Consider the following 57,671-nt stretch of genomic DNA (forward strand, 5'->3'; position numbering starts at 1 on the left):
GAATTCTGTATAAAGAAAGGTGCCGGATTATCCTTGCCTGGGCGCGGCATGTCAATCTAGGCGTCGGGCTTGCGCCTGGAGAGGCGCGTACTTATTGTGTCGGGCTCCCATCACCCCTCGGAGATCGCCCCCCTGAGCCGCAAGCTGTTCCGCTCCACCGCCGTCGTCAGCGCCATGACACTGGTTTCGCGCGTCTTCGGCTACCTGCGCGATATGGTTCTGGCGGTTTATTTCGGTGCCAACGGGGCCACGGACGCCTTCTTTGTCGCCTTCCGTATTCCCAATTTTCTGCGCCGATTGTTCGCAGAGGGTGCCTTTGCTCAGGCCTTCGTCCCCGTCTTCACCGAATACAAGGAGCACCGCACGGCCGCCGAGCTGCGCGAACTGCTTGCCCACACGGCGGGCACGCTTGCCAGTGTGCTCTTCGTCGTCACCGCGCTGGGCGTGCTCGGCGCGCCGCTGCTGATCTTTATCTTCGCGCCAGGCTTCACCGACAACCCCCATCAGTACGCCCTGGCCAGTGAGATGTTGCGCATCACCTTCCCCTATCTCTTGTTCATCGCGCTGACCGCACTCGCCGGCGGCGTACTCAACAGCTTCGGGCGCTTTGCCATCCCCGCGCTGACGCCGGTGCTGCTCAACCTCTCGCTGATCGGCGCCACCTTGTGGCTCGCACCGCATCTATCACAACCAGTCGTGGCGCTGTCCATCGGCGTCCTTGTCGCCGGCGTGCTCCAGCTTGCCTTCCAGTTACCTTTTCTGTTGCGCTTGGGTCTACTCCCGCGCCCGCGACTGTCGCGTACGCACGAGGGTGTACGCCGCATCATGCGCCTGATGCTGCCGGCGCTGTTCGGCTCCTCCGTAGTCCAGGTCAACCTGCTGTTCGACACCCTGGTCGCATCCTTTCTCGCCGCCGGCAGCATCTCCTGGCTGTACTATTCGGACCGCTTCGTCGAACTACCGCTGGCGCTATTCGGCATCGCCCTGGGCACCGTCATCCTGCCGCAACTCTCGCGCCACCGCGCCCAAGGCGAAACCGCGGGTTTCGAGGCCACGCTCGACTGGGCAATCCGCGTTGCACTGGTGATCGCCGTACCGGCGGCGCTTGGGCTTGCACTGCTCGCCGGCCCGATTCTGGCTGCACTCATTGAATATCGCGCCTTCAACGCCGAGGACGCGCGCATGGCCTCGATGAGCCTTGCAGCCTTCGCCACCGGTCTGCCCGCCTTCATGCTGATCAAGGTACTCGCGCCGGGATTTTATTCGCGCCAGGATACGCGTACCCCGGTACGCATCGGCATCGCCGCCATGCTGGTCAACATGGGCCTGACCGCGCTCATCGTCACACCGTGGTATTTGCTCAAACTCCCAGGCCCACACGCAGGTCTCGCACTATCGACCTCGCTCGCAGCCTATCTCAATGCGGGATTGCTTTACCGCGGCCTGCGTCGCGACGGCGTCTATTCGAAGCCGCGCTGGGCAGGGCTGTTCTGGCGGACTCTCGCAGCCAGCGCGGTCATGAGTGCGGTCTTGCTCTGGATGACGCCGCCACTGAGCGACTGGGCAGGCTGGGATGCGCCCCATCGCGTATTGCGACTCGGATTGATGATCGGAGCCGGCGCACTGGCTTACGGTATCCCACTGTGGCTGCTCGGCGTACGCCTACGCGGCTTGCTCGGACGCCCCGGTAGCTGAGGCGACCTCAACCCAGGCCGTAACGCCTGAGCTTGCGATAGAGCGTCCGCTCGCTGACACCAAGCGCCTCTGCCACCCGGCGCCGATGCCCATCGTGATGCGCCAGCAACTCAGCGATATAACGACTTTCCACGCGCTGTAAGGGCGCACCGCGCGAACCCTCCGCGGACGGCGCCTCGGATACAGCCCGCCGCTCGCGCGACACGTCGAGATCAATCTGGCCCGCATCGATCACGCCATCGGGCGACAGCGCGACCGCGCGCTGCAAGACGTTCTTGAGCTCTCGAATATTGCCCGGAAAGTCGTAACAGATCAGACAGTCGACCGCTTCGCGTGTCATATAGCAGGGCCGCCCATGCTCGCGACAGAGCTGATTGAGGAGCGCATCGGCCAAGGCGGGAATATCCTCGCGGCGCTCACGCAACGCGGGCAACGACACTACGATGCAGGCCAGCCGGTAGTAGAGATCCTCGCGGAAACTGCCCTCGTCCACACGTTGACGCAGATCTCGATTGGTGGCCGCGACTACCCGCACGTCCGCATGAAGCAGATTGCGTCCACCGACCCGCCGGAACTCGCCCGTTTCGAGCACGCGCAGCAACTTGGCCTGCAGCTCCAGCGGCAGCTCACCCACTTCGTCGAGAAACAACGTGCCCTTGTCGGCCTGCTCGAACAGGCCGGGGCGACGCCCAACGCTGCCGGTAAAGGCGCCACGCTCGTGACCGAACAACTCGGCCTCAAAAAGATTGCCATTGAGCGTGGTGCAGTCGACCGTGACCAAAGGCCCTTCGGCGCGTGGGCTACGATGGTGGATAAAGCGCGCGGCCAGTTCCTTGCCCACGCCACTCTCGCCCTGCAACAGCACGCCGGCCTGACTCGCCGCCGACTGTCCAAGCTGCTGCAGCATGCGCAGATAGCGGGGCGAGAAGCCGATCATGCGGCCTTCGCAGCCATGCGCCTCGGGTGTAGCGAGGCGCTCGATGGATTCGCCCAGCCACAATTGCCCATCGATGCCGCGTATGGCATGACCGCGAATGCGCACCTGCTCGGCCTGACCGCGGGCGTCGTAGTGTGTGTGTAGCACCTCATGAGTCTCGCCGGTCGCGAAGACCTGGCGATGGGGGCAATCCTCGCCATTGAGATGGCAAGGTCGGTCGAGGCGATGGGACACCTCGTAGCAATGGCGCCCGACCACGTCGGCATGCTCGTCAAGTCCATAGACTCGCCGGTAGGCGAGATTGGCGGCGACCAGCCGGTATTCCTCATCGATCAGTACGAAGGGGTGATCCTGGGCATCGATCAGCGATTGCGTCAGATTCGCTCCCATTTCCGTGGGGATCGTATGGCTCGGACGTTGTTGCGGAAAGCGGGGTGTTGTCATGACAACTCCGTCAGTATGACCTGACAAAAGTGACGGCGGCAGGTTCAGCATACCCCCAAAGCCCTGCTCCGTCAGCCACACCACGTTGGCACAAGTCTTGAGTGCAGTTGTACTGATCGTCCGCATTGAACTGGAGTCGCAACCATGGAAAGGATCTGCATCCTCGTCACCTCGGGTAGCCGCGAAAAGCTGCAAATGGCCGGCATGCTGGCATCGGTCGGCGCGGTGAGCGGTAGCGAGGTACTCGTTTTCTTGTCGATGAATGCCTTGACGCCCTTCGTCAAAGATCGCATCGACGACATTCCCGCCGAGGGCGAGCTAGGTCAGTTGATCCTGGACAAACAGGCGCCCCCCTTTCTCCAACTTTTTGAACAGGCCGTCGAACTGGGTGACGCCAAGGTTCACCCCTGCTCGATGGCGATGGATGTCTTGGGCGTGGGTCGCGACGATCTGCTGCCGTTTCTCGGTGCCCCACTTGGGTTAACCAAATTCCTGAGCGAGGCACAGGGCGCACAGACCTGGAGTTTCTGATAACCGCATGGAGAGCCGGCATGGCCGAAAAACATCAGATCGACGCCCGCGGCAGCTATTGCCCGGGGCCTCTCATGGAACTCATCGCACGTATCAAACAGGCCGAAATTGGCGATGAACTGGAGGTGTTATCCACCGACGAAGGCTCGGCCAACGACATCCCTGAATGGGTGAAAAAGGTCGGTCACGAAATGATCGAAAGTTTCCAGGCCGATGGGGTCTGGCACGTCGTTATCCGCAAGGTGAAGTAGTCCCCCGGCGTACGCCCCACGCCGGCAAACCGAAAAAGCATAACGCGACAGCCAAAGGAGTAAGCCATGAAGATACTGATCGTAGGCGGTGGGATGGGCGGCACCATTCTCGCCAACAACCTCGCAAGGCGCCTCAAGCACGAACTCAAGCAGGGCAAGTCGCACATCACCATGCTCTCTGCCTCCGAGCAGCACATGTATCAACCGGGCCTGCTCTATGTCTGTGTCGGACGCATGGCGACCGACGAACTATATCGCGAGCAGACCTCTCTGCTCGAACCGGAAATCGAGTTCCACGTCGACCCGGTGACCGGCTTCCAGCTCGATCAGAACGAAGTCACCACGCAATCCGGCAAGACCTATGGCTACGATCTGCTGGTGATCGCCACCGGCTCGCGCGCGATGCCGGAAAGCGTCCCCGGTCTGGCCGAAAATTCGGTCAACTGCTACACCGAGGCCAACGCAGTCGAGATGTGGCGCCAAGTGCGCGACTTCCAGGGTGGCACCGTAACCATCGCCGTCGGCGTGCCGCACAAGTGCCCGATGGTCCCGCTGGAGGTCACCTTCGTGCTCCACGACTATTTCAAGGAGCGCGGCATTCTCGACAAGGTCAAATTCCAGTACACCTACCCGATCGGTCGCATCCATTCGCTGGCACCCGTTGGCGAATGGGCCAAGGGCGAATTTGATCGCATGGGCATCCAGTACGAAACACTGTTCAATATGAAAGAAATCGATGGCGCCAACCACGTCGTACATAGCGAGGAGGGCACTCAGAGTCATTACGACCTGCTGGTCGCCGTGCCACCGCACAAGGGCATGGCCGTGATCGAGGAAAACGGTCTCGGCCAGAGCGGCTGGATTCCCACCGACCGTCACAGCCTGAAAATGGAAGGCCGCGATAACGTCTACGTACTCGGTGACACCACCAATCTGCCGATCTCCAAAGCCGGCTCCACGGCTCACTTCGAAGCCGAGGTACTGGCCGAGAACATCGCCGCGATCATCAAGCTCGGTGGGCCGGTACGCGACTACGACGGCAAGGTGTTCTGCTTCATTGAGGCCGGCAGTAACCGCGCCACCTATGCCATGTTCAATTACACACAACCACCGGCACCCAGGGCTCCGAACCGCGCGGTGCACTGGTTCAAGATGGCCTACAACCAGCTTTATTGGGCCTCCGCCCGTGGCTTGCTGTGAGGAGCGCATCATGACCGAAACCGCAGATAAGACCGCGAACACGCGGGTACGGGTCGAGGCGCTGATCGGCGAGCTGGTCGACAACGGCGATCTCGACAGCCTGGTGCACCTGGCACGCCTCGTCGGCGCCGCGCAGGACGCGCTCACCGACGACATGGTGGGCCGGCTCGCCGGGCTAGCTGGCGACAGCCTCGACATGCTCGACCGGGTCAATCGCAGCGGCGTGATTCGCGCCCTGCCAGCCATCGCTGCCATGGTCGATAACGGCGACCTGGAGCGCATCACCCATTTAGCCCGCCTACTCGGTTCCGCCGAGGACGCGCTCACCGACGATATGATCGGGCGACTTGCGGGACTGGCCGGCGACGGGCTTGCGCTGCTCGACCGCATCACCCGCTCGGATGGTATCCCGCGTCTGCTCGGCCTGATCGAGCGCGTCGAGGTGCAGGACGCACTGGCCGCCTTGCTCGAAGCGCTCGCCACCAGTCGTAGTGAGCAGCGCGAACCTACGAGTGGCGGCCTGGGCGAGATGCTACGCCTCGCCCGCGACCCCCAGACACACGAAGCCCTGCGCTTCATGGTCAACCTGACGGGACACCTCAACAAGCGCTGAAGCAAACCGATTAAAACCCGGGCAAAGGCACACGGATGTGCCACCCGGTCACCTTCGGCGGCATCATGGAAAGCCCTGAGTGGTATGGCCTGGTTGAGCCCATGCGCACATCGGTCGAGGATTGGGTGCATGGCATGGTCGCGGTGATCAATACGCTCGGCTGGAGCGTCTGGCGGGTCGAAAAACTCGTGCCGGGCAAGGAGCTGGTCGTGCGCATCTACAACGCCTATGAGGGCGTCGGCTACCGCCGGCTCTGCCCGCAGGCCGACGAAAAACAGCTTTCCTTTCTGGCACAGGGCGCCGTACGCGGACTCGCCCATCTATTCTGGAAAATCGATATCCGCGATCGCCCCGGTCTGGGAGAGGATTTCTATTTCAGCGTATTCAATAATCCGGAAGGCTACTGGAACGTCGAACAGACGCATGCCATTGCCTGCGGCGACGCCTACGACCGAATCGTCACCACCCTCTAGAACGCACATGGCGCATGGATGTCTAAAAACACCCAAGGCTGCGTATAATCAAGCTCTTTGCCTTCTTTGGGGGGATGGTCGGCGCCAATGGAACTCATCCGCGGCGAACACAACCTGCGACCGCAGCATCGAGGCTGCGTCGCGACCATCGGCAACTTCGATGGCGTGCATCTCGGGCATCAGGCCATCCTGGACCAGCTCAGGCATGAAGCCGCTGTCCGTGGCCTGCCCAGCCTCGTCATCACCTTCGAGCCCCTGCCGCACGAATTCTTCCGTGGCGCCAGCGCACCAGCACGCCTGACCGGCCTGCGCGAGCGCCTGCGCCAATTCGCCCTTCACGGCATCGACCGCGTCCTGCTACTACGCTTCGACCAGCATCTGGCCGACCTTGAAGCCAACCGCTTCGTCGAGCGCATTCTCGTCGAAAGACTTGGCATCCGCGCCATGTTGGTCGGCGATGACTTCCGCTTCGGGCGCGACCGCGCAGGCGACTTCGCCAGCTTGCGTCAGGCCGGCGAAGATCACGTCTTCGAGGTTATCCGCCGCGAGACCTACGACCTCGGCGGCGAGCGCGTCAGCAGTACACGCATACGCCAAGCACTTGCCGCGAGCGACCTCGATACCGCACGCGAACTGCTCGGCCGCCCCTATACCCTGAGCGGACGGGTACGCCACGGAGACGCCCGTGGCCGCACCATCGGCTTTCCTACCGCCAACATCGCCCTGCCCACCGGACACAGCCCGTTGCGTGGCGTCTTTGCCGTCACCGTCACCTCCGAGGAGGGACTCAGCGCCAACGGTGTCGCCAACATCGGCACCCGCCCGACGGTGGACGGTTTGCACGCACTGCTGGAGGTGCATGTACTGGCCTTCGACGGCAACCTGTACCACCAGCACCTATGCGTGGCCCTGCAACGCAAGATCCGCGATGAGCAACGCTTCGAATCCCTGGACGCCCTGGTCCACCAAATACGCCGAGACGCCAGCCTCGCTGAAGCGCTGCTGGCGCAAACCTCCTGAAACGACGACAACCGGCAGATACCCGTGACCGATTACAAACAAACGCTCAATCTCCCGAGCACCGACTTCCCCATGCGCGGCGACCTCGCCCGGCGCGAGCCCGAAACCCTCGCACGTTGGGCCGAGTTGGACATTTATCATCGGCTGCGCAAGGAACGCGCGGGACGCGAGCGTTTCATCCTGCACGATGGCCCGCCCTACGCCAACGGCGATATTCATATCGGCCACGCGGTGAACAAGGTCCTAAAAGACATCATCGTCAAGAGCCGTAGCCTCGACGGCCTCGACGCGCCCTACGTGCCCGGCTGGGACTGCCACGGCTTGCCCATCGAACACAAGGTGGAGCAGACCGTCGGCAAGGTGGGCGAGGGCATCGACCCGACCGCCTTCCGCAAGGCCTGCCGCGAATACGCCGCCGGCCAGATCGAGGGTCAGCGACGCGACTTCAAGCGCCTGGGGATCATCGGCGACTGGGATGCGCCTTATCTGACCATGAACTTCCGCACCGAGGCCGACATCATCCGCGCCCTCGGCCGCACCATAGCGCGTGGCCATGTGATCAAGGGTTACAAGCCGGTGCACTGGTGCGTGGACTGCGGCTCGGCGCTGGCCGAGGCCGAGGTCGAATACGAAGACAAAACCTCGCCGGCGATCGACGTTCGCTTCACCGTCGTCGATCCCGAAGGCTTGCTCGCGCGCTGCGAAACCGAGGGCACGGGCTCCGGCCCCCTGTCGGTGGTCATCTGGACCACCACACCGTGGACCCTGCCGGCCAACCAGGCCGTGGCCCTGCACGCCGAACTGGAATACGCAGTGATCGACTGCAAGGGTCCGAACGGCCAAGAACGCCTGCTGCTGGCCACCGAGCTCGCCGAATCCGCCCTACAGCGCTGGGGCATCGAGACCTGGCACATCGTCGCCCGCTGCCGCGGCGCCGACTTGGAACATCTGCGACTACGTCACCCCTTCATCGAGCGCGAGGTACCGATTATCCTCGGCGAGCACGTCACCCTCGACGCCGGTACCGGCGCCGTGCACACCGCTCCCGGCCATGGCCAAGAGGACTACGTCGCCGGCCTTCGCTACGGGCTCGATGCCGATCATCCCGTTGGCTCCGATGGACGCTTCCGTGAGGGCACACCGTATTTCGCGGGCGAACGCGTATTCGAGGCCAACACTCACGTCATCGAGGTGCTGCGCGAGCGCGGCGCGCTGATGCATGCCGAAAAGCTGCGCCACAGCTACCCGCATTGCTGGCGCCACAAGACCCCGCTGATCTTCCGCGCCACGCCACAGTGGTTCATCAGCATGGACAAAGAAGGGCTTCGTCAGACCGCGCTCGACGCCTTGCCCGACATCCAGTTCACGCCCGAATGGGGCCGCGACCGTCTCGCCGGCATGGTGGCCAACCGCCCCGACTGGTGCATCTCCCGCCAGCGCAACTGGGGCGTGCCGCTGGCCCTGTTCGTGCACCGCGAAACTGGGGCGCTGCACCCCGATACCCCGCGCCTGGTCGAGGCCGTCGCCGAACGCGTCGAGCAAAGCGGCGTGGACGCTTGGTTCGACCTTGATGCCACCGACATCCTCGGGGCCGAAGCCAGCGACTACGAAAAGGTCACCGACATCCTTGACGTGTGGTTCGACTCCGGCACCACCCACGCCAGCGTGCTCGACCGCCGCCCCGAACTGGGCTTTCCCGCGAACCTCTATCTCGAAGGCTCCGATCAGCACCGCGGCTGGTTCCAGTCCTCGCTGCTCGCTTCTGTAGCGATGCGCGGCGTTGCGCCCTACCGCGGCGTGCTCACCCACGGCTTCACCGTGGACGAGAAGGGCCGCAAGATGTCCAAGTCGCTCGGCAATACGGTCTCGCCGCAAAAGCTGTTCAATAGCCTTGGCGCGGACATCATCCGTTTGTGGGTTGCCTCCGGCGACTACCGCCGCGAGATCGCCGTCTCCGACGAAATCCTCAAGCGGATGTCCGACGCCTACCGGCGCATCCGCAACACCGCGCGCTTCCTGCTCGCCAACCTCGTCGGTTTCGACCCGACCACCAATCTCATCGCGCCCGCGGATCTGCTGCCGTTGGATGCCTGGATCTGCAGCCGCGCCGCCGCCCTGCAGACCGAGTTGCGCGAAGCCTATACACGCTACGAATTCCACCTGATCTACCAGAAGGTACACAACTTCTGCTCGGTCGAGCTGGGCTCGCTGTATCTCGACATCATCAAGGACCGCCAGTACACCACCCAGGCGGACAGTCTGGCGCGGCGCTCGGCGCAGACCGCGCTATATCACCTCGCCGAGGCACTACCGCGCTGGCTAGCGCCGATTCTGAGCTTCACGGCAGACGAAATCTGGCGTCACCTGCCGGGTGAGCGTGCCGAATCCGTCCTGCTCGCCACTTGGTATGAATTCCCGGCGGGGCTGGCAGACGGCAGCGTGCTGCCCGCGGCCATGGGACCGGATTACTGGGAGGCAGTGATCGAGGTGCGCGAGATCGTCAACAAGACCCTCGAAACCTTGCGCAAGGACGGGGCCATCGGCGCCAATCTCGATGCCGAGGTCACCTTGTTCTGTGGCGAACGGACCGCCGACCTGCTCGAACGTCTTGGCGAGGAACTGCGCTTCGTGCTCATCACCTCCGAGGCAACCGTCAGTCGTGCGCAGGCCCCCGCCGAGGCCACAGCCCAAGCGCTCGCCAACGGCGAAACGCTGCACCTGCTCGCCATCGGCAGCGCCCACACCAAGTGCTCGCGATGCTGGCACCACCGGGCCGATGTCGGCACCGATACAACCCACCCAGAATTGTGCGGCCGCTGTATCGAAAACATCGCCGGCAGCGGCGAGACTCGGCACTTCGCATGAAGCGCCGAGGCCTGCATTGGCTATGGCTGAGCGTAGCCGTCATCGGCTTCGACCAGCTGAGCAAGTGGCTGGCGCTGCAGGGGCTACCCTACGGCCAGCCCCTGTCGATACTGCCCGGCTTCAACCTCACGTTGGTATTCAACACGGGCGCGGCCTTTAGCATGCTCAGCGGCGCAGGCGGCTGGCAGCGCTGGCTGTTCATCGCTCTGGCCATGATCGTCGCCGTGACACTGATCACTTGGCTGGCCCGGCTCGGACCACGCGAACGCTGGGCCGGCGCCGCCGTGTCGCTGATCCTTGGCGGCGCGCTGAGCAACGCCCTAGACCGCATCCTGCGCGATCACGTGATCGATTTTATCGACGTCTACTATCACCAATGGCACTGGCCGGTCTTCAACCTGGCGGATTCCGCCATCACCCTAGGCGCGGCCATACTGGTCGCGCGTACGCTATTCCGCCGCTGAATCACCGGGCCGGTTTGCCCGCCCTGAAGGCCTGAATCCCATGCTGATCCTGTTCAACAAGCCCTACGGCATACTGCCGCAGTTCACCGACGACGGCGGTCGACCGACCTTGGCCGAGTTCATCCCGGTACCCGACGTCTACGCTGCCGGCCGTCTCGACCGCGACAGCGAAGGCCTGCTGCTGCTGACCGACGACGGCGCACTGCAACACCGCATCACCGATCCCGCGAACGAAATGAGCAAGGCCTACTGGGTGCAGGTCGAAGGTGAGCCGGACGATATGGCCCTGGAAGCCCTGCGCAACGGCGTCGAACTGCGCGACGGGCCCACGCGTCCCGCCAAGGTCAGTCGGATCGAGGAACCACCTACGCTGTGGCCCAGACAGCCACCGATTCGTACGCGCCGGGCCATTCCCACCCGCTGGCTGCTGCTCAGCCTCAGCGAAGGGCGTAACCGCCAAGTGCGTCGCATGACCGCCGCGGTTGGTCACCCGACCCTACGTCTGATCCGCTACCGCATCGGTTCGTGGACCCTCGACGGTCTCGCTTCCGGCGAGTGGCGCGAACAAACCTGATCGACGATGGTACGCAATATCTGCGTACCATCGGGCAAGTCTAGTGGGGTGGCGTAGGATCCAGCAGCTCGATCCAATGATGGACCGGCGTCGTGCTGGCCTGCTGCAGATGCAACTGGCAACCAATGTTGGCGCTGACGATCACCTCCGGCTCGCCTGCCGACAACGCCTTAAGTTTGTTGGCGCGCAACTCCTGCGAAAGTGCCGGCTGCAGCAACGAATAGGTGCCAGCAGAACCACAGCACAAGTGTCCATCAGCGACCGGGCACAACTCGTAACCAAGTTCGCCCAGTAAGCCCTCGACCGAGCCGCGCTGACGTTGCCCATGCTGCAGTGTGCACGGTGCGTGAAAGGCCACACGCCGGCCGGCCCCGCGCGGCAGGGCAGACAGGTCCTCGGCTGCCAGCACCTCGGCCAGATCGCGCGTCAATGCGCTCACGCGGGCAGCCTTTTCGGCGTAGACCGGGTCTTCACGCAACAACTCGCCATATTCCTTGACCACCAGCCCGCAGCCGCTGGCGGTCATCACCAGCGCCTCTGCGCCACGTTCGATCCACGGCCACCAGGCATCGATGTTACGGCGCGCCTGATTGAGACCTTCTTCGTGAGCATTGAGGTGGTAGCTGACCGCGCCGCAGCAACCCTGGCCTTGCGGGCGTTCCAAGCGAATACCCAGCTGATCGAGTACCCGCGCGGCGGCCGCATTGGTTGCCGGCGCCGCCGCCGGCTGCACACAGCCGTCGAGCACCAGCATGATGCGCGTATGTGTACTCATCGGCCATATCCCCGCCGGACGTCGCGGCGGCAGAGCCGCGCGCGCGCGGCGCGGCAGCACCGGTGCGAACAATCGCCCCACGCGCAGCAGCGCGGCAAAGCGTGGCGTATACGGCAATACCTGACGCAGCCCCCAACGGAACAACTGCGCACGCCAGTTTCGCGGTTGCTGGCGCTCGATAACGGCGCGGCCGATCTCGGCCAAGCGCGCATAACGCACGCCCGAGGGACAGGTCGTCTCGCAGGAACGGCATTGCAGGCAACGGTCCAGGTGTAGCTGTGTCGTCGCGCTGGCCTGCTCCCCTTCCAGTACTTGCTTAATCTGGTAGATGCGGCCGCGCGGACCGTCGAGTTCATCGCCCAGCAATTGGTAGGTCGGACAGGTCGCGTTGCAAAAGCCGCAATGGACGCAGGTACGCAGAATCGATTCGGCCTCGCGACCTTCGGCGGTTTCCAGCAGCGCTTGGCTCAAATGGGTTTGCATGGCTTTCCGTTCGCTTAGAGTGTGCCGTCGTTCAGGCTTGCGGATACAGCGGGTGACCCGCGTTGAGAATGCCGGCCGGATCCAGTGCCGCCTTGAGGCGACGGTGCAGCGCCAATACCATCGGCGCCAGCGGTTGATAGCGCGGCGCGTCGGCCTCGCCGCGCCACAGCGTCGCATGCCCGCCGGCACGCACCGCCGCTTGACGTACCATTGCGGCATCCGCGTCGCCGGCATACCAGCGCTGCGCACCCGCCCAGTCGACCAACCAGTTCCCAGGCAGCTCGATGGGCGCCGCGCTCGATGCCACGCTCAACCGCCAGAGACGTCCGGGGTGACGGAAAAAGGCATGCTCATGCTCGCGCAGACGATGCCAAAAGTCCGCGCCATCTTCCACCGGCTCTCCGCCGATGCGCCGCTGGGCGGCGCGCAGCGCAGTCTCCGAACCCGATAAACGCAGATAGACGCATGCCCCGTCGTAGGCCCCGGCGGATAACGGCAACGGCTGCCCCGCCCAGGTATTGAGCTGACGAATGGCCTCCTCTGGCGACAGCTCTTGACGCAAGGTCAATTCGGCCGGCGGGCGCGGCAATATCTTCATGCTCGCATCAAGTAACACGCCGAGGGTGCCATGGCTGCCAGCCATGAGGCGCGAGAGATCGTAACCGGCCACGTTCTTCATCACCTCGCCACCGAAGCGCAGCATTTCGCCGCGACCGTTGATGATGCGCGTGCCCAACAAAAAATCCCGTGCCGCGCCGGCGAACGGCCGACGTGGGCCGGACAGATTCATCGCCAGGGTTCCGCCGAGGGTTGCCGTCGGGCCGAAGCGCGGCGGCTCAAAGGGCAGCATTTGCCCGTGTGCGGCCAACACAGCTTCGATCTCGGCGATGGGCGTGCCGGCGCGCGCCGTGATGACCAGCTCCACGGGCTCGTAATGCACGATACCGCGATGCCCCCCGATGTCCAGCACGTCGGTCGCTTCGGCCTGCCCCAGAAAGGCCTTGCTGCCACCGCCCACAATGCGCAGGCCACGGCCCGTGTCGACGGCCTCGCTCACCTGTTCCGTGAGCACCGCGGCAATATCCCGCTCTTCCATCTAGAAGCGCTCCAGTTCAGGAAAGGCGAGAGCACCGCCGTGCACGTGCATCGCACCGAACTCGGCGCAACGCTGCAGTGTAGGGACCGCCTTGCCGGGATTGAGCAGACCGGCCTCGTCGAAGGCCGCCTTCACTGCGTGAAACTGCGTCAACTCGGCACTGCCGAACTGTACGCACATTTGATTGATCTTCTCCACGCCAACGCCGTGCTCGCCTGTCACCGTGCCACCAACCGCAACGCACAGCTCCAGAATACGCCCGCCGAATTCCTCGGTGCGATCCAATTCGCCCGGCACATTGGCGTCGTAGAGAATCAGTGGGTGCAGATTGCCATCGCCGGCATGGAATACATTGGCCACACGCAAACCATATTCCCGACTGAGCGCGGCAATACCGTCGAGCACTTCGGGCAGGCGACTGCGCGGAATGGTGCCGTCCATGCAGTAGTAGTCCGGCGATAGACGGCCCACCGCAGGAAACGCCGCCTTGCGGCCGTGCCACATCCGCTGACGCTCGGCCTCGTCCTGCGCCGTGCGTAGGCTGGTCGCCCCGGCCTTGCCCAGCAGATCGTGAATCTGCAGCAATTGATCGGAGACCTCTTCATTGGTCCCGTCCAGCTCGCATAACAGAATCGCAGCCGCGTCGCGTGGATAACCCGCATGCACGAAATCCTCCGCCGCCGAGATGGCGAAGCTGTCCATCATCTCAAGCCCTGCAGGCACGATACCCGCCGCAATGATCGCGCCGACCGCGGCGCCCGCAATAGCCACGTCGTCGAACCCAGCCATGACCACCTGCGCACGCTCAGGCACCGGCAATAACCGAACGGTGATCTCCACGATCACACCGAGCATGCCTTCCGATCCGTGCATCAGCGCCAGCAGGTCGTAACCCGGTGCATCGAGCGCATCCCCACCCAGTGTGATGCGCTCGCCCTCGACGGTGACCACTTCGAGACGCAGCACGTTGTGTACGGTCAAGCCGTACTTGAGGCAGTGCACACCACCTGCATTCTCGGCAACGTTACCGCCGATGCTGCAAGCGATCTGCGAGGAAGGGTCCGGGGCGTAATAGAGGCCATGGGGCCGCGCCGCCTCGCTGATTGCCAGATTGCGCACACCGGGCTGCACCTGCGCCGTGCGCGCTAGGGTATCGATCTTCAGGATACGATTGAATTTCGCGAGCGACAGAAGGACGCCCTCGGCATGCGGCAACGCGCCGCCGGAGAGCCCGGTGCCCGCACCGCGAGCCACCACCGGCACGCGGTGCGCGTGACAGACTCGCATCACCGCCTGCACCTGTTCGACGGTCTCCGGCAAGGCAACCAGCATCGGCAAGCGCCGATAAGCCGTCAGGCCGTCACATTCGTAGGGTCGCCGTTCCTCTTCGCGGACGAGCAGCGCGCGCGCAGGTATCACCGCGTGTAGCGCTTCGATCAGACGCCTGCGATCCTCGCTATTCCCTGACACATCCTGGATTTGTGCCTCCAAGGATCTCCTCCTGTCACCCCATCGATAGACGGCGACTGGTGCCGCCGATTTGCGCCGACGAGGGTATCGCCAAGCGCATATGCACCCGAATCGTATCGGGCGACTCGGGTGGAGGGGCGAGTTTACACGTTGGAGGTATCGATTTTGAATGCACGGTGTCGTTGCCGCGACTCATACCGTGCGGCGGATACCCTCGGGCTTCCAGGCGGGCGCGATTACGTCATGCAAGGGGACGCGGCCAAGTAGCGACGCGGTTGACATCGCCTGGGTGCCGAAGCGTCGATTGATGCGATCGACGGCACGATTGATCGCTTGGCGCCTCGGTGCCGCCTGATCTGCGAATAGGTCGAGCTGAATGTCGGCCTGCACCGGGTCGAGCGCGGTGACTTGAACTTGATGCACGCCCTCCCCCTGCCAAACCTTCTGCAGCACCTGTCGGCACAAGGCGGCAATGGGCTGCCCGTCATCGGTCGGCCTCGGCGTCAGATAACGCCCACCGAGCCAGCCGGCATCGGTACGCAAACCGATGAAGAGTTGCTGCGCCTCCAGGCCGTTCCCGCGCAACCGCGCAGCGACCTTCTGCGCCATGTGTTCGAGGTAGTGTTGCAGCAGTTGGACGTCACGCGTCGCCGGAGGGAGTACCTTGCCGTGGCCCACGCTCTTCGGCGGCGCCATACCGCAACTGACCGGATCTGGGTCTCGCCCCTGGGCCATCAGCCAGATACGGCGACCGATATTGCCCCAGCGCTGCGCCAGCACACTCACGGGCAGCCGGCTCATATCGCCACAGGTACGCACACCACGACTGGCGAGAAAACCGCCAATGCCGCGGCCCACGCCGCACAGCTCGGTGACCGGGACATCATGCAGACGCGCGGCGGTTTCCCAGGGGGAAACCACGGTCAACCCTTCGGGTTTGTGCTGTTTGGCAGCCCATTTGGCGGTGGTCTTGTCGCCTGCGACACCGACCGAACACGGCAGCCCGGAAACCTCGCGAACCAACCGCTGTACCTGCCGCGCGATCACCGGTGGCGCACCATGCAAGCGCTGCACGTGGGTCACGTCGAGAAAGGCCTCATCCACCGAGAACACCTCGATGTCCGGGGTGATCGCCTGCAAGGCGCTCATGATGCGCGCGGACATCTCGGCGTAGCGAGACGAGCGCGCGGTAATCCGGATCAGCGCCGGGCAGCGCTGCCGCGCCTCCGGCAGGCGCATGCCAGTGTGGATGCCGAAGGCACGCGCTTCGTAGGAGCAGGTGATGATGCAGGTGCCCTGATCGCCGTTGGTGATTGCCACCGGTTTTCCCCTGAGCGCGGGATCATCGAGCTGTTCGACGGAAGCGAAGAAGGCATTCATATCGATCAGGATGATGGCGCGCGCCCAGCGGCGATCGATGCTTTCGGGCAGTACGGTGGGCATTTTCATGGCGGGTCTACCGGTAGCGGCGGAATTGGGCGACCAGCACGCCTTGGATGCGCACCCGTTCGGGGGTGAAATGCATCGGCGCCATGTCGACGTTTTCGGGAATCAGCAGCACCTCACCGCCACTGGTGCGACGCAGGCGTTTGAGGGTGGCCTCGTCGTCGTCGATCAGCGCCGCGACAATGTCGCCGTCGTCGGCACTGTCGCGGCGCTCCATCACCACGTAGTCACCATCGAAGATGCCGGCATCAATCATCGAGTCGCCCTTGACGATCAGTGCGTAACGATCCGGCCCCAACAGCAGCGCGCCGAAATCGATGCTGTCCTGCCCCGGAATCGCCTCGATGGGTCGCCCGGCGGCGATGCGCCCGGCCAGCGGCATCGCGTAGGGTCCTGCCGGGTCCTGCGGGATGCGCAGGCCGCGCCAGCCGGATTCCCGTTCCAACAGCCCCGCCGCCAGCATCGATTGGACATGGTAATGCACCGTGTTACGGCCGACACCGAGGGTGCTACCGATCTCGGCTAACGTGGGCGAACGCCCATGTCGCGCACTGTGATCACGGATGCACTGGAGGATTTCGTGTTGGCGCGGATGCATGAGAATGTCCCATAAATGTTCAATGTCACGAGCAAATTAGAACATTCATGGAACATTTGCAAGCATCGCCCGGCAGCTTTAGCGCAAGATCGATTTCAGACCCGTCTGGTGAATGATGTGTGCCGCGATCTCCTCGACCGAGACGTGCGTGGTATCCAGCGAAGGTGCGCCAAGGCGGCGGTAGATGCCTTGGGCGAGCCGCAGTTCGCGTTCGCACTGCTCGCGGGAGGCATAGTGGCTGTTGGGCAGGCGTTCGCTGCGAATCTGCGCCAATCTCACGGGATCGATGGTCAACCCGAACAACTTGCTGCGGTAATCGAGCAGTGACGCAGGCAGGCGCTCGGCCTCCAGCACTTCCTCGGTCAGAGGCATGTTGGCGGCGCGCAGCCCGTGCTGCAGGGCAAGATAGAGACAGGTCGGCGTCTTGCCGCAACGCGAGGGGGCCAGCAGGATCACATCGGCCTCTGCGTAGTGATCGGTACGCGCGCCGTCGTCATGCGCGAGGGCGAAATTCACCGCCTCGATACGCCGATGATAGGTGCCAGGGTTGACGCCGTGGGCCAGTCCGACGGAGTGCGAGGCGCGCACATCCAGGGTGTCTTCCAGACGCGCGATGAAGGACTCGAAGAAGTCCATGAACACGCCGTCGGCGGTCGCCAGGATGCCGCGGACCTCGTCGTCGACGGCGGTACTGAAGATCAGCGGCGGCTCGCCATGACGCTCGCGATAGGCATCGATACGCTCCACCACGCCGCGCGCCTTTGCCGCCGAGTTGATAAAAGGTATCGTGACACGTTCAAATTGCACCCCCGCGAACTGGGTGAGCAACATGTTCCCCAATGTTTCGGAGGTAATGCCGGTTCGGTCGGACAAAAAGAATGCGCCGCGTACCTTGGTCATCTTGTTGTTCGCCTCCATATTGACCGGATTAACCCACCCGATAGTGCCAAAGATCAGATAGGAGATGGTAATGGGAACTGAATACGTCCTCTGGTTCAACCAGGTGGGCATGCACAACATCGGCGAGGTCGGCGGCAAGAACGCCTCGTTGGGCGAGATGATCAGCCACCTGAGCGAGCTCGGCGTGCAAGTCCCCAACGGCTTCGCCACCACCGCCGATGCCTACCGCGAATTCCTGACCCACGAGTCCCTCGACGACCGCATCCGTACGCGGCTCGAAGCCCTCGACGTCGACGATGTTAACGCCCTGGTGGCGGCTGGCGCGGAAATCCGTGGCTGGCTCATGGCCCAACCCTTCCCGCCGGCACTAGACGCCGCGATCCGCGAAGCCTATGCCCGCCTGGAAACGGAAAGCGGTCCCGGTCCCTCATTCGCCGTGCGCTCCTCGGCCACCGCCGAAGACCTGCCCGACGCCTCCTTCGCCGGCCAGCAGGAGACCCTGCTCAACGTCAGTGGCATCGAGCAGATTCTCGACGCCGTGAGAACGGTATTCGCCAGCCTGTTCAACGACCGTGCGATCTCCTATCGCGTGCACAAGGGCTTCGAGCACAGCGGCGTCGCCCTCAGCGCGGGCATCCAACGTATGGTGCGCTCGGACATCGGTGCCAGCGGCGTCATGTTCAGCATCGACACCGAATCCGGCTTCCGCGATGTGGTCTTCGTCACCGCATCCTACGGCCTTGGCGAGGCGGTGGTGCAGGGCTCGGTCAACCCCGATGAGTTTTACGTGCACAAGCCCACGCTGAACGCCGGGCGGCCAGCGATCCTGCGCCGCACGCTCGGCAGCAAGGCCTCCAAAATCATCTACGCGCCCGACGATCACCACGAGACCGTGGTCACCGTCGACACCGATGCCAAGGAACGCCGCCACTTCTGCATCGACGATGCCGACGTGGAATCTCTGGCCCGCCAGGCGCTGCTGATCGAGCAGCATTACGGCCGGCCAATGGACATCGAATGGGGTAAAGACGGGCACGACGGCCAAGTCTACGTGCTACAGGCGCGCCCGGAGACCGTGCACAGCCACAGCGCGCAGTCGATGATGCGCTACCAGCTCAACGACAAGAAACCGCGCAAAATCCTCATTGAGGGACGCTCCGTGGGCGACCGCATCGGTGCCGGCACCGTCCGCGTAATCCACGACCTCAGCGAGATGGACAAGGTGCGCGACGGCGACGTACTGGTCACCGGCATGACCGATCCCGACTGGGAGCCGGTGATGAAGCGCGTGGCGGCGGTGGTCACCGACCGCGGCGGCCGCACCTGCCACGCCGCCATCATCGCCCGCGAGCTGGGCATTCCCGCGGTAGTCGGCAGCGGCCACGCCACCGAGCTGCTCCACAACGGCACCGAGGTCACCGTCTCCTGTGCCGAAGGCGACACCGGCTACGTCTACGAAGGGCGCCTGGATTTCTCGGTGGACGAGATCAGCACCGGCGCCATGCCCGATATCCCGGTCAAGATCATGATGAACGTGGGCAACCCCGACCGCGCCTTCGCCTTCGCCGGCTTGCCGCACCGTGGCGTCGGTCTCGCCCGGCTGGAGTTCATCATCAACCGCATGATCGGCATCCACCCCAAGGCATTGCTTGAATTCGACCGACTGCCAACAGAGCTGCAGAGCGAGATTCGTGCGCGCATCGAGGCCTACGGCGACCCCATCGAGTTCTACGTCAAGCGCCTCGCAGAGGGTATCGCCACCATCGGCGCGGCCTTCGCGCCGGAGCCGGTGATCGTCCGCCTGTCCGATTTCAAGTCCAACGAATATGCCAATCTCCTCGGCGGGCAGCGCTACGAACCGGAGGAGGAAAACCCCATGCTCGGCTTCCGCGGCGCCTCACGCTACATCTCCAAGGACTTCCGCCCCTGCTTCGAGCTGGAATGCCGCGCAGTGCGCTATGTACGCGAGGAAATGGGGCTGGCTAACGTGCAGATCATGATCCCCTTCGTGCGCACCGTGGAGGAGGCGCGTCAGGTTACCGAGCTGCTCGCCGCCAACGGCCTTGCACGCGGCCAAGCCGGACTGAAAATCATGATGATGTGCGAGCTGCCCTCCAACGCCCTGTTGGCCGAAGACTTCCTCGAATATTTCGACGGCTTCTCCATCGGCTCCAACGATATGACTCAGCTCACGTTGGGTCTGGACCGTGATTCCGGCGTCATCGCGCACCTCTTCGACGAGCGCAATCCCGCCGTGCGTCGCCTACTCGGCATGGCCATCGAGGCCTGCCTCAAGGCCGAGAAATACGTCGGCATCTGCGGCCAGGGACCGTCCGACCACCCGGACCTCGCCGTATGGTTGATGGCACAGGGCATCGAAAGCATCTCCCTCAACCCAGACACCGTCATCCCCACCTGGCTACGCCTAGCGGAAGCCGCCGACAAGACCTGAGGCCCGCGCGGCGGTCCGACATACACCGGACCGCCGCCTACGAAGGCCATCAAACGAGCTATGCTCGAAGCGGCTTCATTTCGTTATTATCATCCGCTTCGTCGTCACCATCCTGTAAACCGAAGGCCTTGCGGCTCTCGCGTTCCAGCAGATCCAGGCACTGACCCTTGAAACGGCCGAAGCGCGGGTCGGTCAACGCCCGTACGTTGCGGGGACGCTCCATGTCTACCTTGATTTCGGAAATCACACGGCCGGGTGAGACGCCCATGATCAGAATCCGGTCAGCCAGCAGCACGGCTTCATCGATATCGTGCGTCACGAACAGCACCGTCGGCTTGAGCTGCTCCCACAATTCGAGCAACCCATCCTGCATCACCAGCCGCGTCTGCGCGTCGAGTGCCCCGAAGGGTTCGTCCATGAGCAGCACGCCAGGATAATTAGCCAACGCTCGGGCGATCTCGACTCGGTGCTGCATGCCACCTGAAAGCTGGGAGGGATAATGATCGGCGAATTTACTCAAGCCGACCATCTCCAGGAACGTTCGTGCAATGCCTTCAGTCGTTGCCTTACTTTGACCACTCATTTTTGGACCGAACTCAATATTTTCCTGGACGGTTTTCCAAGGAAATAGCGTGTGCTGCTGAAACACCATCCCCCGCTGCGGATCGGGGCCGGTTATCGGTTTACTATTTACCAGTACACTGCCAGTACTTGGCTTCAAATAGCCCGCGACCAGGTTCAACACCGTCGATTTACCGCAGCCGCTGGGCCCCAGCAGAGCCACGAATTCACCCGGTTCGACATGCATGGTCAGGGAAGAGAGAATCGTTTTCCTCCGCTTCTCTGAACCAAAGGCTACCGACGCTTCATCTAGCGTGATTGAAGCTTGAAAAAAACTGCCGCTTCGCTTGGCCGATTCGCCATGTTTGCCGTTCAAGGCCACCACCTGTGGTGAGCTAATCATCGTCGTGCCTCTCATTTCGGTTCGTAAACGAGGTTTAACGCAGCGGGCCATGATCACCTCTGTTCTGGTGGCACCCAACGCAGCAACAGCCGGGCCGTCAGTTTCACCAAACTGGTCGAGAGCGTACCCAATACACCGATCGTGAGCATGCCGACCACCACATCTGGATATCGGATCAGCTCGTACGACTCCCAAGTGAAGTATCCGATGCCATACTGGCCACTGATAATTTCACCTGCCAACAGGGAAAACCAGGACACGCCCATTCCCACGGCAAGGCCCGTTGAAATGCTCGGTAATGCGGACGGCAGTATTACGTGTCGCAAAATGGAGATACGCTTAGCGCCGAGTGTAGCCGCTGCGCGAATTAGCAACTCAGGCGTCTGTCTTACTCCCTCCATGGTATTGATCGCAATGGGGAACACGGCTCCCAGAAACGTAATGTAAATGATACTGGCCTCATTCGTCGGCCACATAATTATAGATAACGGAATCCATGCGACGGCAGGAATAGGGCGCAATATTTCGATATACGGGAGAATGATATCTCGGGCCAACTGCGAACGGCCCATCGCGATACCCGCTATCATTCCGATCACTACCGCTAAAAAAAATGAGATGCCGATTCTGCGCAAGCTGGTGCCGATATCGATATAAAACGTCTTCGTGCCGAGTAAATGATAAAACTGCTGACCGACTTGGACTGGTGTCGGCAGATTATTGAAATTCAAGATAAACTGCACACCTTTTACGGTCAATATCTGCCAGATCACCACACCGACGACCAACGAGAGAATCTGTACAGCGTGGCGCTTCAGCCTCGCCCACAATAATTCCTTGTCCAAGTCTAAAAATTTACGAACGACCACATTGTAATCCGTCTGCACATTGCTGCTCATTACGTCACCCACCATCGCTGCGTGAGGCGCGACGACTGCGGTGTTAGCCGCAGTCGTTTTTGCCTGTTTGGATCGGCAATCCTGTTGCTGCAGACCTAGTTCTGTTTAAGCCATCGCCTTGGCAATTTCCGCGAACGTCAGCACCTTACCTGCATGTACGCTGGCATATTGATCGGCTTCATTCTTGAGCATGAAGGTACTGACCGACTGACCACTCATCACGTAAAAGGCGTCCTTGCCAAAAAGCTTTAGACCGGTTTTCTGATCGTACACATAAGTCGCGTCGACTTTTTTACCCAATTTCTCATAATGCTCGTAGCCCTTAAGCATTTCAGTCGTGTTCGAATAGTGGTGCATCGGTTCGCCATTGATCCAAATTTCGTCTGGCAGATGAATATTTTCCTTCGGGTGGTAGAAAGTCTTGAGCTGCGTCTCGTAATTCAGCCCGAGCTTCTTGTAGGCCGTCTCTAAATACTGTGGCGCAGCCCATGTCTTGAAGTTGAGTGGCGGCATGTTGGCGTACTTCATCAAAACTTTGTGGTCGTAGGCTAATGTTTTGATGAATTTAGGTTTGAAGGTCGGATCGGGGGTCAGATAACCGCCCTTGCTGAAGTAGAGATACAGTACTTCCTTGGGAATCATCGTCCACTTGGAGATCATTTTCGCGGCGTGTTGCGGATCATCCTGCACCCACTGACCGGCCTTGATCAGCGCCTCGAGATAAGCGACGACGACTTCAGGATATTTTTCGGCGAAGGATTTACGCACCACCACACCGTGCAGATAGGGGATGCCGGCCTCGGCGCCGTTGTAGATCATGCGACCGGTGCCCTTGTATTCCATCAGCTCGGACATTGGACAGAAGTCTGCATGGGCGGCGATCTTGTTATTCGCAATCGCCGCGATACCAACCATCGGGCCCTGATTGATCATGTGGAAATAATCCTTGGGCAGATGCTTCTCCTTCATCATGTTGAAGAGCATGCCCCAGGCTGCGCTGCCCACCGGCACCGACACGGTCTTGCCCTTGAGCTGATCGACGCTGTAGATGTCGGATTTGGTCGGCACCACGATGCCGTTGCCGGCGCCGTCGAGGTTGTAGGCGGTGAACGAGATCATCAGCGAACGCTCGCCGCGCGTCTGCTGAAATTTCGCGCCGTTGACCACCAGCGGGTAATCACCCATCACGCCAAAAGCGAGCTTGCCGGCGATCATCATGTTGGTGATCGGGCCACCGGACATGTAATTACGCCAAACGATCTTGTATTTGACGTCCTTGTATTTACCGTCGTGCGGCAGATACTTGGGCAGAAGTTTCAGCCCGCGGATGATGGTACCGCCCTGATACGTGTCGGTGCACATATTCTGGATGCCGATACCGATCGTGATCGTCTTGCTGTACGCAGGCGCTGCGGCGACACCTGCTGCGGCGCAAAGCGCCATCAGCGACGCGCGCACCTCATTTTTCCCCAGCATTCGCATGACACACACCCTCCCAAATTGATCGAATAAATGATGCATTGATGGTGATGCAAGGCCACCACCCTTAAATTCCAAACAAACACGTCATAACAGGACAGGTCATCAAAAGCCAGCATGGATTGTGCCAATAAATTCAAGTTCGATTGATCGAATGCAACTGGTTGTTTTTTAATTGGATTGACAGTTTTTATTCGCGTTGTCCAGAATGCATGAACGCGCTCCACTTTGGTGATCTCAGCGTAAACCTGCACAGTTTCCGTGCCCGAATCGCATCACTGAACCACGCTGGCGCACGACGGTGTCGCGACGCCTAGCGTCAGCTCAGGGAATGGGCGAAAAAACCCGTCGGCTCGCGCGCAGTGACCGGCGGAAAGAAGGGGGAAACGACGAGGAAAAAATTGCTTAGCGGGATTCGGCCAGCGCATCGGGCGCGGACGATTGCACATGGCTCAGCCACAGCGAGGCGATGCGTTCCTGCAGTGCGTTCTGCCGCTGGCGCAGACGCAGATTGTCGAAATCGACGTCGAACAAAGGCTGGTGCTGGTTGAAGCAGGAGAACACCGTCTTCGGCGCGTCGTCGGGACCGTCGCCGCGCCGGTGCTGGCACAGGCACTGCGCGCACACTTCCTTGAGCATGCACTGCATCGGGCTGTTGACCACGGCGGTACCGTGCACGCTGGGCTTCAGCCGGGGAGCCAGCTCGCCCTTGAAAGTCGTTACCAGCATGTCCATGACCTCTGGCCGGTCGGAGATGACGAATTGGTCGGTGATTTCGACCCAGTTGCTGGTATCGCGGTCGCCTGCCGCAACGGCTCGTAGATAGGCTGTCATGTCGCCCACGAAGCAGCGGTCCTGGACACGCAAATTATCCAGCACCTCATCGCCATCGAGCACCCAAACGATCTCGTCCGCAGCCTCTTGCACGAGTGTCTGCAGCGCCTCGGCTCGTCGCCGGTCGGCCAGGTGCGCGATCATCAGCACGCGGTTGCCCGCCGCCTTCCAGGCGTGGCTGCCGTCGATCATGCTCGTCACCGCTGAATGACCGCCAATCACCGTGATCGTCTTGTCCATCGGCATCGGCAACGAGGTTCCGGTCGGCCCCATCAGAATCACTGAATCGCCCGGAGCGAGCGTGGCGGCCAGTCGGCTCGAGGTACCCACCTCGTTGATCAGCAGATTGATGCGCCCCTGCGCCTTGTCCACCTGCACGCCGTCGACCGCCATACCCTCCATCTGCAGGGCCGTGCCGAGGTCGCGCGCAACCAGCGTCTCGAAATTCTGCAGCCGATAGACCTGCCCCGGCTGCCAGTTGCGGCTGGCCTGCGGTGCATGCACGGCGATGCTCACCAGATGCTCGGCCAGGCGCGTCACCGCCACGATACGCGGACGCAGATTTTCGTCCAGCCGCGCACACAGCGTATCCCACTTCGCCGCGTGTCCGCTGTCGCCAATGCGTTCCGCGAACAGGCGCACGAGCGCCCGCGCCCCCGCCCGGCCCGAGGCCATCGCGCGCACCACGCTGCCGCTGTAGACGGGGTGGTTGTCGCCCAGGAAGGAGATGCGTCGGCCGTCCTTGCGGTATGAGGTGAACACCGCCTCGCGGTCGCCGGCCGCGGCACGCTCGCCGTCGAGCCCGTAGGCGGCGTAGAAACGTCCTTCCATCTCGAAGGTCTCCCTGTGCTCGCGCTCGTAGCTGGTATTAGGCACGCTGCCAGCCGCCATGAACACGGCGCGTGCGGGCAATTCCACTCGCTCGCCGGCCGGACCATCGAAGGCCATCGCCCGCACATGGCCATGGCGATCCACCAGCGCCTCACGCGGATTCAGCCCTTCCGCGTAACGGATGCCCTCCTCCAACGCCTTTTCAATTTCCTCGTGGTTACGCAGATAGGCGGGCGATTCGCCCATGCGACGCCGATAGGCCACGGTGACGCCACCCCAGCGATCGATCAGCTCGGCGAAATCAGGCGCGACACCCAGCCGCTGCGCCTGCGCGCGTACGCGCCTGACCTCGCGGCCATGGGCAAGGAATTCCTGCAGGATCGCGGCCTCCTCGACGTCCAGCATCCGCTCGACCGCGGACTCGCCCAACGCCTCGCAGCGCTCCAGCATTTTCTCCACCTGGCGGATGTAGTACGCCTGGACCTCGGTCGCTGTGTCGATCGCGGTCAGTCCGCCGCCAATTACCACGGCTGGCAGACGGACCTGCAAATTCGCCAGGCTCGTGCGCTTGGCAGCGCCGGTTAACTGCAGACCCATCAGAAAATCGCTCGCCTGGCGGATACCGCGTGCGAGGTGGTTTTTTACCGGCACTATCGTCGGCCGGCCTGCACCGATCGCCAGCGCGATATGCTCGAAGCCGTAGTCCCAAGCGTCGTCGATGGTCAGCGTGCCGCCGAAGCGGATGCCGCCGTACAGGCGGTAATGCCGGTTACGCGCCAGCGTCAGGTGGATGATCTTCAGGAAGTTCTTGTCCCAACGCACGGTGATACCGTATTCAGCTACTCCGCCGAAGCCCGCCATCACCCGGTCGTCCAGCGACTCGCGCAGCTCCGCCACCTCGCGCACGGGCTGGGGCGTCCGCCCGTCGGCGCCGATCAGCTCCGCCGGCAGCGGCTCGATCTTGAGTCCGTCCGCGCCGACCACGCCGAAACCCGCCTGTAACAGGTGGTGCGACAGGTTGAAACCTGCAGGTCCCGCACCGACACACAACACATCAGTGCCGTGGTAGGGCAGTGCGTAGGGGCGCTCGCGGTTCAACGGATTCCATCGGGTGAGCAGGAAATAGATCTCGTAGCCCCAGGGCAGATTCAGCACGTCGTCGAGGATGCGCGTTTCGATCTGCGGCATGTCGACCGGATCCTGCTTCTGGTAGATGCAGCTCTTCATGCAGTCGTTGCAGATGCGGTGACCGGTCGCCGGCACCAGTGGGTTATCGATCATGATCGTAGCGAGCGCGCCGAGGGTGTGGCCGTCGCGCATCAGCGCATTGGCCTCGGAGATCTTCTCCTCCAGCGGACAGCCTTCAAGCGGCACGCCCAGGGGGTTGCTGCGAGTCTTTTCCTGGCCCTTGCCGGGAAAACCCTTGGAACAGTAATCGCCCTGGTGCGAATGGCAGAACTTGCAGTAATGCACCTGATCCAACGCCTCGCCACGGCCGTAGCGCATGTCGGTCAGCGCGAAGCCGTCGCGCTGCCTGCGCGCGGTGGGCTTCACCGCCACGCCGCAGCCACGGGCCGCGGGTTGCAGCTCGGTGCGTACCAGACCGGCGAAATCACGTTTCGCCGGGAAGCGGAAACTGCCCCAACCCGCAGTCGCTGCGCGACCGGCCGCGCTGGCCACCGCAGCGCGTACCCAGGCAGCCAGGGTGACGAGGCGCTGCTCGTCGCCCGCGTCCGCCGCATGGCGCCACAGCTGCGCCACCGCGTACTCGCAGTCCGCGCCGTCGATCTCGCCCAGCCACGCATGCACACAGGCATCGACCGCCGCGAAATCGTGCTCCTGTGCGTCGCCTGCGGTCTGCAGGCTGCGCTTCACGAAGTCGTTTTTGAACGCCCACACCAGCGCGCTCCGGCCGGCGTGACCGCCCAGGGCGTCGCACTCACGCCTCACGCCGAAGACCTCGGCGATGAAATCCTCCAGCACCCCGGCAACGGCGATCAGCAGCTCCGACTCCGCAGCAGCATCGAACGCCGCCTGCGCGCGGTAGCGCGCGAAGGTCGCCGCCAGGTCGGCGTCGCGCGTCTCCATATGTGCTGCGAACGCGCGGTCGAGTTCTGGCAGGCGTTCCGCACGGTACAGATCCTCGTACCCGAATCCGGGCAAATTCAGCGTCAACACCTGTTCCATGGAGTGTCCCTCGTAAACGCCGACGTTCACGGCATTACATGTCATGACATGTTAGGCATCAACGAAACTTCCGGCATCCAGAAATTGTCGCTTACCTTCCAACTCAGCCCAGCGCTCCGCCTCCGGCAACGGCTCGTGGCTGGTCGCGATGATCGGCCAACGCTTGGCGAGGTCCGCATTGATCGCGTGGAAGTCGGCGAATTCCGTCGGCAAGTCGCCTTCGGCATAGATCGCCTCCACCGGGCATTCGGGCACACACAGGGAGCAGTCGATGCACTCCTCCGGATCGATCACCAGGAAATTCGGTCCCTCGTGGAAGCAATCCACCGGGCACACGTCCACGCAGTCGGTATATTTGCAGCGGATGCAGTTCTCGGTCACCACGTATGTCATGTTTTTCCGTCCTTTGCGGTTACGCCACGCTACGTGGCGGTTCGTCCTCGCCGGGTGGTGGCTGTGCGGTTCAGCCAATCTTGCTCAACGCCCAGGCCGCCAACTTGCGCACGTCTGGGTCCTCGTCGTTGAGCGCAACTTCCAGGTACGGCCTCGCGGAAACATCCGCGATTTCGCCCATCGCGCCGACGATTTCCTTACGCAGGTTACTGATTGGGTGCGCGAAGGCCGCGCCGAGGGCATCCACCGCCGCCGGATTACCCAGCTGCCCCAGGCTGCAGGCCGCCTTCTGCCGCACCTGCCAGTAATCGTCGTCAAGTGCGTCGATCAACGCGTCCATAGCCGCCACGATATGCAGTCGACCGATCACCTGCGCGGCCTCCTCGCGCACCAACCAGTCAGCGTCGGCAACTGCGTGCACCAACGTCTCGTGCACGTGACCGCCGTCCGCAAACACCAACGCACCGACGGCGGCGCGGCGGACTTGCGCGTCCGGATCATTGCGCACCACACCGAGCAGCGCCGGCAGCACGGTCTCGGACTTCAAATAAGCCAGTACGCCCACGGCCTCTCTTCGCACCTGCACGTTGTCGCTGCCGAGCGCGTTCATCGCCGGCTCCAGCGCCTCGCGCACGCGCAACGGCTTGATCGCGCGCAGCAACGCGGCCTTGGCGAAGGGATCGTGAGTGGCCAGACCGCTCAATAGGAACGGCGCCGCATCGACCGACTTGATCTCGGACAAGGTCTCAGCGGCAGAGATCCTCACCGCCTCGTTCGCGTCAGACAGCGAGGCGATCAGCGCCTCCACGCCGTCCACCGTGTCGAATTCGTCAAGCACGCGCGCCGCCTCGGCGCGCACGTCTGCGTTCGCGTCGCCCAGCGCCTGTACCAACAGACCGACCGCGTCCGGATCCGCCGTTTCGCCGATGCGAAGCACCGCCATACGGCGCACCGCAGCGTCGTCACTCTCCAGTCGCGTACGAATATCCTCGAGATCCGGGGAAATATCGAAAAGCATGGCCATAGAGACCTCTCAGCGCAGCAAATAAGGGATGTTCACCGTCACCGCGCCGGTCGGGCAGTCGACCTCGCACGGCGTGCAGTACCAGCACTCGTCGTACTTCATATAGGCCTTCTGGGTGATGCTATCGACCACCAGCACATCCAGTGGGCAGACATCCACGCATACGGTGCAGCCTTTGTCGGCGATGCATTTTTCGTTGTCCACGATGACCGGGACGCTGGTGTTGGTTTGGGCAAGCGGCATGTCGGTGCTCCCTGGTTACTGTGCAGTGGCGGCGATGCGCAGGTTGTCGTAAGCCTGGGTCTCATCCTCATCCAGCTCGACCACGTAGGGGTCGATCGGACGCTTAAAGCAGGTCATTTCTCCATTCTCGTTTTGTTTGACCTGGACGTGGCAGAACCAGTCGTCCTGGTTACGCTCGGGGTAATCGACGCGATAGTGGTACAGACCCCAGCGGCTTTCGGTGCGGTACAACGAGGCTCGCGCCGCCATTTCCGCGCAGTCGAGAATGGCGTGCACCTCCATCGCGCGCATCAGTTCGTGCGGGTCTGACGCCGCCAGCATGGCCATGTCGTCGCGGATCTCCATAAACCGGTCGAGGCCGATTTCCATCTTCGTGGTGACCTTCGGCGGCTGCAGGTAGTCGTTCACCATGCGACGCAGCTTGTATTCCATCTGGTACGGCGTGATGCCGTCGGCGACCGTCAGCGGCGCCTGGATGCGCGCGGTCTCTGCGGCGATCTCGGCCTCGTCCAGTGTCGGCATATCCACCCCGGCGCAGTAATCCGCCGCATCGTGGCCAGCGATCTCGCCGTAGACGAAGGCACCGAGCATGTAGTTGTGCGGTACGCAGGCTAGGTCACCGGCGGCATACAGCCCCGGCACCGTGGTGCGCGCGTGTTCATCGACCCAAACCCCGGATGCGCTATGCCCGCTGCACAGACCGATTTCCGAGATGTGCATCTCAACCATGCGTTCGCGGTAATTCGTCCCGCGCCGTTCGTGGAAGCGTCCTCGGCTCGGGCGCTCGTTGCTATGCAGGATGGTCTCGATCTCCTGGATCGTCTCCTCGGCGAGATGGTCGAGCTTGAGGAACACCGGGCCCTTACCGCCCTCCAACTCGCGGTAGAACTCCAGCATCATCTGCCCGCTCCAGTAATCGCATTCGATGAAACGGTCGCCCTTGGAGTTGGCCGTGTAGCCGCCCAGCGGGCCGGTCACGTACGCACAAGCCGGGCCGTTGTAGTCCTTGATCAGCGGGTTGATCTGGTAGCACTCGATACCCGACAGCTCCGCGCCCACACGGTAGGCCATGCTGTAACCATCGCCGGCGTTGGTCGGGTTCTCATAGGTGCCGAACAGATAACCGGAGGCGGGCAGGCCGAGGCGCCCCGCCGCGCCCGTCGCCAGAATCACCGCCTTGGCGCGGATCACCGCGACCTCCGCGGTGCGACTGTTGACCATCATCGCACCGGCGATACGCCCACTGGCATCCTTGAGTAATCGGGTGACCACGTAGCGGTTGACCACGTCGACACGTTTGCGGCGCAGTTGGCGGTACAGGATTTTCTTCATGTGATGACCCTCCGGCATGGGCAGCACATAGGTACCCATGTGGTGGACCTTCTTCACGCTGTAATCGCCGGTCTCATCCTTCTCGAACTTCACGCCCCAGCTGTCGAGTTTGTTAATCATGTCGAAGCTGCGCGTCGCGTAGGCCATCACCGTTTTCTGGTTGATGATGCCGTCGTTGGCCACCGTGATTTCCTTCACATACTGCTCAGGCGTCGCGTGGCCGGGGATGATGGCGTTGTTCAGCCCGTCCATCCCCATGCTGATCGCGCCGCTGCGCTTGACGTTGGCCTTCTCCAGGAGCGTCACGCGCAACTCGGGATTACGCTCCTTGCTGGCCACAGCCGCCATCGGCCCAGCCGTGCCACCACCGATGACCAAGACATCCGTATCGAAGATCTCTGCTGGCGCTGATGCGACATTCATTAACGTTACCTCGCTTGGATTAACGACGTTCGATACGCAGACGGTATTGATAGGCTTCGCCGATGTAGTACAGGTGCTCGTAATCGATCGGGGTGCCGTCCCGAGTGGACGTGAGGCGTTCCATTCGCAAAATCGGCGCGCCGGATTCGATGGCCAACAACTCGGCCTCTCTCTCGTCCGCCACCGTTGCGTTGATCACGATATCGGCCGCGCCCAGCGGCAAGGCGTAATCGTTTTCCAGGATGACGAAGATGTCACGTGTTTCCAGATCCTCATCCATGAGCCGCCGGCCGATATCCAGCGAGAAGTAGCTGATGTCCAGCGAGATCGGCGAACGGTTCAGGTAGCGAACCCGCTCGATCTCAACCACCGACGTGTCGCGGCTCAACTGCAGCGCACGCGCAACCTCACTGCTCGCGGGCATTTCGCGGACACCGATCAGTCGCGAATAGGTCTCGTAGCCCTTGCTGTTCATCGCCTCGCCGAAACCCTCCAGACGGGTCAAGTCCTGCACCGCCTTCGGCTTGGTGACGAAGCTGCCCTTGCCCTGGATCGTGAACACCAGACCTTCCTTCTGCAGATCACGGATCGCCTGACGCGCCGTAATCCGGCTCACGTCGAACAGCGCCATGAGTTCGCTTTCCGACGGCAACTTGCTATGTGGCGGATAACTGCCATCCAGAATTTTCTTGCGCAGCATGTCCTTGATCTGGCCGTACAGCGGAATCGGCGACACCAGCTTCAGGCCACCTGCGCCCAACTTCGTGTCTTCGTGCTTCGTCATCGTTGTCTCGTCCGAGCATGTCTTGTATGTACTTGTTATGATATGTTGGCTTTGTCACCTCGTCAATACATAAAAGCGCTTCGCCCACGAATCTCTAGCCAGGCAGAATTCAAGCACAATGCCAAGATCCGCCAGCGCATCCGACAGGTAACGCGTTCAGCAACAACAGGACGGCCGCAAACAGAAGCACAGAGCCATAAAGGTATAGGGATCCAGTTCCACCAACGCCGGCTCGCCGACCACGAAGGCGGACTCCCAGATCACGCTGAACAGAACGATCAGCGGATACAACGTTACAGCGGCGGGCATCATAAGCCTCCGGCGGGCGTGGTGGGCGGCCAAGTCCGGTCAGACGTCTATACTCAGCGAATCGAATTATCACGCACAACAAATCATTCGAATTAATTATCAATAAGGATGCCGAGATGGACGAGTCCGGCAATCGTGCAATCTCGCGCACGGGGGGAGACCGTCGGCTGACGTTCGAGCAGCTGCGGGTCTTCGTGACCGTGGCGAGTGACGGTGGATTCGGCAAGGCCGGCGAGCTGCTGCATCGCTCACAGTCGGCGATTTCTCAGAACCTCCAGCGGCTCGAAGAAATCCTCGGTTACCGCCTCGTGGTGCGCAGCCAGGGGCACATCGACGGACTGACGCTCGAGGGTCAACGCTTTCTCGGCTACGCACGCGACATACTTGCTCGTATGGATGACGCCGTGCAGGCCATCTGCCGACCCAGATTACGCGGGCGAATACGCCTCGGCGTGCCCGAGGATTTCGCCGTGGCAGAGCTGCACGCCGTGGTTTCTCGCTGCCTCACTCGCAACCCGGACCTTCAAATCGAGATTACCGCCACGCTTTCGTGCTATCTGGTCGAACAGTTCGATGCCCAGCTGCTCGACATCATCATCTTCAAGCGCACCGCTCACAGCTATAGTCCAGACCATGCCTGCCGCATCCTGCGCAGAGATCCATTGCACTGGCTGCATCACCGCCACATCCACATCGACCGTTTCGACGAAATCCCGCTGATCGGCTTCCCCGAAGGCTGCGCCTACCGGGAAGCGGCCCTACATGCCCTCGATAGCGTCGGACGGCCGTGGTTCTTCGCCTATACCAGCGCCTCCTACGACAATATCCGCAGCGCAATCTCATCCGGCCTAGGAGTGGGTTTCCTGCCCCAATCCACCCATAAGCACAACCACCTCGCACTGACCGCCGATGAAGGCTTCCCCGCACTACCCGACGTGCAATTGGTCATGAGCCTGCGCGCAGAAGACGATGTGATCGCCCAGGTCGCCGACTACATCGTGCAGGGTTATCGCACACCGGCCTGATTCCGGTCCTCGCGGCACGCACTACTGGTCCCTCGCAATATCCGCTCGCGGAACAATTCTGGATATTAAGTGTCTAGATAATCGTCCTCGCACAGGAGCTATGCATGCGTATCAGTCAAGGCGTCGAATGGGGATTGCACTGCTGTCTCACGCTGGCCTGGGCGGATAACCCGGAGCCTCTGCCTACCGCCAAACTCGCCGCGCGATTCGATCTACCATCGGCGTATCTAAATAAACGCCTCCAGGCGCTCATGCGCGCAGGCATTCTCACCTCGACATCCGGCAGCCGGGGTGGTTTTCGACTCGCTCGTTCACCCGTCGACATTACCCTATGGGATGTCGTAGCCGCCATCGAAGGCGAGGAGACAGCCTTTCGCTGTACCGAAATCCGTCAGCGCGCCGGCGCCAGCCCGGACGAGTGCCGACACCCCTGCAGCGTTGCGCTCGCCATGTACACCGCCGAAGCCGCTTGGCGTGAGGCCTTGTCGAAGCAAACTCTCGCCGACCTGATGAATGCCTCCCCAGAGGCTGCGCCGACACGCGCCCGGCGCTGGTTCGAACTCAACCGCCGCTAAATCCGTATCCGTGCACGATGCAAGACCGAGGACACAATCGGGATGTTTAATGTCCAGATAAAACCGTCCCCACGAACGCCCGCCTCGCGCCCGTGGGTCAAGATCGCGCTGCTCGCACTCGGGACCTTCACGGTAGGCACCGATGCCTTCATCGTAGCCAGCATCCTACCCGGCATGGCCAAAACGCTGGACGTCACGCCCACTGTGGCCGGTCAAGCAGTGACCGTGTTTGCGATCACTTACGCCATCGCCGCCCCCGTCCTCGCCGCGCTCACCGGCGCTTACTCACGACGTAGAGTGCTCATCGCGGCCCTGCTAACACTGGCCACGGCAAACCTCGCGGCCGCTACCGCGCATGACCTCGGCACCTTGCTCGCCAGCCGTGCCCTCGCTGCGCTCGGCGCGGCGGTTTACACCCCCACCGCGGGCGCATTGGCCGCCAGCCTGTATGCGCCACGCTATCGCGGCCGCGCACTATCGGTGGTCATCGGAGGGCTGACCTTGGCCACCGCACTCGGCGTACCGTTGGGTGGATTACTCGCCCACTGGCTGAATTGGCGCGCCGCGCTGGCCGTCATCAGCCTGCTCGCACTGTTGGTGGCCGCAACCCACCTACATACTTTGGCCGGGCAGCCCAACAACACCGCTCCGGCGAAGCTCGGCGAACGGCTAACCGCATTGCGCACGCCCGGCGTGACATCGACGCTCGTCTTGACCGTGACTGGCATGGCGGCGAGCTATACCCTCTATCCCTACAGCCTGCCGTTGTTGCATGACCTGGGCATACCTGCGTATCTAGCCAATCCCATGCTGTTTCTATACGGTGCCGGGGCGCTCGTCGGCAATCTCTTCTGCGGTCACGCCACCGACCGCTGGGGGCCGGCACGCGTACTGGCTGCGGCTTATCTCGCCATGTGCATGGCTTTCGGATTGATGATCGCCTGCCTATGGATGCAGACCGCCCAGCTGACCCTTACCGCAATTGCGGTCACGCTCTGGGGCGCATCCACCTGGTCGCAAACACCCCCGCAGCAACACCGACTCATCGCGCTGAGCCCCGATACCGGGCACCTGCTGATCGCACTGAACGCCTCCGCCATTTATCTCGGCATCGGCATCGGCGCCGTACTCGGCGGCCTCGCCATCCACGCAGGCGCACCTGCGGTTCTGCTAACCGGACTGAGCCTAGCCCTGTATGCCTGGTTACAAACACACCGGTAAAACCGCGCTGCCCGTTAGGGCTTTACGGCACGCGTCCACGTGCGCCGCGCGAATCTGCGGCAGCACGACAACCGATAGGCCTTTCCCGAAGAGGCGACCGCGATCCGCCTTAGAAACCGATATTTTCAACCCACCCTAAATCAGCCCTTGCGGCAGCATTCATAAATCTAATGAAACGACACGCCGGCGCATGGCGTGCTTACAAGTGGCAGCGACGGCTTTATACCTTCCGAGGGAACTCATCGTTTTCCCATTTATATAGATTTCTCCTATTGAGGGGGCTGTTATGAAACCGTTCTCGTCCTACGCAAAACTCGGTCTTGCCATCATCGTCATCGGTGCTACAAATCAGGCATTCGGTGCGACCCATACACCCAGCCGCGTACTCACGGCCGAGTACGCATTACCCGGACATCAGCATATCGCCATCAGCATCGACCCCGCTGGCGTTACGCAGGAAAGCTTCGTCTACGGCAAAGCGGGGATCAAGGGGCAGAAGAGCGTCACCTACTGGATCAAGGGTACCAAGGTCATCAGCTGCTTCACCCAACCCGGCGAAACACAGGCTCAAGCCCATCTGGTCACAACACCCCGCAAGCGCATCGTTGGCCCGGAGATCGGCGCGATTCGGATCGCACCGACGACGCGGCAAGTCAACGTACTGGGACACATCGGTCGCGAATATCAGATCAGCGCCAGGATCGATGGCCGGGCGCACAGCTGGACGGTCATTCTCGCCAAGGGTAAAAACATGGCCAGTCTGAATCGGGCATTAAATCAGGCTTTGGCAGCGGTTGGTGACATACAACCCTCGCATGAAGTTGCCGCCACCATGCGTGCGATCTCACTTGACCCGAGTCTGCACGGCTACGCACCGCTCGTCGTTGGGGATTCGATCAAGCTCACCGCCATGCATACCGAATCCGCCTCCCAAATAATGCTGCCGTCCATCCCGGTCTACGAAGAATCGCATAAGCATGTATGACCGGTATGTTTCACGGACGCGAGACAGCTAACGCAACCGGCGCATATATCCCAAAATCCTCATCGACCGGTGTCCGTAGCGCGCGCTACGGACACCGGTATCATCGGTTCACCACGGATAGAGACGCTGTCCGGTGTCCTCCCGGCGAAAACACGCGGCATACAGACACACACTTCTGCGAAAACCCACGAACCTTTGGCGTGACAACATAACCGAGCCGCAGGTGCGCAAATCGCAATCTTCAGGTTACAGTCTCCATATACGACAACCGAAAATGCACCACGGGTGGATTATGAGATTCAAGGGAATTCATCATGTCGAATTTTCAGTGCTCGAATACGAGAAATCGATCGCCTTCTTCGACAAAATGTTCGGCTGGCTGGGATACAAGAGTTTCTGGACACTCGACATCGAATATCGATCAACCTACTACATGGCCCGCTTCCCTTTCTTCCATAGTTATATCGGCATACAAGCGGCCAAAGCCGGCAGCAAATTGAATCCAGATGGTCATTCCACCGGAATACACCATATCGCGCTGTGGGCCAAAAACAGAAAGGAAGTGGATGCCTTCCACGAAAAATTTCTGCTCAAAAACAATATCGATGTCAGCGATCCCCCGCTGAATATCCTGCTTATACGCCAGGTTATTATGCGGTGTTTTTTAACGATCCATTTACGGGCATCCATTTCGAATTGAGCCACACCCCAATGCTGCCATCCATCCAAGCTTATCTAAGCTGGATCAGCAGCCTGAAAAAAATATGGAAAAAACACCCAGAATGGAAATCGCCACCCTGGAAGGAAGCTATGCGCGAACTTCCTTCAAGACGCGAACAGGAATAACGGGGTGATTGCCGCGCATCACTTCGCTCCAGACACCCTGGCATAAACCCGATAACACTTGTGGCTCTGCCCATATCTCACATCGAGCCGAGCAGCATACTGACGCGCACCGGGCTCTGGCAGTCGTTGGCAAAACCGGGGGTTCAATTCAACGAGGTCACAACGGCAGGTATTCGCGGCGAATCATGGCCCGATCGAACCTGGAAAATCACCGGCGCTTCAAACCGAAATCCGGGATATGCCGGCGACAACGCGCACCATCGAGCGCATAACCTGACCCGCTCCCGCATGATGCCGGGAATAAACGCCCGCCGCGTTCGCTTCCGCCTCCCCCGAAGAGGCGTACTTCGGTTATCCTCCGATTTCTCCACCCGACGATCCCAATGCCCCACCCATGAGGGCATGGGCCGTGCTTTCCCGAGGAAACCCGCATGCCCGATATCGGCACCCCGCGCAACGGTCTGTTGTTCGGCCTCACGGCCTATACGCTGTGGGGTGTCTTCCCACTGTACTTCATGCTGCTCGCCTTCGCCTCGCCGGTCGAGATCGTGGCCGACCGCATCCTTTGGTCACTGGCTCTGTGTAGCCTGATTCTGGCCGTGACCGGGCGCCTCGGGGATCTGATGCAAATGCTACGCGAGCCGCGCCAACTGGGTTATCTGGCCATCGCGGCGGTTCTGATCAGCGCCAATTGGCTGGGCTATGTCTATGCCGCCAACAACGGGCAGGTACTGCAAGCCTCGTTGGGCTATTTCATCAATCCACTGATTACCGTCCTGTTGGCTGTGTTCATCTTGCGCGAGCGCCTGCGCGCGCTGCAGTGGGCGGCCATCGCGCTCGCCCTGGTAGCCGTGAGTTGTATCGGCGTTGCCTACGGACACCCGCCGTGGCTCGCGCTGCTGCTCGCCTTCAGCTTCGGACTCTACGGGTTGACCAAGAAATTCGCCGGCAGAAGGACGGGGGCGGTGCAGAGCCTCACCATCGAGACGCTCTTGCTCAGCCCGATCGCCGTGCTCGTCCTGCTCTGGTTGGGGCACAAAGGTGAGACGCATTTCACCAGCCACGGTCTCTCATCGATGCTACTACTCGCCTCGACGGGCCTGGTCACCACCATACCGCTGACCAGCTTCGCCGCGGCGGCGCGGCGGCTGCCCTTGAGCACGCTGGGTATGCTGCAGTACATCGCGCCGATCCTGCAGTTCGTCGTCGCGGTGGCGATCGTCCACGAGCCGATGACGCCGCTGCGCTGGGTTGGCTTCATACTCATCTGGGTGGCGCTTGCCATCTTCAGCGCCGATGCGATCGCCGCCTCGCAGCGTGGCCGTCGGGCGGCTAGGCTGCAAAACGAACGTGAGGCCCTCGCGGTACTCAATCAAGAAGTGCGCTGAGCGGGCGCGTACTCGAGCAATGCCTTGACATGCGCCGCGACGCTACGACCCAGCGCCGGCAGGGCGTAACCCCCCTCCAGCGCCGATACCAACCGGCCGCCGCAGTGGCGTTCAGCTAGGTCGATCAGACGCCGCGTGATCCAGTCGTAGTCGTCCTCGACCAAGGTCAGATGGGCCAACGGGTCCTCGCGGTGCCCATCGAAACCGGCGGAAACCATCAGCAATTCGGGCTTGAAGGCCTCCAAAGCCGGCAATATTCGTGCTTCGAAGGCACGACGGTAGGACGCTCCGTCGGTTCCGGCCGGCAAAGGCACATTGACGATATGCGCACTCTGCGTATCCGCGCCGGAATCCGGATACAGCGGATGCTCGAACGTGGAGCACAGCAGCACGCGCGGTTCGTCGCGGAAGACCGCCTCGGTGCCGTTGCCGTGATGCACGTCGAAGTCGACGATGGCCACGCGGGCGAGGCCATGGACCGCCAGTGCGTGGGCCGTACCGACTGCAATGTTGTTGTACAGGCAAAAACCCATCGCGCGCGCGGGCTCGGCGTGGTGTCCCGGCGGACGCACGGCGCAAAAGGCGCGCCGAACGTCGCCGTGGATCACCCGATCCACAGCCATCACCACCGCGCCAGCCGCATGCCGGGCGGCCTCGAGGCTGCCCGGTGACAACGCGGTATCGGGATCGAGTGCTGCGTGACCTGCCTCTGGGCGCGCGGCCTCCAGGGCATCGAGATAGCGCCCCGTATGCACGCGCAGCAACTGCTCACGGGTGGCCGCAGGCGCCTCCAGATGATGCAGCAACCCATCCAGCCCAGACGCGATGAGCTGATCGCCGATGGCACCCAGACGAGCCGGGGATTCGGGATGTCCATGACCCGGATCATGTCCGCGACAGGTCGGGTGAGAGATCAGTAATACGGACATGTCATGACCCTGACGATAGGCATCCGTTAAGCTTAACATCCGTCCGCCGACACCCGAGAGCCGCCATGCCAACGCATACCCTGGAGGCGCTGTTCGCCGCCGAGCGCATCGCAATCATCGGTGCCAGCCCGCGTGCCGACGCCGTCGGCGGTCGCCTGCTGCGCAATCTGGTTGAAGCCGGTTACCAAGGCCGCATTCACCCGGTGAACCCCAAATACGCACGCATCGGTCGGCGTCGTTGCTATCCCGATGTGGCCGCCATCGAAGAACACGTGGACCTGGCGGTAATCGCAACGCCGGCGGCTTCCGTGCCGGCCATCCTGCGCCAGTGCGGCGAACACGGGGTCGGGGCTGCCATCGTCGTCTCCGCTGGATTCGCCGAAAGCGGCCCCGAGGGACGACAGCTTCAACTTGACCTGATCGAGGCGGCACGGCCCTCGGGTCTGCGCGTACTCGGCCCGAACTGCCTCGGGCTGATCCGGCCTCATCTCCATCTCAATGCCACCTTCAGCAACAATCAGGCCCTGCCTGGGGACGTCGCGCTGGTCTCGCAATCCGGCGCCTTGTGTACCGCCATCCTCGATTGGGCCGAGCCCAATCAGGTCGGCTTTTCGGCCGTGGTCTCGATGGGTGACGCCGCTGATGTGGACTTCGGCGATATCCTCGATTACCTCGCACTCGACGTGCACACGCGCAGTATTTTGCTCTATGTAGAGGGCGTGCAGGATGCGCGGCGCTTCATCAGTGGCTTGCGGGCCGCCGCGCGCATGAAGCCTGTGATCGTGATCAAGGCCGGGCGTCATGCCGCCGGATCGCGTGCCGCAAGCTCGCATACCGGCGCCCTGGTGGGCGCCGACGATGTATTCAATGCCGCCCTGGAACGCGCTGGCGTGGTGCGTGCCTACAGCATCGAGCAACTCTTTTCCGCTGCACAGATCCTCTCCAGCGGCCACCGTTTGCATGGCAACCGCCTGCTCATCCTTGGCAACGCCGGCGGCCCTGGCGTGCTCGCCACCGACCGCGCCAGCGAGCTGGACCTCGCACTGGCGCAGCTCGCACCGGAGACCATCGAGGCCCTCGATGCGGTACTGCCGGCGCAGTGGCCGCGCGCGAATCCCGTCGATATCCTCGGCGATGCCGAGCCCGCACGCTATGCCAAAGCCCTCGACATCTGCCTGGCTGATCCAGGCGTCGATGCCGCGCTGGTGATACTCACCCCGCAGGGCATGACCGACCCGCTGGGCTGTGCCGAGGCGGTGATCGGCGTGGCACGTCGCGGCAAGCCCGTAACCGCCTGCTGGATGGGACAAAAACAGGTAGCCCCTGCGTGGTCGCGCTTCGCGGAGGCGCATCTCCCCTATTTCCATACCCCCGAGGCGGCCATCGAGGCGCTGGATTATCTCGCCAAATATCAGCGCAACCAGCACCTGCTGCTACAGGTCCCCGGCTCGCTGTCGCAGCATGCCGAGCCCGACATCGAGGGCGCACGCATGATCATCGAGGGGGTGCTGAACGAAGGACGCGACACGCTGAGCACCCAAGAATCCAAGGCCCTGCTGACCGCCTTCCGTATCCCCGTCATGCCGGCAATGCTGGCGCGCAACGCCAACGAGGCCCTGGTTGCGGCAGAAACCCTGGGCTTTCCGGTGGCGATGAAGATCGCCTCGCATACGCTCTCTCACAAATCCGACGCAGGGGGCGTGCATCTCGACATCCGTACGCCCGCAGCCGTGCGCGCGGCTTACCGTGAACTCCTCGACGACGTCCGCAGGGCACGCCCGGATGCCGACATCGACGGGGTTACCCTAGAGCGCATGGCCGATACCCGCAACGGCCGCGAACTCATCATCGGCGTGGTAAGAGACCCGGTATTCGGCCCGGCGATCAGCTTCGGTGCTGGCGGTACCCAGGTTGAGATTCTCAAGGATCGCGCCGTCGCCCTACCACCACTCAATACGCTGCTGATCGACTCCCTGATAGAGCGCACCCGCGTCGCCTGCCTGCTACACGATTTTCGGCAGATGCCCGCGATCGACCACGCCGCACTCGTACGGGTACTCCATCGCATTTCCGAGCTGGTTTGCGAGCTGCCGGAAATTCTGGAGATGGATATCAACCCGCTGATCGCCAGCGATCGTGGCGTGATCGCGGTAGATGCACGCTTCGTGATCGCGCCCTCACCGGGAGACGCTGACCCCTATGCGCACATGGCGATCCATCCCTATCCAGTACATCTTGCGCAGCGCTGGCAACTGCCCGACGGCACCGATCTTCGCATCCGACCGATCCGTCCTGAGGATGCTCAAGTCGAGCAAAGCTTCGTGCTGGGGCTATCCGAGGAAAGCAAGTACTTCCGCTTCCGCCAGACACTCAACGCATTGACGCCAGAGATGCTGGTGCGTTTCACCCAGATCGATTACGACCGTGAGATGGCCTTCATCGCGGTGACCGGACCAGAGGATGCAGAAATCGAAATCGGCGTGTCACGCTACATTGCGAATCCAGACCGGGAAAGCTGCGAATTCGCACTGGTGGTGGCCGACGACTGGCAACGCAAGGGTATTGGCACACGCTTGATGGAGGCACTGATGCGCACCGCACACGATCGCGGATTACGGCACATGGAGGGCGAAGTGGTGATGCGCAATCAGGCCATGCTCGCCCTGGTCACACGCCTGGGTTTCGACCGACGCCCTCACCCCGATGACCCCGAGGTACGCATCGTCTCGCGAACGCTCTAGTAATAAATATCGCCCAGAAAAAAACGGGGAGGTGGGTAGCGTCCACCTCCCCGCGACCATCGATATCAGGCGCCGACCGCCTCCGCCACGGGCACGGTCTTGCCTGCACGCATCACGCGATACAGCAGACCGGCTGCGATCGCACCGACTGGCGTGGCCACCAGATAGACCCAGATGTGCGTGTACACACCCGAGGCCACGGCCGGACCGATCGTCCTCGCCGGGTTAAGGCTGGCACCGGTCAATCCACCGAAGAACATCACTGAAATCGAGATGGTCAACCCGATGGCCAGCGGCGCCATGACACCGGCACGGTCACTCATCGCCGTATGCAACACCGTGGACATCAGGAAGAACGTCCCGATCATCTCCAGCACAAAGCCACCCGTGAGCGTGGTCAGCTTGGTATTGATCAACGTCGCGCCCAGGTCGCCGTATGGCCCCACGTGCGTGCCACTATGATCGTGTGCGAAGATAAAGCCCAGTATCAGGCCCGCAACGATGCCGCCCGCGATCTGCGCCGCGATGTAGGGTAGGATCCGCGCCGGCGGCAACTTGCCCGCCACCGCCGCACCCAGGGTGATTGCCGGATTCACCAAGCCTCCGCTGATGTCGCCGAACACGAAGATGGCAATCGCCACCGCCAAGCCGTTAGCCAGCGCTGCATCCAGCAGCCCGGCATGTCCCGTGGTCACCATGGCGGCGGCGCCGCCCCCAAAAAAGATCAGTCCGAACGTGCCGATAAACTCGGCGATCAGAGCCTTACTCATGTTTTGCATTGCAGCATTCTCCTTTGGACGGAATTACCCCCAATTCGCCGATGCATCAAATCCTTTTATGACATATAGATAAACAATTTTCTGGACGCTGTTTAATTATCAGCGCCAAGCATAGGACTGCATTTCACCAGGGCGGTTCAGGACTTTTAGCATTACGCTTTGGTAAGAATTTAACTATGGCGGTGCAAGGCGATGCCTATCGCACCCTTGAAAAACCGAGCAATACACTCAACTATTAACCCCTGAGTCCCATCATTCAGGGAGATATCGATGAGTCTATTCCGACAGCTGTATGACGAAGACAGCTCAACCTTGAGCTACCTGATCGCCGACGCGGATACGCAGGACGCCGTGATGATCGACCCCGTGCTGGGGCAGCATCAACGCGATCTGAAACTGATCGAGACGCTCGGCCTGAAGCTGCGCTATATCGTCGAAACCCACGTACACGCCGACCACGTGACCGGTGCCGGCCGTCTGCGCGAGGCCACGGGGGCGCGTGTCGCAGTCGGTGCAGCCGCGGACGTGAGCTGTGCAGACATCCAAATCGCAGATGGGGCACGCCTGGCTTTCGGCAAGGAACACCTCTCCGCGATGGCCACGCCCGGACACACGCGCGGCTGCACCAGTTATCGCTGGCATGATCGCGTGTTTACCGGCGACACCCTGCTCATCGGCGGCTGTGGACGTACGGATTTCCAACAAGGCAATGCCGGCCAACTCTACGACAGTCTGCAACGATTGTTGGCGCTGTCGGACGAGACCTTGGTTTACCCAGGACACGACTACGCAGGGCGTCGTGTGTCATGCATCGGTGAGGAGCGCACGCTCAATTCGAGAATCGCCGGGCAAGACCGTGAGGCGTTCGTCGCACTGATGGAAGGCTTGTCGTTACCCTACCCACGCCATATCGACGAGGCATTGCCGGCCAACCAAGCTTGCGGCAGGCTCGCCTGAGCGGGTGGTTATGCGCAGACCCGCAGGGGCAAACCGCGCGGGGCTGGTACGCGCGGTCTAAATATCCACTTGGATACCCAGCTCCACCGAGCGCCCAGCAGGTAGACGGTAGTACTCCACCGCGCCTTGCGCGTTGCGTGCCATGAAGGCGAACAAACGCCTACGCCAGCGCGAAACGATGGGATTGCGACCGGCAACTGCGATGTGCAGTCGATCCGCATAATAGGTCGTGGCCTCCGCCTCCAACCCCGGAATCGCGCCCAGGTCTTGGCACAACTTGGTCGCCACGCTCAGGTTCGGCGTCTGCATGAAGCCATAGTTCACGAATACCCGGTAGAAATCGGCACCCAAGGCGGTAATTTCCAAGCGATCCGAAGCGGACACGCGCGGCACGTCTCGAGTGACCGCGGTCATCAGTAATACGCGTTCATGCAGTACCTGATTGAGCTTGAGGTGGTGCAGCAAGCCTTGCGGCACGGTGTCTCCAGGCCCACAAAGGAATACGGCCGTACCACGCACGCGAGCGGGAGGCTCGAAGGAAAGGCTCTGCAGAAACGTCGCCACCGGCATACCGCGCTCCTGGGCCGTAGCTCGGCGCAGCTGCATCCCGCGACGCCAGGTCGTCATCAGCATGACCACGGCACCAGCTACCAGCAGAGGCAGCCAGCCGCCGTCCGGCACCTTGAGCAAATTGGAGCTGAGGAACACCAGATCGGGGATCAGAAACAGACCGGCCACCAGGCCGGCGCGTAGTAGCGACCAGTGCCAGCGGCTACGCATGACCCAGAAGGCCAATATTGTGGTGATCGCCATGGTGGCGCTCACCGCCACGCCGTACGCCCCCGCCAACCGGGCGGTCGAACCGAAGCCGATGACCACCGCGATGGTCGCGATCATCAACACCACGTTCACGCCGGGCATATAGATCTGCCCCATTTCCTCGGCCGAGGTCTGCACGATCCCCAAACGGGGACTCAAACCCATCTGTATCGACTGACGTGCCAGCGAATAGGCCCCGGAGATGACCGCCTGCGATGCGATGACGGTGGCCACCGTCGCCAGTGCGACCATCGGGTACACCCCCCAGGTCGGCACCAGGCTATAGAACGGATGCGCCGCCTTCGCCGGATCGATGAGTAGAATCGCCCCCTGACCGAAGTAATTGAGCAGCAGGGCCGGTAGCACCAGGCTAAACCAGGCCCAGCGTATCGGCGCCGGCCCAAAGTGACCCATGTCGGCATACAGCGTCTCACCGCCGGTGACCACCAGGAACACGCTACCGAGCACCAGAAAAGCCGTGCCGGGTGCATCCATAATGAAGCGCGCGGCGGCCAGCGGGTTGGCGCTGGCGAGTACCGCGGGTGCCTCGAGGATGCCGTGCAGCCCCAGCAAAGCCAGGATCGAAAACCACAGCAGCATGATGGGACCGAGCCAGCGGCCGAGGCGGGCCGTGCCCTTGCGCTGGGTGGCAAACAGGAACAGCAGGGTGAGCACGGTAATGGGAATCACCCAGGGTCGCAACGCGGGTGCCGCCACGCGTAACCCATCTACCGCACTGAGTACGGAAATCGCCGGCGTGATCATGCCGTCACCGTAGAGCAGTGCGGCGCCGAAGGTGCCCAGCAAGATCAGTAGTATCGCGCCGCGACCATTGCTGCGCCAAGGATCGAGCAGCGCAAGCAAGGCGAGTATCCCGCCCTCGCCCCGGTTGTCGGCCTGCATCATAAAGGCGACGTATTTGATCGAGATCACCACGATCAAGGCCCAGAAGATCAGCGACAGGATGCCGAGCACATGCGCAGGTGTTACCGCGAGGTGTCCGCCGCTGTAGAAGCAGGCATGCAGGGCATATAGGGGGCTGGTGCCGATATCACCGTAGACGATGCCCAGAGCCATTAGACTCAGGGAGGCGGTGCGGCGTCGCTCGACAGATTTTGCGGGGGGGCCGGCTGGGTATCGGGATGGCTGACCGATGTCGCGTTCATCGCCGCTCAGATCGCGTGCAAGCTGCGCCCGAACCTTTTTCGTTACCGTCGTTTTCCATTGCAAGTCCCTCCGGCATACGCAACGCGTCGCCAACCGCCACATGCGGATAGCACTACGACGCGGGCGCACGGGAATAGTTCCACCTTAATCGCTTTAACTTCTTAAGCCTTGGGCCGCACCGCTCGCTCAACCGTAATCGAGGGCGCCCTCGCCCCCGCCCGGATCCTCGAGGCTCAATACCTCGGCGTCATCGTCGTAGGCGAAGATTTCGGCGTAGCGCCCCCAATTGATGACCACGTCGAGCACGCGTTGCGATTCGTCGTCACTCAGGCTGTCCTCCAGCTCGGCCAGAAACCGCTCTGCGGGTGCGCGGTGGTTGGGGCGCTCATCGAGCACGCTGCGGATGTGCGCGGCCAACGGAATATGTTTGAGCAGCTGACGTGCGAATACCGCCTTGCGTTCCTGGGTATCGCCGTTGACGTAGCGCCGGCCGATGGTGGTCAACGCGATCTGTCCCTGCACGACCATGGCCAGATCCAGAATCTCCAGCGACTCGACCAATGGAAACAGGTCGTCGACCGAGAGCTGCATGTCGTCCGCAAGATCGGGGAGGCTGATGAAGCGCTGCCCCGACGTCTCGCTCTCCGCGTCGATGGCCTCGATCAGGCCGGCCAAGCGATTGATCGCCGCCGTGGGCAATCGATAACTCACGCCCTCGGCGCGGCGCGGCGCCTCCGGCCCACGCCGGGTCATAATCGCGTATATCTCCTCAACCAGGCGACGGAATTCCGGGGCCTGGCGGTTGCGCGGCTGCGGTAGGCGCACCGGAATTTCGGCCGCCACCCGCCCTGGATTGGAGGCGAAGATGATGATGCGATCGGCCATCAGCACGGCCTCCTCGATATTGTGCGAGACCAGCAAAATACCGCGCAGCGGGATCTGGCGTGCCTCCCACAAGTCCAGCAGATCGGTGCGCAGATTCTCGGCGGTCAGCACGTCCAGCGCGGAAAAGGCCTCGTCCATCAACAACACGTCGGGATCGACCACCAACGCGCGCGCAAAGCCGACTCGTTGACGCATGCCGCCGGAAAGCTCGCGCGGGTAAGCCGACTCGAAGCCATCGAGACCGATCAGGTCAATGGCCGCCAAGGCGCGGCGCAGGCGCTCGGCACGCGGCACGCCACGCGCCTCCAGCCCCAACTCCACGTTCTCCAGCACGGTCAACCAGGGAAACAGCGCGAAACTCTGAAACACCATGGACAGCCCAGGCACCGGGCCGGTTACCGGGCGGTCGCGGTAGATCACCTCGCCACCGGTAGGCGGCACCAATCCCGACATGATCCGTAACAGGGTCGACTTACCCGAACCCGAGCGCCCGAGCAACACCAAGATTTCGCCCTCATGCAGGCATAGATCGACACCGTCGAGAATCTTCAAATCCTCGCCGTCCGGGCTCTTGAAGGCCTTCTGCACACCATTCAGGCGCAGGATTTCCGTGGCAGTCATAGCGTGTACCCTCCTTAGTCGAGCCGCCAGCGCGTCTCGGCGAACTGATAGAGACGATGCCAGACGAAGCGATTGATGGTGATGACGAACAGCGCCATGACACCGGTGCCGAGCACGACGTGACGCACGTCACCGCGTGCGGTGGCCTGAGCGATGTAGGCACCGAGCCCGGTGGCAACCAGCGTATGGTTACCCCAGCTCACGACCTCGGCGACGATGCTCGCGTTCCAGGCGCCACCCGAAGCTGTGATCGCTCCGGTGACGTAGGATTGGAACACACCGGGGAACAAGAGCCTGCGGAAACGCAGCCACCCGCTCAATCCCAGGTTGCGCGAGGCTTCCTTCAGATCCGAGGGCAGGGCCGCCGCGCCACCGACGACGTTGAACAGGATGTACCACTGGCTACCGAGGATCATCAGCGGACTGACCCAGATGTTCACGTTGAGGTGGAACCCGACGATCCCCACCACGACCAGCGGGAACAGCAAATTCGCGGGGAAGGCGGCCAGGAACTGGGCCAATGGCTGAATCCGCTGCGCCAGGCGCGGGCGTAAACCGATCCAGATACCGATCGGCACCCAGACAACGCTGGCCAGCACCACCAACGCGAACACACGCAGCGCGGTAGCACCACCGAGCATGAAGACATGCGCAACCTCGCCCCAACCATAATCGCGCGGGATGATGCGCCACATTTCGATCAGCGTGGCGACCACGGCCAGCGCCAGCACCAGATTGAAGGCCAAGTCAGGCCAACGCCGGACGCGTTGGTCTGCGGGCTCTGGGAATGTTTTCGGTCGACTACCCAGACGCAAACTGGCCTGCCAGAACACGCCTGGCACCACCGCCAACAAGCGCATGATCCGTGTCCGCTTGATGAAATCGAGCACCGCCGATTCCGGTGCCGTGGACGAGGCGCTGCTCTCGAACTTGAACTTGTCGGCCCAGGCCACCACCGGGCGGAATAACAGCCAGTCGTAGAGCAGGATCACCAACAACATGGTCAGGATGGCCCAGCCGATCGCACCCAGATTACGCTGCTGGATGGCCAGCGCGATATACGAGCCAACGCCGGGCACCATGATCTGATGCCCGCCGACCGTGATCGCCTCGGCCGCGACCACGAAGAACCAGCCACCAGACACCGACATCATGGTATTCCACACCAATCCGGGCATGGCATAGGGTAATTCCAGGCGCCAGAAGCGCAACCAGGGCGAAAGTTGATAGGTCGCCGAGGCCTCGCGCAAATCACGCGGCACCGTCTTGAGCGAGTGATACAGGCTGAAGGCCATGTTCCAGGCCTGCGAAGTAAACACCGCAAAGATCACCGCCATCTGCACACCCCACAGGCTGCCGGGGAACAAGGCGACGAAACCAGCCACGGTAATCGACAGATAGCCGAGGATCGGCACCGATTGCAGCACATCGAGCGCCGGCACCAGGATGCGCTCGGCATAGCGGTTTTTCGCTGCCAGGGTGGCGTAGACGAGCGAAAACAGCAGCGACAAACCCAGCGCCGCCGCCATTCGCAGCACCGTATACAGCGCATAACCGGGCAGCGCCAACGGCGACAAGCTGATCGGCAACGGCTGCCCGATGACATACGGCGCACTCATGCGCCCGCCAGCCCAGGCCACCAGATAGATCAGCCCGAAGACCAGTGGCAACGCGATCAGATCGCGGCGATTGGGCAATGGCAGCCGGGCGGGCAACGATGGAAGCTGGGCCACGTGCGCGGATCTCCTGTGGGGCCATACAGCCATGGCGCGGGTGGGATGTCTTGTCCCGCGGCGTTTTGCTTATGTCGGGCGCCGCGCGCATCGACCCGGTTGGGCGGGACGAGACCGCGTGCGGCGGGCGCCCTTTATAGCCGTGGGGAATCCCAGATACAAGCCCCTCGGCTCAGCCGTAAGGTTCTTCCTCTCGAGGATCGATCAGACGCAAGCCGTGACGTTCCAGTTCACCGACCCGATAGAGCGTGTGGGCCAGCGTTTGCGGGGCGTGCAGCACCGTCACGTGCATCTTGTCGGCCATCAGTCCGCGTATCAGCTCAAGCATGCCGATCACGGCTGCGGCATCCAGCAGCTCCAGTTCGTCAAGTTCGAGCGTGCATTCGGCACCCTCCTCACCGCGCAGGGACTGCAAGCGCGCATTCAGCGCCGGCACACCGGCCGCATCCAACTCGCCATGCAGGTGAACCGTACCATCGGCGACGCGGTACAGCGCGACCGGCTCGGCCACGCTCAAAGAGCGAGGTCCACCACCGTGCGCCCGCGCAAGCCACCAGCCATCACCTGCTCGAATACACCGGGCAGACCATCAAGGCCAACCGTGCCGGCCACCATTCGCGCCAGATGACGCGGGCGCAGATCATCGCCCAAACGCGCCCACACCTCCCGTCGTAGTGCGGGTGAGCATTCGACCGAATGAATACCAAGCAGACTGACGCCGCGCAGGATAAACGGCAGCACGGTCGTATCGAGCGCGGTACCGGCGGCCAAGCCCACGGCGGCAATGTTGCCGTAGGGTCGCACCGTCCGTGTCAGCCAGGCGAGGATATCCCCACCGACGGCATCCACCGCCCCGCCCCATTGCGCGGACTCCAGCGGGCGAGTGCCCAACTCGAGTTCACGGCGGTCGAGCACGGCGCTCGCACCCAATTCGCGCAGGTAGGCCTCGGCCTCGGGCTTGCCGGTTAGGGCATGTACCTCGTAACCACGACCCGCCAGCAGATCGACGGCGAATCCACCCACCCCGCCGGTCGCGCCAGTCACCAGGATCGGTCCCATGTCCGGGCGCTGGTGGTTTTCCTCCAGACGCATCACCGCCAGCGCCGCGCTGAAGCCCGCGGTTCCGATGGCCATGGCGGCATATTCGTCCAGGCTCGCCGGCAGCGATACGACGCAGTCGGCTGGTACTCGCACGAATTCGGCATAACCGCCATCGCGCGTCTCCGACAAGCCGCAACCGGTCACCAGTACGGCATCACCGGGCGCAAAGGCCGGGGCATCCGAATGCACCACCTCACCGGCAACATCGACGCCACCGACCAGCGGATAACGTCGCAGGATACGCCCGCGCCCGGTGCCCGCCAGGGCATCCTTGTAGTTCACACCCGAGTAGCGAGCACGAATGACTACCTCACCGGGATTGAGATCGTTCAACGTCAACGACTCGATAGCGGCCCGGATCGCGCCATCGTCACCGCGATGGATACGAAAGGCCTTGAAGGTGGCGCTGGACATTCAATCGGCTCCTCTATGGTGTTCGATGTGGTCTCCGACGACTCGCGAAGGCATCAGAAGCGGTAATTGGCCTGGGCGCCGAACATGTTGACGTGCCCACGGTACTGGCCAGTGAGGGTGTTCTGATAGCTGCCTTCGGTGGTGTTGTTGATACTGACATTGCGGAACAGGATATAGGTGTAGCCGAGATCCCAGCTCAACTGCGGGCTGACCCGATAACCCATACCCAGCGACAACCAAGTGCGGTCGCTACCGGGCAGCCGGGCAGTGCGATGACGAGCATCTGGCACCGGCGTCTGATCGAGGGCCAAACCACCGCGCCAGGTCAAACGTTCGTTTTGCCTAAAAGTCAGGCCAACGGCATAACGCATGGTGTCACGCCAGTTCTCGGTGGTCACCAGATCAGGCTGGCCGTTGTCCTTGACCACCCGCAGGCTGGAGAATCGGCTCCACTGGGTCCAGGTCAGATCGCCACTCATCGTCCAGTGGCGATCCAATCGCTGCGACACCCCGAGGGAAGCCATCGCCGGCAGGTCCAGCGCGGCCGAAGCGCCTGTGTCGGCAAGCTGCGGATTGGATGCCAGCAGCGCGGGAATATGGCTGTAGGTCACCTGCCCCTTGAGTTTGTGATCCACCGCCGCGCGGTAGGCAAGACCCAGGCGCGTATCCGGCGTGATGTTGTAGATCAAGCCGATATTCCAGCCAAAGGCCCAGTCGTGACCCTTGACCCGAGCCAGACCGTCAACCTGGGAATTGCCCGGCGTCAGGCCATAGGCGTTGCAGGTGGCCAAACCGCCCGGTACCTGGCCGTGAGCGGCGGCCCCGTAGCACAGCGAACCGCTGTCGATCGCCGAGCTGAGATTGGCTTTTGCGTACTGGGCATCGAGGCCTGCGCCGATGCTCAGGGTCGGGCTCAGACGATAGGACAGCGACGGGCTCAGATTGATGACCTGCACCTGGCTGGTCAGGGCGTGATAGCGACCCACCCAGCCATCCTGATACTGCGTCGCAAGGCCGTAGGGCACGCTGAGACCGAAGCCGACGCGGGTACGCGCGTCCAGCGCGTGGCTCAGAAACAGGTTCGGCACCCAGGCCTGTTCGCCAGCGTTACCGCCGTTATTGCCGTTGGTGATGTTACCGATCCCTGCCACACTCGACTGGCCATTGCTGAACTGGATGTTGGGCGCGATGTCGATCAGACCCGCGCTCAGTTGCGTACCCGACAGATTCGCCATCGTCGCGGGATTGAAATACTGTCCGCTGGCATGGCCGTTGCCGGTAGTCGCGCCGGCGTAGGCATCGCCCAAACCGGTTGCGTTCTGTTCGGTAATGGCAAAACCCGCTGCCAAACCGCTGATCGGCAGACCGAGTGCGGCCACGCCCAGCAGAATGCGCACATGCGCCCGTATCGAATGCTCCATGAGACGCTCCCCCTCGCTGTTTACATTATTTGGTTGTCTAGTCGGTTATCCACACGACCGGTCACGCGTTCATTGCGTGGCTGCAGGCACCGGGCGCGGCTTGCCGTGCTCGTCGATGGCGACGTAGGTCAATTCCGCCTCGCACACGTGGATGAATTCCGGTGGCGCAAGGCTGCGGTGTACGTAGACCTCGACGGCAACCTGGATCGAGGTGCGCCCGACGCCCGCCACGCGCGCATACAGACTGACCAAGTCACCGACCTTGACCGGCTTGAGGAACACCAGCCGCTGTACCGCGACCGTGACCACACGCCCTTGTGCCAGCGCCACCGCAGGAATGCTGCCGGCGATATCGACCTGCGACATGATCCAGCCACCGAAGATGTCGCCACCGGCATTGATATCCGCGGGCCTCGCGGGCACGCGCAGGACGGGCTCGACACCCGCCAGTAGATCCTTGCCGTCAGCCATCGCCATTACCCTCGTACAGGCGGTTGAGGTCATTCTCGTGCAGCGTGAGAATACGTCTGCGTTTGAGTTTCTGCGTCGGAGTCATCAGACCCTCTTCCAATGTCCAAGGTTCAAGTCTGGCGCTCAGCCGCCGGATCTGCGCATAACCGGGGAAATCGTGCAGAGCACGCCCGATGCGCTGCAGTAGACGGCGCTCCACGAAGCGGTCTAGCAGGGCCTCCGGATCTGCCGGATCGACGTCGCAGGCCGCCGCGAAGGCCGGCCACGCCTCGGGATTGAGCACCACCAGCGCCGAGAGATATGGGCGGCCTTCGCCGGCCACTACGACCTGGTCGAACAACTCGTCGAGACAGATCGCGGTCTCCATTTCCGACGGCGGCACTTTTTCACCGTTGTTGAGCACGATGATGTCCTTGATGCGCCCGGTAATGTATAGCCGGCCCGCCTCATCCTGGCGCACCTGATCGCCGGTACGCAGCCACCCGGTATCCTTCAAGGCGATGCGCGTGGCCTCTTCGTCCTGCCAGTAGCCGCGCATCACGTTGGGTCCGCGGACTAGCAGCTCGCTATCGGCGCCGATGCGTACCTCCACGCCCTTGAGCGGGGCGCCGATGCTGTCGAAGCGATTGTCCGCCGGGCGGTTGACGCTAACCACGGGGCTCGCCTCGGTCAGGCCGTAGCCCTGTAGCACCGGGATACCGAGCGCCGAGAATTCGCGCGCCAGTCGCGGTGCCAGGGCCGCCCCCCCGCAGACGGCAAAACGCAGACGGCCGCCGAGCTGCTCGCGAATCTTGGACGCGACCAGATGGTCTAGCACAGGCCACAGCCACTGCGAGGGCCGCCAGGCGGTCAGACCCAGGCTGCGCTCATAACGCCGCGCACCGACATTCACGGCCAGTTCGAACAATCCTCGGGCGAGTGGCGATTTGCGCGACAGGTTTTTGGTGATGCGTGCATGCAGACGCTCATACACGCGAGGCACCGAGATCAGCACCGTCGGGCGCACCGCGCGCAAGTCCTCGCCGAGCTGCTGGACCGAGCGCGCATAAGCCACACGGGCACCGTAGAACATCGGGAAATAGTAACCGCCGGTGCGTTCAAGGGTGTGCGACAGCGGCAGAAAGGACAGAAATACGTCGTCGGCATATAGCGGCTCCACATCGCACACCGCCCAGGCGTTGCCGAGCAGATTGCCGTGGGTGAGCATCACGCCCTTGGGCCGGCCGGCGGTACCGGAGGTGTAGACGATGCTGGCCAATTCACCGACATCCGCGCCAGAGCGCTGCGGTTCGCCGTGGCAACCGAAGCTCCATTCGGCGAAGGATTCGAGGTGCTTGTCGCGCGCGCCGTCCTCCATCTCGATATTGCCGAGGCTAACGATGCGCTTGAGGGAATTGAAGCCGGCCTGCACCTCTTGTAGGTGCCGCCACTGGCGTCTGCCGTTGACCACCAGTAGCCGAGCGCCGGTTTCCTCCACGATATGCGCGACATTATCCGGCCGATCATCGGTATAAAGCGGTACCGTCACCAAGCCCAAACCCAGCGCGGCCTGATCGAGTACCACCCATTCGCGGGCATTGCGCAACATGATCGCAACACGGTCGCCCGGCTGTAGGCCCTCGCGATGCATGGCCGCCTGCCAGCGCCCGACCTCCAGCGCCATCTCGCGCCACGTGGTGTCCACCCAAGTCTGACTGCCGGCATCAAAGTGGGTATAAGCCGCGCGGTCGGGTGTGCGGCGCACACGCTCGTGGAAAAGCCCGCTGAGATTACCGGCTTCCTCAAGCCGGATCAGGTCTGTCTGCGAGACCATGCCGCATCCTTATCCTTGTATTCGTCTCGCCTCTGGCAGACGCGCGCGTCTGCCAGAGGCGGTGTTAAAGTGTAGGTCGCCCCGCCGCCAAGGCGGCCGATAGTAAGTGTAACAGCCCCTTCATCCGGTGCTTACCCCGACATGAAAACTCTGGCTCTGTTCAATCTCAAAGGCGGCGTTGGCAAGACCGTGTCCGCCGTCAACCTCGCTGCCCTCGCCAGCGCTTCCGGACTTAAGACCTTGCTCTGGGACCTCGATCCGCAAGGCTCGGCAGCTTGGTATCTGGGCGTCGACACGGACGAAATCGGCGGCATGAAGCGCCTTGCCCGTGGCAAGACAACGATCGGCGAACTCATCCGGCAAACAGGCGTATCCAGGTTGGATCTGGTGGCCGGCGGGCTCTCCAGCCTGCACCTGGAGGCGGCTCAGGCCGATCATGCCTCGCTGCTGGCACGACTGACCGAGCCGCTGTCCGAGGAGTATCACCTGCTAATCTACGATTGCCCCGCGGGCCTGCAAGCCATCAACGAGGCGGTGCTCGGACAGGCCGACGCGGTTGCGATGCCAATGATTCCCACCAGCCTGTCGGTACACACCTATGAGGTATTCCTGCGCTATCTGAGCAAGCGGCGGCTCAGCGGACTCAAGCTATATCCCTTCCTGACACAGGTGGATCGACGCCGCCGGCTACACCGTGATCTTGTCGAGGCCTTACCCGCGCAGATCCAGACCTTGCTTGAGGCCACAGTTCCCTATGCCTCGGTCGTCGAGCAAATGGGACCACGTCGCCTGCCCCTGCCGCTGTTCGCGCCGAAAACCACGGCGGGACAGGCCTACGCCGCGCTGTGGTCCGAGCTGGCGGATGCGCTCTCTCACAGGCGTCCGGGTTGAGTTCAGGCCGATCATCGGGGGAATCCATTCAACATGACGACAGACGCCGAAAGCGCTGCCGCCACACTGATCCGGTCCCGCGAACTGCTGCTCCTTCGGGCCGGCGGGCCACAAGCGCTCGAATTGACCAACGCTCTGCTCTGCGACGATTTCGTCGAGTTCGGCCAGTCGGGAGGTCGCTATGACAAATCAGCCTGCTTGCACGCCATCGAGCACCGTGCCGAATCCACAGGGTGGCTAAGCGAATTTGTCGCGCATTCATTGTCGCCCAGCTGGATTCACGTGACATACCGCGCTTGGCTGCCACGTCCCGATGGCACCGTATCTCAGTCGCTACGCAGCTCGCTATGGCGTCTGGACGAACGGGGTTGGCGGAATGGCCTTCCACCAGGGCACGATGGCCCTCGACGGCTAAACCCCGCTACGCGCCAGCCATAAGCGCGCGCGCAGGCCCCAGCTAGAGGTCAGGCCGATTAGGCGAAAGCGAATCTGGCCCGACGGGGCCAGCACGAAGCCGGCGGGCACGGCCACCACGCCCCAGCGCCGCGCGAGCGCACCGTCATCGTCGGGTATCACGGTAAAATCCAGGTGACGCGCGCGCATGAACGCCCGAATATGCGCCGCGTCGCCAGAATCCATGGCGACGGTCACTACCGTCCAGTCTTGCGACAGCGATTGCAGGGTCCCCAATTCAGCGCGACACAACGGGCACCACGTCCCCCAGAACATTACCAGCACCGGGCGCCCATGCAGGCCAGCAAGATCAATGACGTGCCCGTCGGTCGCGACGGCGGTCAACGGCGGTGCCGGGCCACTGACAAGATGCCGGGCCTGCCACAGCGAAACGGCCGCGTAGACCACCAGCAGAATCGTCACATCGCGCGCCAGACGCAACCAGGTACGGCGACTCGGGCGCAGTCGTTTCAGCAGGGATCGCATGAGATTCAGCGGATCACCTCGGCTTGGCCTGGGCGGGCGGCAAGCCGCCGCCGTTTGGGGCCCTTGCCTGCCGCCTTGCGCACCAACGGATCCTCATCCTCCAATAGACGCGTGCGCTGCGCGTCGGTCAACAATACGTTACGGGCAATAAAGTAACGCAGATTGGGGTCGCGGTCCTCCACACAGCGCGCCACCTGCTCGGCGGTCAGATCCTCGCGTCGCGCACAAGTGATGCGCACCGTCTGATCCGGGTCCTTGATGAGCTGGGCGATCTCCTCCGCCCGCAGATCGGCGCGACGCCCGAAGTAAATCTTCACCAGACTCCACTGATCGCGGACCAGGAGAGGTCGAAAACCGGCATCGAGGTCCACCGCCAGCGCCAACGACTTGCGCTCCTCGGTCGACAGGGCTCGATACAGCGCCTCATGATCCATTTTTTCTGTCCTTCCCGACGAAAGGCGTCAAATTACCGGCTGAGACGCCACCAGCCAAGCCCCTACAGGGATGCCGCTCCCGACATCCTGCGTTACACTCGACGAAAATGCCGATCCGCAAGAGCCGCCTGCGCATGAGCCTGGCCGAAGCCATTCCCAAGATCCCCCGCATCATCGTACCGCGCACCGCTGGTGTCATCGCGCTCGACCCACCGCTGTCTGGCGAGGCGCGGGAGGTGGCGGTGCACAGAATCAAGACACTGCTACGCGAGCGCAACGCCGTCCTGGTGGCGCATTATTACGTTGACGAGGCACTCCAGTGCATCGCCGAGGAAACCGGTGGCACGGTTTCCGATTCCCTCGACATGGCCCGCTTCGGTCACGAGCATCCGGCCGAAACCATCGTCGTCGCCGGTGTGCGCTTCATGGGCGAGACCGCCAAGATACTCAATCCTGAAAAGCGCGTGCTGATGCCAGCGCTTGAGGCCGAATGCTCGCTGGATCTCGAATGCCCTGCCGAGCAATTCATTCCCTTTTGCGACGCGCATCCAGACCGCACCGTAGTGGTGTATTCCAACACCAGCGCGGCCGTCAAGGCCCGGGCCGACTATGTGGTCACCTCAAGCATCGCGGTGAAGCTCGTGGCCCATCTGCACTGCCAGGGCAAAAAGATCATCTGGGCGCCCGACAAACACCTCGGCGATTACGTCCGCCGTGAAACCGGCGCCGACATGCTGATGTGGAACGGCGCCTGCGTGGTACACGATGAATTCCGCGCCCAGGCCCTCGAACAGCTCAAGGCGCAGCACCCGGAAGCCGCGGTGCTGGTCCACCCCGAGTCGCCGGCTGCCGTGATCGCACTGGCCGATACCGTCGGGTCGACCACGCAACTGATCGAAGCCGCACGCAACTTGCCTAATCGCACGCTCATCGTCGCAACCGACAATCGCATCTTTCACAAGATGCATCAGGCAGCACCTGACAAGATCCTCATCGAAGCACCCACCGGGGGACACGGCGCTACCTGCAACAGCTGCGCGCACTGCCCCTGGATGGCGATGAATTCACTGCGCGCGCTGCTGAAGGCCCTGGAAACAGGTGTGGGTGAAATCCACGTGGAGGAACGTATCCGCGTCAAGGCCCAGCTGGCCACGCAGCGTATGCTGACATTCGCCCAAGACCTCAAGCGCGAAGTTATGGGCTTGGGTGACGCATGAAAATCTCATGAGCACCACCTCGCAGCGAGGCACGCCACCAATCACACTGGATGTGCTGCGCAAGTTGGTGCAGGATTTGCCGCCAGCGGAAATCTCACGTCTCCCGGTCGACAAGCTCCCCGACAATATCCCCGAGGATCTGGTGGAGGAAGCGCCATATTACTCGCGCAATGCCCTCGAAGGCCTGATCATGGAGGCCAACGCCTACCACCTTTCGCTGCGTGTACGCTTGCAGGAATCGATTGGCGACGACGCGATCGTCGCCCTCGATAAATCGCGTCACGCTGGCGCCACCGCCAACATCCGCGTC

At 62.3% G+C, this 57,671-nt stretch carries 52 protein-coding genes (1 of these 52 only partly in view); 23 read left to right on the forward strand and 29 right to left on the reverse strand.

Features of this window, described 5'->3' with window-relative positions; genetic code table 11:
• Nucleotides 1–96 precede the first annotated feature (96 nt).
• Nucleotides 97–1,695, forward strand: a complete 1,599-nt coding sequence (gene murJ, locus BI364_RS16685; RefSeq protein WP_267887962.1) for a murein biosynthesis integral membrane protein MurJ — start codon at nucleotides 97–99, stop codon at nucleotides 1,693–1,695.
• 7 nt (nucleotides 1,696–1,702) lie between these two features.
• Here murJ and BI364_RS16690 read toward each other — a convergent pair whose 3' ends face one another.
• On the reverse strand, nucleotides 1,703–3,076 hold the full coding sequence (locus BI364_RS16690; protein WP_197495766.1) for a sigma-54 interaction domain-containing protein: 1,374 nt from the start codon (nucleotides 3,074–3,076) through the stop codon (nucleotides 1,703–1,705).
• A 144-nt stretch (nucleotides 3,077–3,220) separates the two neighbouring features.
• Here BI364_RS16690 and BI364_RS16695 point away from each other — a divergent pair, with 144 nt between their 5' ends.
• From BI364_RS16695 to BI364_RS16735, 9 genes are all read left to right on the forward strand, one after another.
• On the forward strand, nucleotides 3,221–3,607 hold the full coding sequence (locus BI364_RS16695; RefSeq protein ID WP_070079698.1) for a DsrE/DsrF/DrsH-like family protein: 387 nt from the start codon (nucleotides 3,221–3,223) through the stop codon (nucleotides 3,605–3,607).
• 20 nt (nucleotides 3,608–3,627) lie between these two features.
• Nucleotides 3,628–3,858 carry a sulfurtransferase TusA family protein gene (locus BI364_RS16700; protein WP_070079699.1) on the forward strand — a complete coding sequence of 77 codons (231 nt, stop codon included), beginning with the start codon at nucleotides 3,628–3,630 and terminating at the stop codon, nucleotides 3,856–3,858.
• Between the two features lie 66 nt (nucleotides 3,859–3,924).
• Nucleotides 3,925–5,058 carry an NAD(P)/FAD-dependent oxidoreductase gene (locus tag BI364_RS16705; RefSeq protein ID WP_070079700.1) on the forward strand — a complete coding sequence of 378 codons (1,134 nt, stop codon included), beginning with the start codon at nucleotides 3,925–3,927 and terminating at the stop codon, nucleotides 5,056–5,058.
• Nucleotides 5,059–5,068: 10 nt separating this feature from the next.
• Nucleotides 5,069–5,671, forward strand: a complete 603-nt coding sequence (locus tag BI364_RS16710) for a hypothetical protein (RefSeq protein ID WP_070079701.1) — start codon at nucleotides 5,069–5,071, stop codon at nucleotides 5,669–5,671.
• A 65-nt stretch (nucleotides 5,672–5,736) separates the two neighbouring features.
• Nucleotides 5,737–6,144 carry a hypothetical protein gene (locus BI364_RS16715; RefSeq protein WP_156782820.1) on the forward strand — a complete coding sequence of 136 codons (408 nt, stop codon included), beginning with the start codon at nucleotides 5,737–5,739 and terminating at the stop codon, nucleotides 6,142–6,144.
• Between the two features lie 87 nt (nucleotides 6,145–6,231).
• Nucleotides 6,232–7,164 (forward strand): bifunctional riboflavin kinase/FAD synthetase, encoded by a 933-nt coding sequence (gene ribF, locus BI364_RS16720; protein ID WP_070079703.1) that lies wholly within the window; start codon nucleotides 6,232–6,234, stop codon nucleotides 7,162–7,164.
• Nucleotides 7,165–7,188: 24 nt separating this feature from the next.
• A complete protein-coding gene (ileS, locus tag BI364_RS16725; RefSeq protein ID WP_070079704.1) occupies nucleotides 7,189–10,029 on the forward strand; it encodes an isoleucine--tRNA ligase in 2,841 nt (946 codons plus the stop codon).
• On the forward strand, nucleotides 10,026–10,493 hold the full coding sequence (gene lspA, locus BI364_RS16730) for a signal peptidase II (protein ID WP_070079705.1): 468 nt from the start codon (nucleotides 10,026–10,028) through the stop codon (nucleotides 10,491–10,493). Before ileS ends, lspA begins: the two co-directional genes overlap by 4 nt.
• 40 nt (nucleotides 10,494–10,533) lie before the next feature.
• The gene (locus BI364_RS16735) at nucleotides 10,534–11,067 is read left to right on the forward strand and encodes an rRNA large subunit pseudouridine synthase E (RefSeq protein WP_070079706.1); all 534 of its coding nucleotides are present in this window, start codon (nucleotides 10,534–10,536) and stop codon (nucleotides 11,065–11,067) included.
• 40 nt (nucleotides 11,068–11,107) lie between these two features.
• Here BI364_RS16735 and glcF read toward each other — a convergent pair whose 3' ends face one another.
• The 6 genes from glcF to ppsR form a co-directional block, all read right to left on the reverse strand.
• Entirely contained in the window at nucleotides 11,108–12,325 is a 1,218-nt protein-coding gene (glcF, locus tag BI364_RS16740) for a glycolate oxidase subunit GlcF (RefSeq protein WP_070079707.1), read from the reverse strand.
• A gap of 31 nt (nucleotides 12,326–12,356) precedes the next feature.
• On the reverse strand, nucleotides 12,357–13,421 hold the full coding sequence (gene glcE / locus BI364_RS16745; protein ID WP_070079708.1) for a glycolate oxidase subunit GlcE: 1,065 nt from the start codon (nucleotides 13,419–13,421) through the stop codon (nucleotides 12,357–12,359).
• A complete protein-coding gene (locus BI364_RS16750) occupies nucleotides 13,422–14,861 on the reverse strand; it encodes an FAD-linked oxidase C-terminal domain-containing protein (RefSeq protein WP_407639364.1) in 1,440 nt (479 codons plus the stop codon).
• A gap of 222 nt (nucleotides 14,862–15,083) precedes the next feature.
• Nucleotides 15,084–16,340 carry a DNA polymerase Y family protein gene (locus tag BI364_RS16755; protein WP_233279544.1) on the reverse strand — a complete coding sequence of 419 codons (1,257 nt, stop codon included), beginning with the start codon at nucleotides 16,338–16,340 and terminating at the stop codon, nucleotides 15,084–15,086.
• 7 nt (nucleotides 16,341–16,347) lie between these two features.
• On the reverse strand, nucleotides 16,348–16,935 hold the full coding sequence (gene lexA / locus BI364_RS16760) for a transcriptional repressor LexA (RefSeq protein ID WP_070079710.1): 588 nt from the start codon (nucleotides 16,933–16,935) through the stop codon (nucleotides 16,348–16,350).
• Nucleotides 16,936–17,013: 78 nt separating this feature from the next.
• Nucleotides 17,014–17,835, reverse strand: coding sequence for a posphoenolpyruvate synthetase regulatory kinase/phosphorylase PpsR (ppsR, locus tag BI364_RS16765; protein ID WP_070080177.1), 822 nt, complete (start codon nucleotides 17,833–17,835; stop codon nucleotides 17,014–17,016).
• Between the two features lie 70 nt (nucleotides 17,836–17,905).
• Between ppsR and ppsA the strand changes: the two genes are divergently transcribed.
• On the forward strand, nucleotides 17,906–20,287 hold the full coding sequence (gene ppsA, locus BI364_RS16770) for a phosphoenolpyruvate synthase (RefSeq protein WP_070080178.1): 2,382 nt from the start codon (nucleotides 17,906–17,908) through the stop codon (nucleotides 20,285–20,287).
• 58 nt (nucleotides 20,288–20,345) lie between these two features.
• Here the strand turns inward: ppsA and BI364_RS16775 are convergent, their stop codons facing one another.
• From BI364_RS16775 to BI364_RS16820, 10 genes are all read right to left on the reverse strand, one after another.
• A complete protein-coding gene (locus BI364_RS16775) occupies nucleotides 20,346–21,302 on the reverse strand; it encodes an ABC transporter ATP-binding protein (RefSeq protein ID WP_233279545.1) in 957 nt (318 codons plus the stop codon).
• 2 nt (nucleotides 21,303–21,304) lie between these two features.
• Nucleotides 21,305–22,150: an ABC transporter permease gene (locus BI364_RS16780; protein WP_083251574.1), complete on the reverse strand. Its 846-nt coding sequence runs from the start codon at nucleotides 22,148–22,150 to the stop codon at nucleotides 21,305–21,307.
• A 105-nt stretch (nucleotides 22,151–22,255) separates the two neighbouring features.
• The gene (locus BI364_RS16785; RefSeq protein WP_197495767.1) at nucleotides 22,256–23,632 is read right to left on the reverse strand and encodes an ABC transporter substrate-binding protein; all 1,377 of its coding nucleotides are present in this window, start codon (nucleotides 23,630–23,632) and stop codon (nucleotides 22,256–22,258) included.
• A 402-nt stretch (nucleotides 23,633–24,034) separates the two neighbouring features.
• On the reverse strand, nucleotides 24,035–27,481 hold the full coding sequence (locus BI364_RS16790; RefSeq protein ID WP_070079712.1) for an FAD-dependent oxidoreductase: 3,447 nt from the start codon (nucleotides 27,479–27,481) through the stop codon (nucleotides 24,035–24,037).
• Nucleotides 27,482–27,532: 51 nt separating this feature from the next.
• Nucleotides 27,533–27,874 (reverse strand): ferredoxin FdxA, encoded by a 342-nt coding sequence (gene fdxA / locus BI364_RS16795; RefSeq protein WP_070079713.1) that lies wholly within the window; start codon nucleotides 27,872–27,874, stop codon nucleotides 27,533–27,535.
• Nucleotides 27,875–27,944: 70 nt separating this feature from the next.
• Entirely contained in the window at nucleotides 27,945–28,898 is a 954-nt protein-coding gene (locus tag BI364_RS16800) for a HEAT repeat domain-containing protein (protein ID WP_197495768.1), read from the reverse strand.
• A 9-nt stretch (nucleotides 28,899–28,907) separates the two neighbouring features.
• Nucleotides 28,908–29,141 (reverse strand): 4Fe-4S dicluster domain-containing protein, encoded by a 234-nt coding sequence (locus BI364_RS16805; RefSeq protein WP_070079714.1) that lies wholly within the window; start codon nucleotides 29,139–29,141, stop codon nucleotides 28,908–28,910.
• Nucleotides 29,142–29,156: 15 nt separating this feature from the next.
• Nucleotides 29,157–30,896 (reverse strand): fumarate reductase/succinate dehydrogenase flavoprotein subunit, encoded by a 1,740-nt coding sequence (locus tag BI364_RS16810; RefSeq protein WP_070079715.1) that lies wholly within the window; start codon nucleotides 30,894–30,896, stop codon nucleotides 29,157–29,159.
• A gap of 19 nt (nucleotides 30,897–30,915) precedes the next feature.
• The gene (locus BI364_RS16815) at nucleotides 30,916–31,680 is read right to left on the reverse strand and encodes a GntR family transcriptional regulator (protein ID WP_070079716.1); all 765 of its coding nucleotides are present in this window, start codon (nucleotides 31,678–31,680) and stop codon (nucleotides 30,916–30,918) included.
• A 156-nt stretch (nucleotides 31,681–31,836) separates the two neighbouring features.
• The gene (locus BI364_RS16820) at nucleotides 31,837–31,989 is read right to left on the reverse strand and encodes a hypothetical protein (protein ID WP_156782821.1); all 153 of its coding nucleotides are present in this window, start codon (nucleotides 31,987–31,989) and stop codon (nucleotides 31,837–31,839) included.
• Between the two features lie 116 nt (nucleotides 31,990–32,105).
• On the opposite strand from BI364_RS16820, the gene BI364_RS16825 reads away from it, so the two are divergent.
• The 6 genes from BI364_RS16825 (at nucleotide 32,106) to rarD (ending at nucleotide 38,029) form a co-directional block, all read left to right on the forward strand.
• Complete coding sequence (locus BI364_RS16825; protein ID WP_070079718.1) at nucleotides 32,106–33,014, forward strand: LysR substrate-binding domain-containing protein; 909 nt, start codon at nucleotides 32,106–32,108, stop codon at nucleotides 33,012–33,014.
• A 104-nt stretch (nucleotides 33,015–33,118) separates the two neighbouring features.
• Nucleotides 33,119–33,589: an RrF2 family transcriptional regulator gene (locus tag BI364_RS16830; protein ID WP_070079719.1), complete on the forward strand. Its 471-nt coding sequence runs from the start codon at nucleotides 33,119–33,121 to the stop codon at nucleotides 33,587–33,589.
• A 42-nt stretch (nucleotides 33,590–33,631) separates the two neighbouring features.
• The gene (locus BI364_RS16835; protein ID WP_156782822.1) at nucleotides 33,632–34,810 is read left to right on the forward strand and encodes an MFS transporter; all 1,179 of its coding nucleotides are present in this window, start codon (nucleotides 33,632–33,634) and stop codon (nucleotides 34,808–34,810) included.
• A 286-nt stretch (nucleotides 34,811–35,096) separates the two neighbouring features.
• Nucleotides 35,097–35,795, forward strand: coding sequence for a hypothetical protein (locus BI364_RS16840; protein ID WP_070079720.1), 699 nt, complete (start codon nucleotides 35,097–35,099; stop codon nucleotides 35,793–35,795).
• Nucleotides 35,796–36,123: 328 nt separating this feature from the next.
• Nucleotides 36,124–36,495 (forward strand): VOC family protein, encoded by a 372-nt coding sequence (locus BI364_RS16845; protein ID WP_233279546.1) that lies wholly within the window; start codon nucleotides 36,124–36,126, stop codon nucleotides 36,493–36,495.
• Nucleotides 36,496–37,072: 577 nt separating this feature from the next.
• A complete protein-coding gene (rarD, locus tag BI364_RS16850) occupies nucleotides 37,073–38,029 on the forward strand; it encodes an EamA family transporter RarD (protein ID WP_070079721.1) in 957 nt (318 codons plus the stop codon).
• Here the strand turns inward: rarD and BI364_RS16855 are convergent.
• The gene (locus tag BI364_RS16855; RefSeq protein ID WP_070079722.1) at nucleotides 38,014–38,958 is read right to left on the reverse strand and encodes a histone deacetylase family protein; all 945 of its coding nucleotides are present in this window, start codon (nucleotides 38,956–38,958) and stop codon (nucleotides 38,014–38,016) included. The genes rarD and BI364_RS16855 overlap by 16 nt on opposite strands.
• A gap of 65 nt (nucleotides 38,959–39,023) precedes the next feature.
• Between BI364_RS16855 and BI364_RS16860 the strand changes: the two genes are divergently transcribed.
• A complete protein-coding gene (locus BI364_RS16860; RefSeq protein WP_070079723.1) occupies nucleotides 39,024–41,699 on the forward strand; it encodes a bifunctional acetate--CoA ligase family protein/GNAT family N-acetyltransferase in 2,676 nt (891 codons plus the stop codon).
• Nucleotides 41,700–41,764: 65 nt separating this feature from the next.
• On the opposite strand, the gene BI364_RS16865 is transcribed toward BI364_RS16860, so the two are convergent.
• Entirely contained in the window at nucleotides 41,765–42,478 is a 714-nt protein-coding gene (locus BI364_RS16865) for an MIP/aquaporin family protein (RefSeq protein ID WP_070079724.1), read from the reverse strand.
• A 270-nt stretch (nucleotides 42,479–42,748) separates the two neighbouring features.
• Between BI364_RS16865 and BI364_RS16870 the strand changes: the two genes are divergently transcribed.
• Nucleotides 42,749–43,435, forward strand: a complete 687-nt coding sequence (locus BI364_RS16870; RefSeq protein ID WP_070079725.1) for an MBL fold metallo-hydrolase — start codon at nucleotides 42,749–42,751, stop codon at nucleotides 43,433–43,435.
• Nucleotides 43,436–43,492: 57 nt separating this feature from the next.
• Here BI364_RS16870 and BI364_RS16875 read toward each other — a convergent pair whose 3' ends face one another.
• From BI364_RS16875 to BI364_RS16910, 8 genes are all read right to left on the reverse strand, one after another.
• Entirely contained in the window at nucleotides 43,493–45,484 is a 1,992-nt protein-coding gene (locus tag BI364_RS16875; RefSeq protein WP_233279547.1) for a potassium transporter Kup, read from the reverse strand.
• A 123-nt stretch (nucleotides 45,485–45,607) separates the two neighbouring features.
• Nucleotides 45,608–46,927: an ABC transporter ATP-binding protein gene (locus tag BI364_RS16880; protein ID WP_070079727.1), complete on the reverse strand. Its 1,320-nt coding sequence runs from the start codon at nucleotides 46,925–46,927 to the stop codon at nucleotides 45,608–45,610.
• A 14-nt stretch (nucleotides 46,928–46,941) separates the two neighbouring features.
• Nucleotides 46,942–48,660 (reverse strand): ABC transporter permease, encoded by a 1,719-nt coding sequence (locus tag BI364_RS16885; RefSeq protein ID WP_197495769.1) that lies wholly within the window; start codon nucleotides 48,658–48,660, stop codon nucleotides 46,942–46,944.
• Nucleotides 48,661–48,832: 172 nt separating this feature from the next.
• Nucleotides 48,833–49,171, reverse strand: a complete 339-nt coding sequence (locus tag BI364_RS16890; RefSeq protein ID WP_070079729.1) for an STAS domain-containing protein — start codon at nucleotides 49,169–49,171, stop codon at nucleotides 48,833–48,835.
• Between the two features lie 2 nt (nucleotides 49,172–49,173).
• Nucleotides 49,174–50,175 carry an acrylyl-CoA reductase family protein gene (locus BI364_RS16895; RefSeq protein ID WP_070079730.1) on the reverse strand — a complete coding sequence of 334 codons (1,002 nt, stop codon included), beginning with the start codon at nucleotides 50,173–50,175 and terminating at the stop codon, nucleotides 49,174–49,176.
• A 53-nt stretch (nucleotides 50,176–50,228) separates the two neighbouring features.
• Nucleotides 50,229–51,596: an OmpP1/FadL family transporter gene (locus BI364_RS16900; protein ID WP_083251494.1), complete on the reverse strand. Its 1,368-nt coding sequence runs from the start codon at nucleotides 51,594–51,596 to the stop codon at nucleotides 50,229–50,231.
• 69 nt (nucleotides 51,597–51,665) lie between these two features.
• The gene (locus BI364_RS16905) at nucleotides 51,666–52,067 is read right to left on the reverse strand and encodes an acyl-CoA thioesterase (RefSeq protein WP_083251577.1); all 402 of its coding nucleotides are present in this window, start codon (nucleotides 52,065–52,067) and stop codon (nucleotides 51,666–51,668) included.
• Complete coding sequence (locus tag BI364_RS16910; RefSeq protein WP_070079732.1) at nucleotides 52,060–53,880, reverse strand: AMP-dependent synthetase/ligase; 1,821 nt, start codon at nucleotides 53,878–53,880, stop codon at nucleotides 52,060–52,062. Before BI364_RS16910 ends, BI364_RS16905 begins: the two co-directional genes overlap by 8 nt.
• A 141-nt stretch (nucleotides 53,881–54,021) precedes the next feature.
• On the opposite strand from BI364_RS16910, the gene BI364_RS16915 reads away from it, so the two are divergent.
• Complete coding sequence (locus tag BI364_RS16915; protein WP_070079733.1) at nucleotides 54,022–54,771, forward strand: ParA family protein; 750 nt, start codon at nucleotides 54,022–54,024, stop codon at nucleotides 54,769–54,771.
• Between the two features lie 33 nt (nucleotides 54,772–54,804).
• The gene (locus BI364_RS16920; protein WP_070079734.1) at nucleotides 54,805–55,209 is read left to right on the forward strand and encodes a nuclear transport factor 2 family protein; all 405 of its coding nucleotides are present in this window, start codon (nucleotides 54,805–54,807) and stop codon (nucleotides 55,207–55,209) included.
• On the opposite strand, the gene BI364_RS16925 is transcribed toward BI364_RS16920, so the two are convergent.
• Both BI364_RS16925 and BI364_RS16930 read right to left on the reverse strand, forming a co-directional pair.
• On the reverse strand, nucleotides 55,183–55,710 hold the full coding sequence (locus BI364_RS16925; protein WP_070079735.1) for a protein disulfide oxidoreductase: 528 nt from the start codon (nucleotides 55,708–55,710) through the stop codon (nucleotides 55,183–55,185). The two genes, BI364_RS16920 and BI364_RS16925, sit on opposite strands and share 27 nt — an antisense overlap.
• 5 nt (nucleotides 55,711–55,715) lie before the next feature.
• Complete coding sequence (locus BI364_RS16930; protein WP_070079736.1) at nucleotides 55,716–56,144, reverse strand: hypothetical protein; 429 nt, start codon at nucleotides 56,142–56,144, stop codon at nucleotides 55,716–55,718.
• 134 nt (nucleotides 56,145–56,278) lie between these two features.
• Between BI364_RS16930 and nadA the strand changes: the two genes are divergently transcribed.
• Together nadA and BI364_RS17705 are read left to right on the forward strand one after the other, a co-directional pair.
• Nucleotides 56,279–57,361: a quinolinate synthase NadA gene (gene nadA / locus BI364_RS16935; RefSeq protein WP_070080184.1), complete on the forward strand. Its 1,083-nt coding sequence runs from the start codon at nucleotides 56,279–56,281 to the stop codon at nucleotides 57,359–57,361.
• A 7-nt stretch (nucleotides 57,362–57,368) separates the two neighbouring features.
• Nucleotides 57,369–57,671 carry the 5' portion of a hypothetical protein gene (locus tag BI364_RS17705; protein WP_156782823.1) on the forward strand. The gene runs 102 nt beyond the window's last position, so the window shows 303 of its 405 coding nt (coding positions 1–303); its start codon is at nucleotides 57,369–57,371; the stop codon falls past the right edge of the window.

This window comes from Acidihalobacter yilgarnensis, from assembly GCF_001753245.1.
Taxonomy (GTDB): domain Bacteria; phylum Pseudomonadota; class Gammaproteobacteria; order DSM-5130; family Acidihalobacteraceae; genus Acidihalobacter; species Acidihalobacter yilgarnensis.

Excerpts from the sequence above, each read along its gene's own strand:
- glcF (WP_070079707.1), bottom strand. The coding sequence starts at position 12,325 with ATGCAAACCCATTTGAGCCAAGCGCTGCTGGAAACCGCCGAAGGTCGC.
- BI364_RS16805 (WP_070079714.1), bottom strand. The coding sequence starts at position 29,141 with ATGCCGCTTGCCCAAACCAACACCAGCGTCCCGGTCATCGTGGACAAC.
- BI364_RS16705 (WP_070079700.1), top strand. The coding sequence starts at position 3,925 with ATGAAGATACTGATCGTAGGCGGTGGGATGGGCGGCACCATTCTCGCC.
- nadA (WP_070080184.1), top strand. The coding sequence starts at position 56,279 with ATGAGCCTGGCCGAAGCCATTCCCAAGATCCCCCGCATCATCGTACCG.
- BI364_RS16915 (WP_070079733.1), top strand. The coding sequence starts at position 54,022 with ATGAAAACTCTGGCTCTGTTCAATCTCAAAGGCGGCGTTGGCAAGACC.
- BI364_RS16820 (WP_156782821.1), bottom strand. The coding sequence starts at position 31,989 with ATGCCCGCCGCTGTAACGTTGTATCCGCTGATCGTTCTGTTCAGCGTG.
- BI364_RS16855 (WP_070079722.1), bottom strand. The coding sequence starts at position 38,958 with ATGTCCGTATTACTGATCTCTCACCCGACCTGTCGCGGACATGATCCG.
- BI364_RS16880 (WP_070079727.1), bottom strand. The coding sequence starts at position 46,927 with ATGACTGCCACGGAAATCCTGCGCCTGAATGGTGTGCAGAAGGCCTTC.
- BI364_RS16905 (WP_083251577.1), bottom strand. The coding sequence starts at position 52,067 with ATGGCTGACGGCAAGGATCTACTGGCGGGTGTCGAGCCCGTCCTGCGC.
- BI364_RS16735 (WP_070079706.1), top strand. The coding sequence starts at position 10,534 with ATGCTGATCCTGTTCAACAAGCCCTACGGCATACTGCCGCAGTTCACC.
- BI364_RS16925 (WP_070079735.1), bottom strand. The coding sequence starts at position 55,710 with ATGCGATCCCTGCTGAAACGACTGCGCCCGAGTCGCCGTACCTGGTTG.
- BI364_RS16815 (WP_070079716.1), bottom strand. The coding sequence starts at position 31,680 with ATGACGAAGCACGAAGACACGAAGTTGGGCGCAGGTGGCCTGAAGCTG.
- lspA (WP_070079705.1), top strand. The coding sequence starts at position 10,026 with ATGAAGCGCCGAGGCCTGCATTGGCTATGGCTGAGCGTAGCCGTCATC.
- BI364_RS16910 (WP_070079732.1), bottom strand. The coding sequence starts at position 53,880 with ATGGTCTCGCAGACAGACCTGATCCGGCTTGAGGAAGCCGGTAATCTC.
- BI364_RS16930 (WP_070079736.1), bottom strand. The coding sequence starts at position 56,144 with ATGGATCATGAGGCGCTGTATCGAGCCCTGTCGACCGAGGAGCGCAAG.
- BI364_RS16780 (WP_083251574.1), bottom strand. The coding sequence starts at position 22,150 with ATGAGCAGCAATGTGCAGACGGATTACAATGTGGTCGTTCGTAAATTT.
- BI364_RS16695 (WP_070079698.1), top strand. The coding sequence starts at position 3,221 with ATGGAAAGGATCTGCATCCTCGTCACCTCGGGTAGCCGCGAAAAGCTG.
- BI364_RS16800 (WP_197495768.1), bottom strand. The coding sequence starts at position 28,898 with ATGGCCATGCTTTTCGATATTTCCCCGGATCTCGAGGATATTCGTACG.
- ppsA (WP_070080178.1), top strand. The coding sequence starts at position 17,906 with ATGGGAACTGAATACGTCCTCTGGTTCAACCAGGTGGGCATGCACAAC.
- BI364_RS16840 (WP_070079720.1), top strand. The coding sequence starts at position 35,097 with ATGAAACCGTTCTCGTCCTACGCAAAACTCGGTCTTGCCATCATCGTC.
- BI364_RS16690 (WP_197495766.1), bottom strand. The coding sequence starts at position 3,076 with ATGACAACACCCCGCTTTCCGCAACAACGTCCGAGCCATACGATCCCC.
- BI364_RS16715 (WP_156782820.1), top strand. The coding sequence starts at position 5,737 with ATGGAAAGCCCTGAGTGGTATGGCCTGGTTGAGCCCATGCGCACATCG.
- BI364_RS16895 (WP_070079730.1), bottom strand. The coding sequence starts at position 50,175 with ATGTCCAGCGCCACCTTCAAGGCCTTTCGTATCCATCGCGGTGACGAT.
- fdxA (WP_070079713.1), bottom strand. The coding sequence starts at position 27,874 with ATGACATACGTGGTGACCGAGAACTGCATCCGCTGCAAATATACCGAC.
- rarD (WP_070079721.1), top strand. The coding sequence starts at position 37,073 with ATGCCCGATATCGGCACCCCGCGCAACGGTCTGTTGTTCGGCCTCACG.
- BI364_RS16755 (WP_233279544.1), bottom strand. The coding sequence starts at position 16,340 with ATGAAAATGCCCACCGTACTGCCCGAAAGCATCGATCGCCGCTGGGCG.
- BI364_RS16835 (WP_156782822.1), top strand. The coding sequence starts at position 33,632 with ATGTTTAATGTCCAGATAAAACCGTCCCCACGAACGCCCGCCTCGCGC.
- BI364_RS16790 (WP_070079712.1), bottom strand. The coding sequence starts at position 27,481 with ATGGAACAGGTGTTGACGCTGAATTTGCCCGGATTCGGGTACGAGGAT.
- BI364_RS16810 (WP_070079715.1), bottom strand. The coding sequence starts at position 30,896 with ATGAATGTCGCATCAGCGCCAGCAGAGATCTTCGATACGGATGTCTTG.
- glcE (WP_070079708.1), bottom strand. The coding sequence starts at position 13,421 with ATGGAAGAGCGGGATATTGCCGCGGTGCTCACGGAACAGGTGAGCGAG.
- BI364_RS16870 (WP_070079725.1), top strand. The coding sequence starts at position 42,749 with ATGAGTCTATTCCGACAGCTGTATGACGAAGACAGCTCAACCTTGAGC.
- ppsR (WP_070080177.1), bottom strand. The coding sequence starts at position 17,835 with ATGACCAAGGTACGCGGCGCATTCTTTTTGTCCGACCGAACCGGCATT.
- BI364_RS16860 (WP_070079723.1), top strand. The coding sequence starts at position 39,024 with ATGCCAACGCATACCCTGGAGGCGCTGTTCGCCGCCGAGCGCATCGCA.
- BI364_RS16900 (WP_083251494.1), bottom strand. The coding sequence starts at position 51,596 with ATGGAGCATTCGATACGGGCGCATGTGCGCATTCTGCTGGGCGTGGCC.
- BI364_RS16865 (WP_070079724.1), bottom strand. The coding sequence starts at position 42,478 with ATGCAAAACATGAGTAAGGCTCTGATCGCCGAGTTTATCGGCACGTTC.
- BI364_RS16920 (WP_070079734.1), top strand. The coding sequence starts at position 54,805 with ATGACGACAGACGCCGAAAGCGCTGCCGCCACACTGATCCGGTCCCGC.
- BI364_RS16700 (WP_070079699.1), top strand. The coding sequence starts at position 3,628 with ATGGCCGAAAAACATCAGATCGACGCCCGCGGCAGCTATTGCCCGGGG.
- lexA (WP_070079710.1), bottom strand. The coding sequence starts at position 16,935 with ATGCATCCGCGCCAACACGAAATCCTCCAGTGCATCCGTGATCACAGT.
- BI364_RS16825 (WP_070079718.1), top strand. The coding sequence starts at position 32,106 with ATGGACGAGTCCGGCAATCGTGCAATCTCGCGCACGGGGGGAGACCGT.
- BI364_RS16775 (WP_233279545.1), bottom strand. The coding sequence starts at position 21,302 with ATGGCCCGCTGCGTTAAACCTCGTTTACGAACCGAAATGAGAGGCACG.
- ribF (WP_070079703.1), top strand. The coding sequence starts at position 6,232 with ATGGAACTCATCCGCGGCGAACACAACCTGCGACCGCAGCATCGAGGC.
- BI364_RS16710 (WP_070079701.1), top strand. The coding sequence starts at position 5,069 with ATGACCGAAACCGCAGATAAGACCGCGAACACGCGGGTACGGGTCGAG.
- BI364_RS16785 (WP_197495767.1), bottom strand. The coding sequence starts at position 23,632 with ATGCGAATGCTGGGGAAAAATGAGGTGCGCGCGTCGCTGATGGCGCTT.
- BI364_RS16830 (WP_070079719.1), top strand. The coding sequence starts at position 33,119 with ATGCGTATCAGTCAAGGCGTCGAATGGGGATTGCACTGCTGTCTCACG.